51 protein-coding genes and 5 pseudogenes (1 of these 56 running past the window's edge) are annotated in these 57,671 nt (G+C 58.7%); 39 read left to right on the forward strand and 17 right to left on the reverse strand.

Annotated features, from left to right (window positions below):
• Positions 1-494 precede the first annotated feature (494 nt).
• From ABSE61_RS16875 to ABSE61_RS16890, 4 genes are all read left to right on the forward strand, one after another.
• Entirely contained in the window at positions 495-1,436 is a 942-nt protein-coding gene (locus ABSE61_RS16875) for a glutaminase (protein WP_423872266.1), read from the forward strand.
• Between the two features lie 855 nt (positions 1,437-2,291).
• A complete protein-coding gene (locus ABSE61_RS16880) occupies positions 2,292-2,594 on the forward strand; it encodes a hypothetical protein (RefSeq protein ID WP_423872267.1) in 303 nt (100 codons plus the stop codon).
• Between the two features lie 52 nt (positions 2,595-2,646).
• Positions 2,647-2,928: a PAS domain-containing protein gene (locus ABSE61_RS16885; RefSeq protein WP_423872268.1), complete on the forward strand. Its 282-nt coding sequence runs from the start codon at positions 2,647-2,649 to the stop codon at positions 2,926-2,928.
• Positions 2,929-5,094: a methyl-accepting chemotaxis protein gene (locus ABSE61_RS16890; RefSeq protein WP_423872269.1), complete on the forward strand. Its 2,166-nt coding sequence runs from the start codon at positions 2,929-2,931 to the stop codon at positions 5,092-5,094.
• 98 nt (positions 5,095-5,192) lie between these two features.
• Here the strand turns inward: ABSE61_RS16890 and ABSE61_RS16895 are convergent, their stop codons facing one another.
• Positions 5,193-6,167 carry a GGDEF domain-containing protein gene (locus tag ABSE61_RS16895; protein ID WP_423872270.1) on the reverse strand — a complete coding sequence of 325 codons (975 nt, stop codon included), beginning with the start codon at positions 6,165-6,167 and terminating at the stop codon, positions 5,193-5,195.
• Positions 6,168-6,942: 775 nt separating this feature from the next.
• On the opposite strand from ABSE61_RS16895, the pseudogene ABSE61_RS16900 reads away from it, so the two are divergent.
• Positions 6,943-7,272, forward strand: a pseudogene (locus tag ABSE61_RS16900) (MHYT domain-containing protein); the annotation flags it as partial.
• Between the two features lie 21 nt (positions 7,273-7,293).
• Positions 7,294-9,354 (forward strand): putative bifunctional diguanylate cyclase/phosphodiesterase, encoded by a 2,061-nt coding sequence (locus tag ABSE61_RS16905; RefSeq protein WP_423872348.1) that lies wholly within the window; start codon positions 7,294-7,296, stop codon positions 9,352-9,354.
• A gap of 236 nt (positions 9,355-9,590) precedes the next feature.
• Here ABSE61_RS16905 and ABSE61_RS16910 read toward each other — a convergent pair whose 3' ends face one another.
• A complete protein-coding gene (locus tag ABSE61_RS16910) occupies positions 9,591-10,523 on the reverse strand; it encodes a helix-turn-helix domain-containing protein (protein ID WP_423872271.1) in 933 nt (310 codons plus the stop codon).
• Positions 10,524-10,751: 228 nt separating this feature from the next.
• Between ABSE61_RS16910 and ABSE61_RS16915 the strand changes: the two genes are divergently transcribed.
• A complete protein-coding gene (locus tag ABSE61_RS16915) occupies positions 10,752-11,054 on the forward strand; it encodes a divalent metal cation transporter (protein ID WP_490338371.1) in 303 nt (100 codons plus the stop codon).
• 28 nt (positions 11,055-11,082) lie between these two features.
• On the opposite strand, the gene ABSE61_RS16920 is transcribed toward ABSE61_RS16915, so the two are convergent.
• On the reverse strand, positions 11,083-11,778 hold the full coding sequence (locus tag ABSE61_RS16920; RefSeq protein WP_423872273.1) for a Crp/Fnr family transcriptional regulator: 696 nt from the start codon (positions 11,776-11,778) through the stop codon (positions 11,083-11,085).
• Between the two features lie 351 nt (positions 11,779-12,129).
• On the opposite strand from ABSE61_RS16920, the gene ABSE61_RS16925 reads away from it, so the two are divergent.
• The 8 genes from ABSE61_RS16925 (at position 12,130) to ABSE61_RS16960 (ending at position 20,596) form a co-directional block, all read left to right on the forward strand.
• Positions 12,130-12,570 (forward strand): response regulator transcription factor, encoded by a 441-nt coding sequence (locus ABSE61_RS16925; RefSeq protein WP_423872274.1) that lies wholly within the window; start codon positions 12,130-12,132, stop codon positions 12,568-12,570.
• Between the two features lie 164 nt (positions 12,571-12,734).
• Positions 12,735-13,409 carry a response regulator transcription factor gene (locus tag ABSE61_RS16930; protein ID WP_423872275.1) on the forward strand — a complete coding sequence of 225 codons (675 nt, stop codon included), beginning with the start codon at positions 12,735-12,737 and terminating at the stop codon, positions 13,407-13,409.
• 224 nt (positions 13,410-13,633) lie between these two features.
• A complete protein-coding gene (locus ABSE61_RS16935) occupies positions 13,634-14,080 on the forward strand; it encodes a response regulator (RefSeq protein WP_423872276.1) in 447 nt (148 codons plus the stop codon).
• Positions 14,081-14,085: 5 nt separating this feature from the next.
• Positions 14,086-14,733 (forward strand): helix-turn-helix transcriptional regulator, encoded by a 648-nt coding sequence (locus ABSE61_RS16940; protein ID WP_423872277.1) that lies wholly within the window; start codon positions 14,086-14,088, stop codon positions 14,731-14,733.
• 31 nt (positions 14,734-14,764) lie between these two features.
• Entirely contained in the window at positions 14,765-16,648 is a 1,884-nt protein-coding gene (locus tag ABSE61_RS16945; protein WP_423872278.1) for an ATP-binding protein, read from the forward strand.
• A gap of 11 nt (positions 16,649-16,659) precedes the next feature.
• Entirely contained in the window at positions 16,660-17,373 is a 714-nt protein-coding gene (locus ABSE61_RS16950; RefSeq protein WP_423872279.1) for a response regulator, read from the forward strand.
• A gap of 320 nt (positions 17,374-17,693) precedes the next feature.
• Positions 17,694-18,704, forward strand: a complete 1,011-nt coding sequence (locus ABSE61_RS16955; protein ID WP_423872280.1) for a response regulator — start codon at positions 17,694-17,696, stop codon at positions 18,702-18,704.
• An 80-nt stretch (positions 18,705-18,784) separates the two neighbouring features.
• Positions 18,785-20,596 (forward strand): putative bifunctional diguanylate cyclase/phosphodiesterase, encoded by a 1,812-nt coding sequence (locus tag ABSE61_RS16960; protein WP_423872281.1) that lies wholly within the window; start codon positions 18,785-18,787, stop codon positions 20,594-20,596.
• A gap of 23 nt (positions 20,597-20,619) precedes the next feature.
• Here the strand turns inward: ABSE61_RS16960 and ABSE61_RS16965 are convergent, their stop codons facing one another.
• Both ABSE61_RS16965 and ABSE61_RS16970 read right to left on the reverse strand, forming a co-directional pair.
• Positions 20,620-21,027 (reverse strand): hypothetical protein, encoded by a 408-nt coding sequence (locus ABSE61_RS16965; RefSeq protein ID WP_423872282.1) that lies wholly within the window; start codon positions 21,025-21,027, stop codon positions 20,620-20,622.
• A 113-nt stretch (positions 21,028-21,140) separates the two neighbouring features.
• Entirely contained in the window at positions 21,141-21,305 is a 165-nt protein-coding gene (locus ABSE61_RS16970) for a hypothetical protein (RefSeq protein WP_423872283.1), read from the reverse strand.
• Positions 21,306-21,480: 175 nt separating this feature from the next.
• On the opposite strand from ABSE61_RS16970, the gene ABSE61_RS16975 reads away from it, so the two are divergent.
• Positions 21,481-22,938: a sensor histidine kinase gene (locus ABSE61_RS16975; protein WP_423872284.1), complete on the forward strand. Its 1,458-nt coding sequence runs from the start codon at positions 21,481-21,483 to the stop codon at positions 22,936-22,938.
• Entirely contained in the window at positions 22,938-23,546 is a 609-nt protein-coding gene (fixJ, locus tag ABSE61_RS16980; RefSeq protein ID WP_423872285.1) for a response regulator FixJ, read from the forward strand. The genes ABSE61_RS16975 and fixJ overlap by 1 nt, the downstream gene beginning before the upstream one ends.
• Positions 23,547-23,555: 9 nt before the next feature.
• Here fixJ and ABSE61_RS16985 read toward each other — a convergent pair whose 3' ends face one another.
• Positions 23,556-24,032, reverse strand: a complete 477-nt coding sequence (locus tag ABSE61_RS16985) for a CBS domain-containing protein (protein ID WP_423872286.1) — start codon at positions 24,030-24,032, stop codon at positions 23,556-23,558.
• Positions 24,033-24,205: 173 nt separating this feature from the next.
• On the opposite strand from ABSE61_RS16985, the gene ABSE61_RS16990 reads away from it, so the two are divergent.
• The 17 genes and pseudogenes from ABSE61_RS16990 to ccoS form a co-directional block, all read left to right on the forward strand.
• Complete coding sequence (locus ABSE61_RS16990; RefSeq protein WP_423872287.1) at positions 24,206-24,415, forward strand: YgaP family membrane protein; 210 nt, start codon at positions 24,206-24,208, stop codon at positions 24,413-24,415.
• A 28-nt stretch (positions 24,416-24,443) separates the two neighbouring features.
• Positions 24,444-25,661 (forward strand): cyclic nucleotide-gated ion channel, encoded by a 1,218-nt coding sequence (locus ABSE61_RS16995; protein ID WP_423872288.1) that lies wholly within the window; start codon positions 24,444-24,446, stop codon positions 25,659-25,661.
• A 218-nt stretch (positions 25,662-25,879) separates the two neighbouring features.
• Complete coding sequence (locus ABSE61_RS17000) at positions 25,880-26,272, forward strand: Hpt domain-containing protein (protein ID WP_423872289.1); 393 nt, start codon at positions 25,880-25,882, stop codon at positions 26,270-26,272.
• Positions 26,256-28,421 carry a hybrid sensor histidine kinase/response regulator gene (locus ABSE61_RS17005; protein WP_423872290.1) on the forward strand — a complete coding sequence of 722 codons (2,166 nt, stop codon included), beginning with the start codon at positions 26,256-26,258 and terminating at the stop codon, positions 28,419-28,421. The genes ABSE61_RS17000 and ABSE61_RS17005 overlap by 17 nt, the downstream gene beginning before the upstream one ends.
• Positions 28,418-28,780 carry an Hpt domain-containing protein gene (locus ABSE61_RS17010; RefSeq protein ID WP_423872291.1) on the forward strand — a complete coding sequence of 121 codons (363 nt, stop codon included), beginning with the start codon at positions 28,418-28,420 and terminating at the stop codon, positions 28,778-28,780. The genes ABSE61_RS17005 and ABSE61_RS17010 overlap by 4 nt, the downstream gene beginning before the upstream one ends.
• On the forward strand, positions 28,780-30,075 hold the full coding sequence (locus tag ABSE61_RS17015) for an EAL domain-containing response regulator (protein ID WP_423872292.1): 1,296 nt from the start codon (positions 28,780-28,782) through the stop codon (positions 30,073-30,075). The genes ABSE61_RS17010 and ABSE61_RS17015 overlap by 1 nt, the downstream gene beginning before the upstream one ends.
• A gap of 534 nt (positions 30,076-30,609) precedes the next feature.
• Positions 30,610-30,777: a hypothetical protein gene (locus tag ABSE61_RS17020; RefSeq protein WP_423872293.1), complete on the forward strand. Its 168-nt coding sequence runs from the start codon at positions 30,610-30,612 to the stop codon at positions 30,775-30,777.
• A 65-nt stretch (positions 30,778-30,842) separates the two neighbouring features.
• The gene (locus tag ABSE61_RS17025; RefSeq protein WP_423872294.1) at positions 30,843-31,070 is read left to right on the forward strand and encodes a hypothetical protein; all 228 of its coding nucleotides are present in this window, start codon (positions 30,843-30,845) and stop codon (positions 31,068-31,070) included.
• A 36-nt stretch (positions 31,071-31,106) separates the two neighbouring features.
• Positions 31,107-32,439: pseudogene (hemN, locus tag ABSE61_RS17030) on the forward strand (oxygen-independent coproporphyrinogen III oxidase).
• A gap of 610 nt (positions 32,440-33,049) precedes the next feature.
• Complete coding sequence (gene ccoN, locus ABSE61_RS17035) at positions 33,050-34,678, forward strand: cytochrome-c oxidase, cbb3-type subunit I (protein ID WP_423872349.1); 1,629 nt, start codon at positions 33,050-33,052, stop codon at positions 34,676-34,678.
• Between the two features lie 10 nt (positions 34,679-34,688).
• Positions 34,689-35,423, forward strand: a complete 735-nt coding sequence (gene ccoO / locus ABSE61_RS17040; RefSeq protein ID WP_423872295.1) for a cytochrome-c oxidase, cbb3-type subunit II — start codon at positions 34,689-34,691, stop codon at positions 35,421-35,423.
• A gap of 11 nt (positions 35,424-35,434) precedes the next feature.
• On the forward strand, positions 35,435-35,599 hold the full coding sequence (locus tag ABSE61_RS17045) for a cbb3-type cytochrome c oxidase subunit 3 (RefSeq protein WP_423872296.1): 165 nt from the start codon (positions 35,435-35,437) through the stop codon (positions 35,597-35,599).
• 3 nt (positions 35,600-35,602) lie between these two features.
• The gene (gene ccoP, locus ABSE61_RS17050; protein WP_423872297.1) at positions 35,603-36,475 is read left to right on the forward strand and encodes a cytochrome-c oxidase, cbb3-type subunit III; all 873 of its coding nucleotides are present in this window, start codon (positions 35,603-35,605) and stop codon (positions 36,473-36,475) included.
• 99 nt (positions 36,476-36,574) lie between these two features.
• The gene (gene ccoG, locus ABSE61_RS17055; protein WP_423872298.1) at positions 36,575-38,032 is read left to right on the forward strand and encodes a cytochrome c oxidase accessory protein CcoG; all 1,458 of its coding nucleotides are present in this window, start codon (positions 36,575-36,577) and stop codon (positions 38,030-38,032) included.
• Between the two features lie 18 nt (positions 38,033-38,050).
• Positions 38,051-38,551: a FixH family protein gene (locus ABSE61_RS17060; RefSeq protein ID WP_423872299.1), complete on the forward strand. Its 501-nt coding sequence runs from the start codon at positions 38,051-38,053 to the stop codon at positions 38,549-38,551.
• Positions 38,552-38,562: 11 nt separating this feature from the next.
• On the forward strand, positions 38,563-40,755 hold the full coding sequence (locus ABSE61_RS17065) for a heavy metal translocating P-type ATPase (RefSeq protein WP_423872300.1): 2,193 nt from the start codon (positions 38,563-38,565) through the stop codon (positions 40,753-40,755).
• Positions 40,755-40,898 (forward strand): annotated as a pseudogene (gene ccoS, locus ABSE61_RS17070) (cbb3-type cytochrome oxidase assembly protein CcoS); the annotation flags it as partial. The gene ABSE61_RS17065 and the pseudogene ccoS, both read left to right, overlap by 1 nt.
• Positions 40,899-41,056: 158 nt before the next feature.
• Here the strand turns inward: ccoS and ABSE61_RS17075 are convergent.
• Positions 41,057-41,302, reverse strand: a complete 246-nt coding sequence (locus tag ABSE61_RS17075; protein ID WP_423872301.1) for a hypothetical protein — start codon at positions 41,300-41,302, stop codon at positions 41,057-41,059.
• Positions 41,303-41,536: 234 nt separating this feature from the next.
• Here ABSE61_RS17075 and ABSE61_RS17080 point away from each other — a divergent pair, with 234 nt between their 5' ends.
• The gene (locus ABSE61_RS17080; RefSeq protein ID WP_423872302.1) at positions 41,537-42,205 is read left to right on the forward strand and encodes a helix-turn-helix domain-containing protein; all 669 of its coding nucleotides are present in this window, start codon (positions 41,537-41,539) and stop codon (positions 42,203-42,205) included.
• Positions 42,206-42,283: 78 nt separating this feature from the next.
• On the opposite strand, the gene ABSE61_RS17085 is transcribed toward ABSE61_RS17080, so the two are convergent.
• The 3 genes from ABSE61_RS17085 to ABSE61_RS17095 all read right to left on the reverse strand — a co-directional run bounded on the left by ABSE61_RS17085 (position 42,284) and on the right by ABSE61_RS17095 (position 43,697).
• Positions 42,284-42,475 carry a hypothetical protein gene (locus ABSE61_RS17085; RefSeq protein ID WP_423872303.1) on the reverse strand — a complete coding sequence of 64 codons (192 nt, stop codon included), beginning with the start codon at positions 42,473-42,475 and terminating at the stop codon, positions 42,284-42,286.
• Positions 42,476-42,543: 68 nt separating this feature from the next.
• Positions 42,544-42,711, reverse strand: coding sequence for a hypothetical protein (locus ABSE61_RS17090; RefSeq protein WP_423872304.1), 168 nt, complete (start codon positions 42,709-42,711; stop codon positions 42,544-42,546).
• 263 nt (positions 42,712-42,974) lie between these two features.
• On the reverse strand, positions 42,975-43,697 hold the full coding sequence (locus tag ABSE61_RS17095; protein WP_423872305.1) for a CBS domain-containing protein: 723 nt from the start codon (positions 43,695-43,697) through the stop codon (positions 42,975-42,977).
• Between the two features lie 667 nt (positions 43,698-44,364).
• On the opposite strand from ABSE61_RS17095, the gene ABSE61_RS17100 reads away from it, so the two are divergent.
• Positions 44,365-45,636, forward strand: a complete 1,272-nt coding sequence (locus tag ABSE61_RS17100; protein WP_423872307.1) for an MFS transporter — start codon at positions 44,365-44,367, stop codon at positions 45,634-45,636.
• 286 nt (positions 45,637-45,922) lie between these two features.
• Positions 45,923-46,743 (forward strand): annotated as a pseudogene (locus ABSE61_RS17105) (Bug family tripartite tricarboxylate transporter substrate binding protein).
• Positions 46,744-46,895: 152 nt separating this feature from the next.
• On the opposite strand, the gene ABSE61_RS17110 reads toward ABSE61_RS17105, so the two are convergent.
• Both ABSE61_RS17110 and ABSE61_RS17115 read right to left on the reverse strand, forming a co-directional pair.
• The gene (locus tag ABSE61_RS17110; RefSeq protein ID WP_423872350.1) at positions 46,896-49,979 is read right to left on the reverse strand and encodes an AAA family ATPase; all 3,084 of its coding nucleotides are present in this window, start codon (positions 49,977-49,979) and stop codon (positions 46,896-46,898) included.
• 111 nt (positions 49,980-50,090) lie between these two features.
• Positions 50,091-50,216, reverse strand: a pseudogene (locus ABSE61_RS17115) (double zinc ribbon domain-containing protein); the annotation flags it as partial.
• Positions 50,217-50,663: 447 nt separating this feature from the next.
• Between ABSE61_RS17115 and ABSE61_RS17120 the strand changes: the two are divergent.
• A complete protein-coding gene (locus ABSE61_RS17120; RefSeq protein ID WP_423872308.1) occupies positions 50,664-51,773 on the forward strand; it encodes a hypothetical protein in 1,110 nt (369 codons plus the stop codon).
• 26 nt (positions 51,774-51,799) lie between these two features.
• Here the strand turns inward: ABSE61_RS17120 and ABSE61_RS17125 are convergent, their stop codons facing one another.
• The 4 genes from ABSE61_RS17125 to ABSE61_RS17140 all read right to left on the reverse strand — a co-directional run bounded on the left by ABSE61_RS17125 (position 51,800) and on the right by ABSE61_RS17140 (position 55,479).
• Complete coding sequence (locus tag ABSE61_RS17125; protein ID WP_423872309.1) at positions 51,800-52,624, reverse strand: TfuA-like protein; 825 nt, start codon at positions 52,622-52,624, stop codon at positions 51,800-51,802.
• Positions 52,555-53,820 carry a YcaO-like family protein gene (locus ABSE61_RS17130; RefSeq protein ID WP_423872310.1) on the reverse strand — a complete coding sequence of 422 codons (1,266 nt, stop codon included), beginning with the start codon at positions 53,818-53,820 and terminating at the stop codon, positions 52,555-52,557. The genes ABSE61_RS17125 and ABSE61_RS17130 overlap by 70 nt, the downstream gene beginning before the upstream one ends.
• 39 nt (positions 53,821-53,859) lie before the next feature.
• On the reverse strand, positions 53,860-54,276 hold the full coding sequence (locus tag ABSE61_RS17135) for a hypothetical protein (RefSeq protein ID WP_423872311.1): 417 nt from the start codon (positions 54,274-54,276) through the stop codon (positions 53,860-53,862).
• 114 nt (positions 54,277-54,390) lie between these two features.
• On the reverse strand, positions 54,391-55,479 hold the full coding sequence (locus ABSE61_RS17140; protein WP_423872312.1) for a mandelate racemase/muconate lactonizing enzyme family protein: 1,089 nt from the start codon (positions 55,477-55,479) through the stop codon (positions 54,391-54,393).
• A 122-nt stretch (positions 55,480-55,601) separates the two neighbouring features.
• Between ABSE61_RS17140 and ABSE61_RS17145 the strand changes: the two genes are divergently transcribed.
• Positions 55,602-56,645: an ABC transporter substrate-binding protein gene (locus tag ABSE61_RS17145; RefSeq protein ID WP_423872313.1), complete on the forward strand. Its 1,044-nt coding sequence runs from the start codon at positions 55,602-55,604 to the stop codon at positions 56,643-56,645.
• A 34-nt stretch (positions 56,646-56,679) separates the two neighbouring features.
• On the opposite strand, the gene ABSE61_RS17150 is transcribed toward ABSE61_RS17145, so the two are convergent.
• Positions 56,680-57,671, reverse strand: the 3' portion of a protein-coding gene (locus tag ABSE61_RS17150) for an ABC transporter ATP-binding protein (protein WP_423872314.1). The gene runs 115 nt beyond the window's last position; only the last 992 of its 1,107 coding nucleotides appear in the window; its start codon lies off the right edge, out of view; its stop codon occupies positions 56,680-56,682.

The following is a 57,671-nucleotide window of genomic DNA, read 5'->3' on the forward strand; positions in this document are numbered from 1 at the left end:
TTTGCCTACATCGAGGGCTTCTACAATCGAACGCGTCGCCACTCGGCCATCGGATATCTCAGCCCGATCGAGATGGAGCTAAAAGCAGCTTAACCCTGTCCATTTTTTCGGAGGAAGATCATACGCCTGCTCGTGAATGGATGATCTAAATTAGCGTGTCGTTCGTCTTGGATGATTCAACTGCGTCACCAACTCCTTTGAAAATATCTTCGCTTACGTTTTGCCAGCCTTACCTGGTACCTCCGCCATTCTCAGGAATGCACTCGACACCGGACTTTTCGAGGGCGCTAACTAGTGCGTCGACCGCCGGCAGGGCCGTCGGTCGCCTCGCGCGACCACGACAGGCTGCGGCATATTGCTGATACCGTAGCGCGCCTTCTCTCATCTTGCGCGGCGATGTCGATGGGTTAAAACGTCGTTAAGGCGTGTTTCAAACACTTACACTAATTGTTGGGGCGGGACCGTCCTCGGCCAAGTCGAGAAGCCTTACCACTATGACTACCGATGCGGACAAGCTGGACTCAGTCGTCGCCGCTATTGCTGCCGAGATGACGGCGCGCAGCGAGCGCGGCACAGTCGCTGACTACATTCCCGAACTGGCACGGGTCGACGCGAACTCGTTCGGCTTGGTGGTAGTCGGTGCCGATGGTCACGTCGCCGCCGCCGGTGATACCGACGTGCCATTCTCGGTCCAGAGCGTCTCGAAAGTCTTCACGTTGACGTTAGCGTTAGGTCTGGTCGGCGACAGGCTGTGGCAGCGCGTCGGTCGGGAGCCATCAGGCTCGCCGTTTAACTCGATCGTTCAGCTGGAGCGCGAGCGCGGCATTCCACGTAATCCCTTCATCAATGCCGGCGCCATCGCCGTCACCGACGTCATCCTGTCCGGCCACAAGCCACGCGAGGCGTTGGGCGAGATCGTCCGCTTCATGCGTTTCCTCGCTGATGACTCATCGATCGTGATCGACGACGCCGTGGCGGCGTCCGAGCAGCGCACCGGCTTTCGCAATATCGCGCTCGCCAATTATATGAAGTCGTTCGGCGTGCTGGAGAACCCTGTCAACTACACCCTCGGCGTCTACTTCCATCATTGCGCTATCGCCATGACCTGCCGGCAACTAGCCATGGCCGGGCGCTTCCTCGCCCATGACGGCAAGAATCCGACTACGGGGCTTTCGGTGGTGTCCCCGGAACGCGCGCGCCGTATCAACGCGGTGATGCTTACTTGCGGCCATTACGACGGCTCTGGCGAGTTCGCCTATCGCGTCGGCCTACCCGGCAAGAGCGGCGTCGGCGGCGGCATCATGGCCATAGCGCCCGGCAAGGCGTCGATCGCGGTGTGGTCGCCGGGTCTCGACACGCAAGGCAATCCGCTGGTCGGTCAGATCGCGCTGGAGATACTCACCAAGTGCATGGGTTGGTCGATTTTCGCGGCTTAGCGGGCTGCAACGTTCGAAGTGTCTCACTGTCTCAGGTGTCTCACTGTCTCACGAAAACTAGGACAAACGTCAGCGTTGTCCGAGGAAATGAAGATTTTGCTGGTATGCATATTGGCGCTGATTTTGACCGAGGAAATGGAAAATTTAGTTGGTAGGCATGTTGGTATTGACGGAATTGTTGCGTAAAAGTTCTGAATTCTTTCAATGTCTTATTGGCGCTATTAAGAGCCGCCCCCTGGGGCACCATGACCCCCTCCGCAGCCTTCCGCGACCTTCCGCCAATGTGCTAGACAGTACTGAAATTAGTGGGCTTTCGTCCGCTGGTTTTCGCGAGGGACGGCATCGACCGTATCGGTCAACCGCAATGGCAGTCTGGCCGCATGCCAACGATTGCACCAACTTAGCAAATACGCGGCCCTCTTAAGCCTGCAACAGGGGTTCGATTCCCTAGGGAGCGCCATTTGCGTACAAAACCGCAACCCCCCTTTCCCGGCTGACAACTGACGACAGCGGCCCGTTCGCGCGTCGTTTTTGAAGCGTGATGCGGGCGACGCGGTCCCCGGCCGGGCTGCCGAGCACAAGCCTTGTCGTGGCAGGTAGATGGTCGTTCGATTTGAACGGCTGCCAATCTCACGGATCTAGCGAGCCGCAGTCGTTCCGATCTTGCCGCTCCGACATCTCGGATCGGCGAAGCAGGATGTGGCCCGACGCTTCACTGATTTCTCGCCTCCGTACAACTACGGCATGCGCGATTCCGATAGTCAGGTTAGGCGTTGCTGAACCGATGGTCCCGATAAAGGAAGCTCACGCCAGACCGCAGCAACAGCTGTCTGGCCAGCGTGTAGCGGATCATCGATGGGCGAACTTCTGCATTTTCGTAAAGATGGCGACGCGACAGGCGCGACCGGCTCCGGGCGACCGCTGGAGTCTGTGACCTGCTTACTGTCAACTCTCGCCGACGAACAAATCCGTGCCGCGGATGAGCTCGAGGATTTGCTGACCAGGCTCGAAGGCGCAGAAAAATCCCTGCTGAAGACTGGCGCTGCCACTCTCAGGTCGCAAAACCTCCTGATGGGCCAGGCTGAGAAAATTGAAAGTTTGATCGGACGCGCACGCGAAAAGCTGCGTGAACTTCGTCTGTTGTCGTCCATCAGCTGAGTCAAGCCTCCCTTCCTTCGATATCTGCGATCGAACTGATTTAGGCAAAATCATGCGCAAGAACCTTCCCGTGACCAATGTGGAATATCCGATCGGCGAGGACGTTCTGATCGTCTCCAAGACCGATATGAAGGGCCGGCTGGTTTTCTTCAACAAGGCGTTCGTGGAAGCGTCGGGCTTCACCGAAAGCGAGTTGATCAATCAACCGCACAACATCGTCCGTCACACTGATATGCCCCCTGAGGCGTACGAAGATCTCTGGAATACCATCACGGCGGGCAAGCCCTGGGCCGGCGCGGTCAAGAACCGGCGCAAGAACGGCGATTTCTATTGAGTGCTGGCAAGCGCTACGCCGATCTACGAGAACGGACAAATCAGCGGCCACTTGTCGATCCGCACCAAACTACCGGCAGATCAGCGCAAGGAAGCAGAACAAGTCTATGCGGACTTTTCGTGCGAACGAGGCACAGCGTTGGCGGGTGCAGGCCGGCGTCATTCGTCGCCGCTCGATCTTCGATTATTTCTCTATTTTTTTACCCGCACGCTCAAATCGCGCCTCTCAACGCTGGTCGCGGTCCAGGCGGCGTTCCTCGTTATCATCGGAGCGGTCGGCATTCTTGCAACCCAAGCCAGCAATGGACGCCTCAAGACGATCTACGAAAACCGCGCTGCGCCGCTGTCGCAACTGTTCGAAATCGACGACCGCAGCGTGAGGGCGAGCATCATGTTGCTCGATGCGTCGGTCGACGGCCGCGCGGGGCGGTCGGTCGCCGGCGTCGAAGACCAGATTCTGAAAAATTCAGAGGTCATTAGCAAGCTTTGGGCGGATTACTCTTCCTTAAAACACTCCGCGGAGGAGAAGGCGATCGCGGATTCGTTCGTGGAAAAGCGCAAGGCCTATCGCGAGGGCGGCATCAATGCCGCCTTGCCGCTGCTTGCCGCCGGAAAGTTCGACGAACTCGCCGAACTGCAAACGGGAGAAGCGCGTGAACTGTTCCGCGTCGAGAAGGTCGAACTCGACAGGCTGGTCGCCTGGCAGCTCGCGCAATCCAAGGCCGAATTCGAGGCGGCGCAACAGCAATACATGATCGTGGTCGCAGTCGCGGGCGGGGTCCTTTGCCTGGGCCTCGTGCTCGGTGGGTTGATCGGTTACAGGACGATCCGTGCGGTTGCTGGCCCGCTCGGCCAGCTCAACCACGCCATGGAAGAAATCGCCCAGGGCAGGAACAACACCAGGATTCTGGTCGAGCGCGACGACGAGATCGGCGTTGCGTTACGCAACGTCCAGGCGATGCAGAACAAGCTCGGTTTCGAGGTCGAGGAGCGCCGTGATCGGGCGTGGGTTGCCGAGGAGGAAAAGTCGAAAGCCCTGCAGGACATGGCGGATACGGTCGAGCGGGAGACGGTCAAGGCAGTGCGAGACGTCGCCGGCCGGGCGCAGCAGAGGGCGGGCAACGCGTCATCGATGAATGACAGCGCCACGACCGTCGGAGCCAACAGCGGAAGCGTGGCCGCCGCAGCCGAACAGGCGATTGCGAACGCAGAGACGTTGACCCATGCTGCGACGCAGCTGAGCGCTTCGATCACGGAAATCGCAGGACAGATCAGCTCGTCGCGCGCCTTTACAGTCGATGCAGTAGCCACATCGAGCAGCGCTCAGGCAACGATCGGCAAGCTGTCGGCCGCCGCCGGCAGGGTCGGGGCGGTCACCAACCTGATCAGCGAAATCGCGGGGCAGACCAATCTGCTCGCGCTCAATGCCACCATTGAAGCTGCCCACGCAGGCGAAGCGGGCCGCGGCTTCGCCGTGGTCGCCTCGGAAGTAAAGGCGCTCGCCGAGCAGGCGGCGAAGGCGACCAGCGATATCGCGGCGCAGATCAGCGAGATCCAGGAAACGACGCGAGAGTCTGTTACTTCGATCAGCGCGATTGGTGACGTCATTCGCAGCGTCGACGAGGTTTCCTCCAAAATCGCGGAAGCGATGGAGCGTGAAAGCTCGGTCACCCACGAGATTTCGCGGACCGTCGAAGAATCTGCCCAAGCGGCCCGCGAGATGGCGACCCAAATCGTCAGTGTCTCCAACGAAGCAGTTGAGACCGGTCGCCGCGCCACCGAAATTCGCGATGGCTCCATCGAAATAGCCGATAAGGTCAGCGACCTGCGTGCGGTCCTGGTCAGTGTGGTTCGTAATTCGACCGCCGACGTCAATCGCCGGATCTCGGCCCGTGTCGATATCGACCGGCCCGCTGTCGTGGTCATCAACGGAAAGGAGCAGCGGGTTCTGGTCCGCGATCTTTCCGAAAGCGGCGCGATCCTGGTCGACGCGATCGAGAACGTCTCAGTTAACACCAGTCTCACCATGAAGATCGACGGCATCGCGCCGGCCCTGCGGGGCTCCGCCACTCGCATAGACGAGCGCGGCGTGCTTGTAGCGTTCGAATTGACCGACGAGGTCAAGAAACTCATCGCGGGATTGATCTCCCGCAGCATTGCCGCCTGACCCGTTGCCCGATACCGTTATGCCGGTCACCCGCACAAGCGGCGGGGTCCGGCGCAGGTCGTGACTGAAACGACGATCCCACCATCCGGTACGCCAATTCAGGCGCTTATCACGCGATTCCGCCCGGCGTCTTTTGCCCCATATAGCGCCGTGTCGGCGCGTGCCAGGACTTCGTCGGGGGCCTCATCCAGGCGAACCTGGGCGACGCCTCCCGATATCGTCACCACGAGTTCGTCCGAAATGGCGGTCCAGTCCAGATTGGCGACGATTTCCCGTAACCGGTTCACAGCCAGGGTAGCGGGTTCCTTCGAAGCGCGTGGCAAAATCAGCAGAAATTCTTCGCCGCCATAGCGGCCCAGCCGGTCGATGGTCCGAATATTCGCGCTCGCTGCGATTGCGAAGCTCCGGAGAACTTCATCGCCTGCCGGATGCCCGAACCGATCGTTGACCCGCTTAAAGAAATCCAGATCGATCATGGCAATGGAGCAGGCCTCGGCGGTTCGCTGCGCGCGAGACATTTCGTCGCTTAGTTCCTGCATGATATAGCGTCGATTCAGAACGCCCGTTAGCTCATCGATCTGAGCAAGCTCTTCGACGCGTTCGGCTAACAGGCGGTAACGGCTCTCGCTCTGGCGCACCGCCGCTTCGGAGGCGCGCCGTTCAGTGGCATCGGTGAATGTGTTGACCGAACTCCCATCCGGGAGCTGAACACGGCGCACTTCCAGGGTTTTTCCGTCCGGTCGCGGCCAGTCGTAGATCAGTGGAAATAGACGCGCGTCGCTGCCTTTGATGATCGAGGACGTTGACGGGGCTATCATCGAGAAATCACCCCGTTCATTCTGAAATGCGCGGACGTCTCGGAAAGCGGCGCTCTCATGCAGGACGTCTTCGGGCAATCGGAGCAACTCGAGAGCTCGGGGATTGCACAAACGCACTGTTTGATTTTGATCCAGAAGCACCAATCCCTGATCCATATGTTCCAGCGTAGCGCGCAGCAGACGTCGGCTCTCCTCGAGGTCCGCCGTTCGGTGGAGAACAAGGGCCTCGAGCACGCTATTGGTGCGTTTTAGCACAACAGCCTGCTCAGGATCGTCGACTCCCGGACGAACACGTTGACGTTCTCGGAACAAGGTCGCGCTTGGTTTGGTTCGAGACATGAGTATGCAAAACCCAGGTTTTCAAATTCGGGTCGCGTGTTCGAATTCTTCCCGGACGCCTTCGCTGTCGATGTTCGGACAGCAACGACGCCGCAGCATCCGATTCCCGATCGGCGGATGCGGAAGTCTAACTCGCTTCATTTAATTCGAGGCGAACGCTGCTATCGGAAAACAGCAGGCGTACAGCGGGGAGGTATTTTTCGATCGTTACAAGTTCGCTGCCGTCAAGAAAGCAGCGGTCGGCCGAAGTCATCGTAAAGCGGGTTCGATCTACAGCGATTGCGCACTCGGGGAGGTGTTTCCAAGAAGCCTCGCTTCATTATAGCAGTGCGACTCTACGCGATCATTGGGCTCTGTTTTGTCGGTTTGCTCGGCTTTGCTCGATTTGCCGGGACAGGCGTTATCCAGCCGAAAATCGTCAATTCCTCAGTTCGCCAGTCGTGTCGTTGATGACAAATCAACTATCGCCGATGATGTGAAACAACGTCCTAAGCCGGCTATCGGAATAGCGAAAAATTCTCATTGAAGGCGAAGCGGATCGGAGGGTGACAGCCCGATTCCGGTATTGATACGGAGTTCTATTTTAAGTGGCGATAAAGTCGGTATGGGGAAAGGTGAACGGACCTAGCACCGCAGATTGGCGGTTCGAAAACGCCGGCCCTAGAGTTGATAAGAGAACCAGAGTAGTCGCATGATTAGAGTGTTGTCCTGCCTGGCTACAGATCACGATTGGCGTTTAACGATATTGGCCGTGTGCATTTGCCTATTCGGTTGTGGCGTTACGGTCAGCGTTTATCGGAGAGTATCCACCAGCATCGGGCGCGCCCGGCTCGGATGGTGGCTGCTTAGCGCTCTGGCAGCCGGCGGGTCGATCTGGACGACGCATTTCATCGGGATGCTGGCTTTTCGACCGGATCTGCCTTTGGCCTATTCGACCGTGGAAACCCTGCTCTCGCTGGTTCTCTCGATCGTGATTTCCGCCGCGGGCCTCTACGTGGCCGCGCAGCCAGACTGGAGGATCGCCACACTCGGCGGAGCCCTGGTGGGTGTGGCGATCGCGATCATGCACTACGTCGGCATGTCGGCGATCCGTATACCCGGGCGCATCGAATGGGACCTGTCGGGTGTATCGACATCGATCGGGCTCGGACTCTTTTTTGCAAGCGCGGCCTTCGGAATTGCTTCGATCAATCGGCATATATCGGGCGCAGTAGCGACCGTTCTATTGCTGGTTTTGGCGGTTGCGTCGCTTCACTTTGTCGGGGTGTCGGCCGTGACGATCGTGCCTGACGGGACGGCTCTCGTTCTGGAGCGGTCGATTTCGCCATCGTCGCTAGCCGTGATGGTGAGCGCTGTCGCATTGTCGGTTTTAACGATCAGCCTGATAACTTCGATCATAGATCGACGGAACCAGAAATGGACATCGAGGCAACGCGCGCTGCTCGACAACGCCGTGAACAACATGGTTCAGGGCCTTTGCATGTTCGATGCGGATGGACGGGTCGTCATCTATAACGACCGATTTCGTGGTATGCTTGGGATGACTGCCAAGGATCTGGAGGACGCTTCGTTTCTCTCGATCCTGAAGTGGCGTAAAGAGGCCGGAGAGCCGCTCGAAAGCCCGGAACTATATGCCGAAAAGGTCAGAAGGAAGATCGACCTCGGGATGATTTCGGAGAGCGTCGTCAAGCGTCCGAACGGAAAAATCTACCACGTCGTCAAGTCTCCCTGCGAAGGCGGGGGTTGGGTGTCGACCTTCGAAGACGTCACGAACCTCAAGAATGCCGAGAAGCACATATTGCACATGGCGAGTCACGACACGCTGACAAATCTTCCGAATCGGGTCTTGTTCAGCGAGCGATTCGATGCATTGCGCGCATCACCTGTGCGGCGCGAATTGCTGGCGGTGATGTGCGTCGACCAGATCCGTTTCAGGGACGTTAATGACTGGTTCGGCCGTGCCGTAGGCGACAAGCTGCTCAAGCTTGTGGCCGAGCGACTCTCGCGCTGCCTTCGCCCGAGCGATCTGATCGCCAGATTCGGTGGAGACGAGTTCGTGGTCGTGCAGTCAGGCAAAGGCCTCACGCGGTCCGATGTGGCGAAACTTGCACGAAGGCTGATCGAGGCAGCAAGCGCTCCTTACTCTATCGAGGGCAAAGAGATCACGATCGATGTCAGCATTGGGATCGCGGTAGCTCCGGATGATGGTGAAGAGCTGGAGCAGTTGCTCAAGAGTGCGGACCTTGCACTTTACGAGGCAAAAGCGGAGGGTCGGCGAAAATACCGCTTCTTCGAATACAGCATGAACGAGGAGGCGGACAGGCGCCACGAAATCGAATCGGATCTCCGCTATGCGGTGGAACGCGGCGAGTTCGAACTTCGCTATCAGCCGCTCTACGATTTAACCGGAAAACACATTGTCAGTGCCGAAGCCTTGATCAGGTGGAATCATCCGCTGCGCGGTCTGATCGGACCCGGAGAATTCATATCAATCGCCGAGCAAACCGGTCTCATTGTGCCCATCAGCGAATGGGTCATCAAGCAGGCCTGCAGCGACGCGGCGGCATGGCCGAACGATATCCGAGTGGCAGTGAATCTATCGCCGCTTCAGTTCAAGGCCGGCAGTGTTCTGAGCTCGGTCAAGGCCGCGCTGAAGAGCGCGGGCATGCAGGCGAACCGACTGGAATGCGAGATAACGGAATCAATTCTGTTGCAGGACACGAAATCCACGATCGAAACCTTGCGAGAGCTCCAAAATATCGGCGTGCGCATTGCGATGGATGATTTTGGAACCGGGTATTCGTCATTGAGCTACCTGATGAAGTTCCCCTTTGATAAAATCAAGATCGATCAGTCATTTGTTCGCGAGATAACCAGCTCGCAAGAGAGTAGGGCAATCATTCAGGCGGTCGTTGGTCTTGCAAAACAGTTAAAAATAAAGACGACGGCGGAGGGCGTGGAGACGCAGGAGCAACTGGAGTTCCTGGCCAATCAAGGGTGCGCAGAACTGCAAGGCTATCTCTTCAGTCGGCCCGTTCCCGTTGCCGAGTTGGGGCGACTGATTTTGGCCTCAAAGCCATGTGAGATAGATACGGCGGCGTAAGTGCCCGGACCGCCGCTCGTGAAATTCATCGTGGGCGAGATCGCGAAAGACACGACGGTCCGGAATGCCGAAGGGCGAGTTTACTTGCCGGCCAATACCTGCCCGCAAGCCTGCTTCCGTTCCAAAATTTGATGGCGTAGTTGGCGACAGAGCGGTCGCTCCGGTCGTTTCTACAAAAATGCTTCCGTGGGGTGATAAGCAATAGCGGCAGGCTTGCGCTCTTCTTGAAATCCAGATCACTGATGTCTCGCCAGTGTCGTTGACGCTGTTTCGCCGAAGGTGGAACGGTAAGCTCCGGTAAATTCGCCCATATGCCGAAAACCGTTGGCCCGAGCGACGTCCGAAATGACCGTGTCCGGTCGACCGACGGTGAGCGTCCGCCTGACGGACCATAGTTTCCGCAAACGGAGATAACGATGCACACTCGTGCCGCGAACCGATTTGGTGGCGTTTTGCAAGGTCCGGGACGAGACGCCGCAGTATGACGCGAGCTCGGTGCTGCCAACACAAGCGTCCGGGTGAAATTGCATGTATTCGTCAATCAGCTCGACGATGGGGAGATAGCGCCGGAAGGTTGCCGGAGGAAGCGCCGTCGAGCAGGCGCTCATCATCCCTTCCAGAGAACACAGCAGGCCGCCTTCCATTTCCCTCAAGGCCCTAAGGTCCTGGGGACGTTGTGCCGCAACGGCGACCAGGCTCGCCACGATCGTCCTGAAGGTTTGAAGGTGGACGAAATTGTCGGCTTGGAAAAGCTGTACGCCGGCGCTGGCGTCGGGCTTGAAGCGGGAGGCTGTCGTTGAGTCCAGATCAACGATCGCAAGCAGGCTCGCCTGCGGCTCGACGATATGGCAATCGGCCTGGCCGCGCACCGTTATGATGGTATTTGCTCCGATCGCGGCGCCGTTGATTTTGAAGCCCTCGAAGGGTGTGAGAGGGATGAAGCATAGCATCCCGTCCGTTTCATATTTCATTTCCAGAATACGCGGAAACGTGCGCTGAACGACAAGGCTGCAGTTCGATAGTTTGATACGAGCGCGGGCCGAGGAAGAGTGGCCGGTGAGAGGCAGGACGCATGGCTCGCTCAATCGTTCGAACGAGCGAAATTCTTCCAGTGTGGGAAAATGGAAGACTTCGAGCGAGGAGGTATTTGGGAGCCCCTGAAGCAGCATCTTACTCACCAAACCGATGTTAAAGTATGGATAGAACAATAGAGTGGGTGGAGAGCGCAATTTAGGACAACTACCTAGCCAAGGCTGGCGCCGGTCGGGCGTGCGCGCCTTGATTTGCATCAAAAGCAAGGGTCGGTTGTCGCGGACAATAAGAGGGGGGACACCCAGGGATATTTCTCCGCCCGATGGCACCGCTACCGCGCATCATGCGCCCGCCGAGGCCGTGGGGTGGTATCGGGCCTTGAACGAAAGGCACAAGACACGCGAGGGTTTTATGGCGTGATCGCCGTCAGCGTGCTTGCGGGATTAGTGATCCAATACGCGCCGACTGGTTCGATGAAGGCGCTGTTCCGGAGCGCCCGGATCAGCGGCATCGTGGCGGTCCCCTTGATGGTAGTGATCATCCTAGTCGCTTCGAGGAAGTCAGTGATGGGTGCGTTCACGTCGAGCCGGCACATTGTCATTTTGGGTTGGATCGGGACAGCGATCATAGGGCTGGCGGCAGTCCTGATGTTCATGCCCGGCTCATGAACATTTCGCTGACGATCGCAAACACGATCTAGTTGAGGCTCGTGTCGAGGAGTTGTTCATAATAAAGTTTTACCGTGCTGTAGCACTCGCATGCGCTGTCCTGCAGAGCTTCGGCATCGAGCATCTGAATTTTCCCACGCGAGTATTTGATCAGGCCGGCGGCTTGTAGCGTATGGGCCACGACGGTGACGCTGGCGCGCCGGACTCCGAGCAACTCGCTAAGGATTTCCTGCGTGAAAAGAAGCGTATCCGTTTCCGATAGATCCCGCGCGCGAAGAAGCCAGCGGCATAGCCGGGACTCGACCTGATGAGAAGCGAAACAGGCGGCGGATTGTTGAGCTTGCGCATACAGAGTTTGTTCGTGACGAATGAGCAGAGAAAGCAGCTTCGGGTTCTGCAAGGCCGTGGACTTCAACGCCTCGATACCGCAAACGACGATCTCCCCGCCCAGTCGAACAATCCCGCGGCTGAGGGCAATCTTGCCGTCGAGCGCCGCGGATGCTCCGACGACACCATCTGCGCCGATCATCGCCGTCTCGATCATTTCTCCGGTCGAAAGCGAAACGACCAATGAAACTACCGCGCTCGTCGGAAAGTAAACGTGCTTGATTTTCTGGTTAGCCTCAAACAGTGTCGAATGCTGCGCGAAGGTTACTACCTTAAGATGAGGTTTAAGGCGTTCAAGGTCGGGCTGGCTGAACCGGTTCAGTATAAGATTCTTCATGGCGCGTCCCCTGTGACATGCGGGAGAAGAACTATCAGCTATCGGTGCCCCAGCGGATACCCGATAGTCTCGACACGGTATGAGTGCTACCGTGCATTGCCGAGCCTGATTTCGCTTGATTTGTTTCTCAGTGTCGGACCAAAAGCCAAAATCGCGCATTGCTGCGCTGCACGCAGCATGTCTTGGCGAGCATGCGAGTACAAAGCATTGCACCGTACAGACAGTTTTGACGCAGTCAGCTAAAATTCAATCTTGGCGAGTGATTCGCGTTTTTTGAATTTGGCGGTCCTCGTTCGGAGACTGCGTCAGGTTCGATGGGCGTGTTGAAAAAATTTCAACCGGGGGCTCATCATGGCGCGCATTCTTGTTGTCGACGACGACCTGTTGGTTGCTAACGCAATCCGGATGCTGCTCGAAAATAAAGGCTTTGAGATTTTCACGGCCGATGGCGGCGAGGCAGGGCTAAACGCCCTTGACGCCGAGACGTTCGACCTGATGATCGTCGATATCTTCATGCCGCACATGCGTGGCCTTGAATCGATCCGGACATTTCACCGGCGCGCGCCGGCTATTCCGCTCATCGCGATCTCCGGTTACGTGTTTGCCGAGCGCGGGATGGGTGCGCCCGATTTCCTGAGAATGGCGCTTGAACTGGGCGCGGCGTGCTGCCTACGCAAACCGTTTCTGCCCGCGACGCTCCTTAGCGCAGTCGCTGTCTCTCTTGCGGAAAACGTCGTCGGGAATAACGCATCGACGATCCCGGTCCAAGGCAGCATGCGCGCCGGGGCGTGAAGCGGGCCTCGAAGATCAGATTTGCTTTTTGTCCCTCAACGGCAATTCGGCTCCGGGCGCAACTCGCCTCAAAAGCAGGATTGCGCAAAAGCCCGCAAAACAACGGGGGGTTTGATGTAGCGCAAACATTCGGGCTTGAGAGTTTCGTACGAGACCCGAATGAGGTGGACAAATTCAGCGGGGAGCCTGCTGTGAAGGCTGCTAATGCGTCACAGCGTGCAGAGGTATTTGTACTCGACGACGATCGCGATGTCCGCGACGCGTTGCGCAACATTCTGTCGAGCGCGGGATACCAAGTCGTCTGCTTCGTCGACGGCCGGGGACTGTTCGAAGCGATAAGACAGCGGACGCCCGACTGTATCCTTCTGGATGTTAGTCTTCCCGGACAATCGGGGATCGAAATCCTGAAAGCCCTCGCAAGCCAAGCTGCGCCCGTCATCATGGTCTCGGGATGCGGAGATATCCCCACCGCGGTGAACGCCATCAAGAATGGCGCTATCGACTTCATCGAGAAGCCTTTCAGGAGCCAGGAGATTCTTGTTCGGATCGAGCAGGCGCTCGGAAGTGCCGGCTCTAAAATCAAAGCGAACCAGGACGCTTCACCGCAGGCAAAGCCATCTTTTTTGAATTTTCCCGGATATGAAACCCTGACTTGTCGCGAGCGTGAGGTGCTGGAGAAAATTACTGCTGGGTTTTCCAACAAGGAGGCCGGTCGGGTTCTCGGGATCAGCCACCGCACGGTCGAGCTTCATCGCGCCAGGTTGTTGCGAAAATTCGGGGCAAAGAACTCAACGGCGATGCTGATAGCCATATCGAAATTGATGAACCCATCAAAATAGAAAATGACCAAAACATTTCACGTCACGTATTGAATTAAATGCCGTCACTCTTTGCGGCGGATATGCCGGTTGTTGTCCGTCAGCGGCAGATCAGCCATGCGACATGTACGTGTTTCTACTAGATGAAAAGTTAACCCCTTCTGCAGTCGGCGTGTCGACAGTGGAACCAAGGGCTGATTCATCATGCTGCAGTCCGATCGGGCTTTTCCGGGGGCGAACGATACATGAGTATTGCACTGCTTCACGGCGCAGACGAACTGCGGATCACGCCCAACCAGCCGGCGCGCATCCTTGTCATTGACGACGATGTCTCCGTTGGCGTGGCAATCCAGACAATATTGGCACGCCGCCACTGCGAGACCGTGCTCGCGTCAAGAGCGCGTGCAGGCATCCAAATGCTGCATCTGTCACGCTTTCACGTCGTGATGGTCGATATCTTCATGCCGGGATTGAGCGGACTTAACACCATCGAATATATCCGGAAAAAAACGCAGGTGCCGATCATCGCGATGTCGGGCTTTCACCTGCGCAACTCGGCTGAGGCCGTGGATTACCTCGATATGGCGACGCAGCGCGGCGCCTCATTATGCATGCGCAAGCCGTTCCAGCCCTCGCAGTTGATCGACGCGGTTGAACGGAGCGTCGGTTTGTGGCGATCAATCGAAGGATAAATGCTTTGACGCAGATTGCAAAAAGTTCCGTGCCTGCCTCACCGGCCGCTGAAGGCGTCGGAAACGCTACCGAGGCCGGGATATCTTCCGCAGCGCGCATACAGTTCGCCGGTGAAATCGGCGCGGCGATGGCGCACGAACTCAACGGGCCCATGACAGCGCTGTTGCTGTATATCGGGGAAATTCAGCAGAACACGGATCAGATTCGCGATGCGTCGCTGAAGCGGGTCATAGAAGGCGCCTACACGGAAGCCGAGCGGATTCGTGCCTCGATCGTGAAGATGGGCGACTCATTCGAGTCCGCAGTTCCAGAACACTCCGCGATCAACGTGGCTCGTAGTGCCATTGCGTGGTGGAGCCAAGCCAGACACGTCGATGGCGTAAACAACGACAATGCCGGTATTGCCGACGACCGAAACCGCGCTGGCGAGAAATCCCTGACGCGGCGTCAGCAGGAAGTTCTTTGCCTCGTGAGCGCCGGGCATTCCAATAAGGAGGGCGCTGCCCTGTTGAAGATCAGCCATCGAACGTTCGAAATCCACCGCGCTGACCTCATGCGTAAGCTTGGTGTAAGGAACACGGCGCAACTTGTCCGTCTGGCCACGCTGAACGAAGCACTGAGTCGCGCGTCGACCGAACCGCTGACGGCATAACCCGACCGCTTCGGATAGGAGGATACGACGGATGACTGCCACAAGACCGGATATCGTCGAACTTGGTTTTACCGAGGAGATGTTCCGGTTGGCCGTGGAGGCCTGTCCGAGCGGAATGATGATGGTCGATCATGACGGCCGGATCGTGATGGTGAACACCGAGATCGAACGCCAGTTCGGCTATACGCGCGGCGAATTGATCGGACAGGCCGTCGACGTGCTGGTGCCGGAGCGGCTCCGCAGTCAGCACGTCTGCCATCGTCACAACTTCACACCGAAGCCCGAAAGCCGGCGTATGGGAGCTGGTCTCGACCTGTACGGACGACGGAAAGACGGCAGCGAGTTTCCGGTCGAAGTCGGCCTCAATCCGATCCACGCAGGCGGTAACCTTCTGGTCCTGGCGGTAATCGTCGATATCAGTCAACGCAAGCACATCGAGCGTCTTAAGGACGAGTTCGTCTCGACCGTGAGTCACGAATTGCGCACGCCGATGACATCGATCGCCGGATCCCTCGGATTGCTGGTCGGCCAGTGGTCCGATGTGCTGCCGGAGTCCGCCACGCGGCTGGTCTCGATCGCCCACAAGAACATCCAGCGGTTGGTTCGGCTGATCAATGACATTCTCGATATCGAAAAGCTCGAATCCGGCGCAGCCGCGTTCAATTTTGCCAAGATCGAGTTGCGGCTGGTTGCCGAGCAGGCGATCGAGGATACGCGCGGCTTCGCCGACGGATTTGGCGTGAAAATACGGCTTCACGCGGATTCGGCCGCCGCGCCGGTCAACGCAGACCCGGATCGACTGGTGCAGGTGATTACCAACCTGCTTTCCAATGCCATCAAATTTTCGCCGGCGGGGGGCGAAGTGGTCGTTACCGTCGAAAATCGGGATGCAGCCAAATGCCGGCTTGCCGTGCGCGATTTTGGTCCGGGAATTTCAGCCGAGTTCAGGCCGCACATCTTCGAGAAATTCGCCCAGGCCGACGGAACCAATTCGCGGCGAAAGGGCGGCACGGGCCTCGGGCTGAGCATTGTCAAGCAAATCGTCGAGCGGCTCGGCGGCCAGGTCGGGTTCGATGATGCGCCCGGAGGCGGGACGGTTTTTCATGTCGATCTGCCGGCTTGGGATGAAAGCGCCGGCGGCGAAATAGATATTGACGTGGGCGTGTCGACCCGGCGCGTGTTGTTCTGCGACGACGACCCGGCCGTGACGCGGGTCATCCGCATGCGACTGCGAGCCGCCGGCTTTGCGGTCGATTTCGCCCATTCCCCCGATAACGCCGTTTTACGCGCCAACGCCACCCGTTATGCCGCCATACTGGTAGACCTGCGGCTGCGCGAAACCGACGGCATCGACCTCATCCTGAGCCTGCGCGCGCTGCCATACCATGGAACGACGCCGATCGTCGTAATCTCGGGAGATATTGAACGGGGCCGAAACGATGTGCGATCGCCAAGACTCAATATACTCGCATGGTTCAGCAAGCCGATCGACTTTACACGCCTCGCAAGAACCCTTCAGGCGGCCACTTCACCGATCTCGGGCGCGCGTCCCTGCGTGCTTCACATCGATGACGATCTTGACGTCCTCGCTTTGGTCGCGCGCCGGCTTGAAGCATTCGCGGACGTGATGTCGGTCAATGGCGTTGCTTCCGCGCTGTCGACCCTCGATCACCAGCACGTCGATCTCGTCATCCTCGAGATCGACCTTGGCAAGGACTCAGGCCTCGATCTCTTGCCGGAGCTTCGTGATGTTACGGGAAACGTCATTCCGGTGATTGTTTTCTCGGCGCACGCGTCGAGCGCGCCATGCGATGGCCAGATCGGTTCTTCGCTGTGCAAGACCGACTCGTCGCTCGACGATCTCCCGGAGAAGGTCGGCGAGCGACTGGCATTTTGCCCCGCTAAAGTTGCGTAAGGAGAGACGTAATGGCCGCAATCCGTATCATTCATATCGATGACGAGCCGGATCTACGCGAGATAATCGAGATTTCGCTCGGTCTCGATCCAGGTTTCGACATTCGCAGTTGCGGTTCGGGGGCCGAAGGAATCATAGCCGCCGCCGAATGGAACCCGAATCTCATTCTTCTCGATGTCATGATGCCTGTCATGGACGGAATAGCCACGTTGATGGTCTTGCGTGAAAACCCGAAGACCGCCGATATTCCCGTGATTTTCATGACCGCCCGGGCCCAGGCACGCGAGCTCGATCGCTTTCGTTCGCTGGGCGTGTTCGGCGTAATCGCGAAGCCGTTTGATCCGATGACGCTGGCGGCTTCCGTACGCAACTACCTACAGCCGCCGCCCGATCCGCTCGCGGATTTAAGAGCCGGCTTCCTGCAGCGCGTTGGTCGCGATATTGACGCCCTGGTGGATCTTCGCGACGCACTGCGGCACGGCGACGCGTCGCTGACCGCGCTTGAGGCAATCAAAAGTATCTCGCATTGCCTCTCCGGCGCCGGTGGAATCTACGGGTTCTCGGAAATCAGCGACGCCGCGGCCGCGATCGAAGACGCAGCACTCGATCGCCTTGCCGCCGCGGGTCCCGATGAAGCGCTGTTGGTCGCGCTCGATGGTCTTATTGCGCTAAAGCCTTATGAAAAACCTCGTGAGGTCACGCTGGAGCCAGCCGCTGCGGGTTAGTACCCGACCTCACGGCATGCTCGATAGCACCGCAAGGGTTCGACTTGGTGTTGTTGGATATCAACATGCCGCGCATGGATCGGTTTGAATTTGCTGAGACGGATGCAAGACGAAAAGATGCTCGATCGCATCGATAACCGAACCGCACGAGTGCAAGTCAACAGGCCGTTGAGCCAAGGCACCGCGGCAGCAAGCCAGCCGGCACGCGTTAATACCTAGGAAATATTTAGCGCCGCGTTAGGTCATTTCGGGTCTGATGAATGCCGAAATGCCGGACGATTTGCTTATACGAAACCGGCAATCGAAACAGGAGCGATGTCATGTCACGATCCGCTGCTCTCCAAATCGAACGCCCGGCCCCTGATCCCCGCACCATCGAGTCTTCGCTAAGCTTTCACTCTCCGAAAATGCTGATCGTTGACGACGACCCGTCGGTTCTGAGACTGTTGGCTAATCACTGCACGCGCCTGGGCTTCGATGTCGAGACGGCAACCAACGGAATGCAGGCGCTGCTCAAGGCAAGCAGGATCCAGCCGAAGATTCTTGTAATCGATGTGAATCTGCCCGAATTGGACGGCCTGTCGGCATGCGCCCACCTGCTGGGTCCGGACCGGTCGCCGGTTGACGTGATTGTCATCACCGGCAGCAGAGGTTCAGAGACGCCGGAACGATGTGAAGGCTTCGGCGCGTACTACGCGCACAAGGGGCCGAATTTCTGGCGCGATCTTGAGGTTGCGCTGGCGGAGATCGAGCCGCGCCTGGTTGGAAAGATCGGGCAATACAGTATGGGCGTGGCTGCTCCCGAAATACGACGGCGCCCACGGGTGTTGCTGGTTGACGACGATAGTGACGTCAATCGGATGCTCGCGAGCCGGCTCGCCAAATGCGGCATCGACGTGATGTACGCGTCGGACGCGACTCATGGGTTACGCATGGCCTCTCAGGATGAACCCGCCGTCATCGTCACCGACTACTTCATGCCGAACGGTGATGCTTTATATTTCCTGACAAGGCTTCGCACCGCGAAAGTGACCTCAAAGATCCCGGTGATCGTGTGGTCCGGACGGAAACTCAGCGAGCAAACCGACCAGCGGCTGCGGCGCGAGATTAGCGGTTGTTCCGGGGCAGCGCATATCCTCTGCAAATCGGAAGACACGTCCGCGTTGTTTGAAATTTTGCAAAAATTCTGTGGCTTTGAATCAACGAGCGACGGTTCGTATGCCTCCGACGATCGTCCGCTGTTTTCGCAAGTCCGCCGCCTCGGCGACCCGCGTGCCGAGCGTGCCACCGCAGCTTTTGGGCATGCTGGTTTGTCCGGGAAAAGAAATTAGCGAATATCGGCCTTATTTCTTCTAAAGGTTGGCGCCCAATGACAGACATTATCCGGTCCTTGGCCCGACCAAGAACGCAGATGACGCAAGTTATTGCCGATCCGGTCGATCGTGACTCTGTTTTTCGCGACGTGTCGGATTTGTTGGGGCCGGCGGATGCTGCGGCCGCCGTGATCCTGAACACGCTGCTCGATGCCAAGTCGGCAGGGATGTTCTGGAAGGATCGCGAGTCCCGTATCCTGGGTTGCAATCAAAAATTTGCGGAGGATTCGGGCGTAGAGTCTCCCGCCGAACTGATTGGCAAAACGAATTTCGACTTCTATCCGAAAGCGCTGGCCGAGGCGTACCGGGCGGACGACCTTGAGGTCGTCACCACCGGCGTGCCCAAGCTCGGTATCGAGGAGCCTCTGCTGTTGCCGACCGGAGAGACCGCCTGGATTGAAACCAATAAGGCCCCGTTACGCGGCGCTACCGGCGAAATCATCGGTCTGCTGGGCATGTATCGCGATGTAACCGAGCGTCACAACGCCGGTGACGAGCGTGTGCGCATGGCCTTCGAACTTGCGGAAGCCAAGCAATCCGCCTGGATGTCCATGTTTGATGCGCTGACAGGGCTTCCCAACCGCCGCTATCTGCAGGAAGAGCTGAATGTGCGCCTGGCTTCGCTGGAGAACGATCCGACAAAGCGATTTGCAGTGGTCGCCGTCGATCTGGATCGATTTAAGACGATCAACGACCTTCATGGCCATGCCGTCGGGGACGAACTGCTAAAGGAGGTGGCAAACCGCCTCTCGGAAGAGCTTCCGGCAGGCGGTTTTGTCGCGCGCCTGGGCGGCGATGAATTCATTCTGGCAATGCCGTTTATGCATGAGGCCGACTTGGCCGGAAAGCTCTCCGGATTGATCCAGAGATTTGAGGCGCCCATCGCGCTTGCCGAGCATCAGCTGGTGGTCGGCGTGGCGCTGGGCGTTGCGGCAGCGCCGGCAGACGGGCGTACCCCCGATATGCTGATGCGCCACGCAGACATGGCGCTGTATCGCGCAAAGGAACACGGTAGAAAGACATTCGAGTTTTTCCAGCCGGAAATGGAGTTTTATGCGCGCGAGCGCGCGCTGCTGGAGCGCGATCTGAGACTCGCGGTTGCGAACGACGAGATCATTCCGTATTTTCAGCCGATACAGGATTTAAAAACCGGTCGGGTATCATGTTATGAGGTCCTGGCGCGTTGGCCTCACCCCGTGCGTGGTCTTGTGCCGCCTAGTCGGTTCATTCAGATTGCGGTCGAGGCTGGCCTTATTGGCGCATTGACGTTGAAGCTGCTTCGCCGGGCCTGCAATGAGACCAAAGATTGGCCGGGTGCGCCACGCATCGCGATCAATATCGCACCCGTCCAACTGCGGGATGCCACGCTCCCTCAAAACCTCCTGAAGCTTTTGTCCGGGTGCGGTTTTGCAGCGGGGCGTCTCGAAATCGAAGTCACCGAAGAGGCTCTGGTCTCGGATGTCCAGACTGCCAAGGCCATACTCGTATCTCTGAAGAACCTGGGCGTGCGAGTCGCGCTCGATGATTTTGGGACCGGTTATTCGAGCTTGCAGCACTTGAGCCAGCTTCCTTTCGACACACTGAAGATCGATCAGTCTTTTGTAAGATCCATGAATGACAGCGAGAATGCACTGATGATCGTAAAGGCCATCGTGCAACTGGCAGGAAATCTGAGGATCGGACTCATAGCCGAAGGAATTGAGACAGAAAAGCAGGCGACGGTGCTTAGTGCGCTAGGCTGTGAACGTGGACAGGGCTACTACCTGGGACGCCCGCTTCCTGGCATCGATCACAGCAATGGGCGAATCGGGAAAGAAGACGATGCCTTGATCGCGGTTGGCTATGCGTAGAGTGCCCATGTAGCGGTCAAGGGTCACCCGGTGCAGTGCGACGGGAAGTAGGGGCTGCTTCGAGCGCGGCTAGTTCCGCCTCGATGCGCAATCGCTCCAGTCACTTTCGGGTTGACCGTGCGATCAACCCTGACAACCGGCATCCCCGCGGGTTGTCTGGCTTCGATCGTGCTGCAATGGAAAAAGCCAGGTTCGGCGAGTGACGCCGCTGAAAAATTGACGCAGGTCAATGAACCGAACCGGCGAGGCTCTATCGTGAATTGTTTATAGAAGTTGGCCGAAGAGCAATCCATGCGAAGCGGCAGCCTGAATGTGCAGGCAACACCGGCTGCTGCGAGATTGATGCGATGGACAACGAGCCAGTTTGGGAGGAAATAACGACCGCTCCATACAACCGCCATCTCGAGCTTGCGGTCATCGAGGGCGATCACGTGTACCCGCTGGTCTTCGCCTGTTGCCGGACCACCAGCGGTTGGATAAAGGTCCTCACCAAGGAGCGCGTGGCGATCAGCCCGACCCACTGGAGGGTATGGCACGGGAAGGACTAGGCTTTATCCGAGGAGTCCTTTTTCGCGGCCTCGGCGTGTGCCAGCTTGGCCTCTTCTTCGGCCAACAGCCGCTCGAGCGTTTGACGCTTCGCCGGATCGACCTCGGTCGAAAGCAGCTTCTTGAAATGCGCGATGTTTAAGTCCGCAACAGTTCTATCCACGGTCGCCTCTTCCGAATGGCGCGTAACCAAGACGCCGGACACCGAGGAAGTACAATAGACGGATAGATCACGGACGCTCAAATTCATGGTATCATCAACATAGGGGCGTTCCCAGCCCCGCCAGCGTCATTTTCGGGGTCGAGAATCAGGTGAGAAACGGAATGGTCACTGTCCGATGTTGGGTGGATCGGGCCTTTCGATGATCCGGCAACGTCTGTTCTGGCTTCGCTACGGATCGGCGGCCTTGGCCGCGCTGGTTGCATTTGCCCTTCTTCTGATACTTCAGAAATATTTCGAAGACCGTGCTTTTACAGTGATTTACGTTCCTGTCGTTGTCTATGCCGCGTTTGCGGGAGGTGCGGGACCCGCGCTTTTTGCCACCCTGCTTTGTCTGGGCATTAGCGCGTTCTTCCTCGGCACTGATCTTTATACAAACTCCGCAAATCTGATCGATATCTGCCTTTTTGCTGTCCTGGGACCGATCCTCGGCTACATCGGGCACAGGCTGTTGCACGAGACAGAAGACGCTCGTTACCGGCAGGCTCAGCTCCAGTCGATTCTGGACACGGTGCCCGAGGCCATGATCGTCATCGACGCGCATGGCCTGATGCGATCATTCAGTTTGACGGCCGAGCGCCTGTTTGGCTGGTCAGCCGATCAGGTGATCGGCAAGAATGTCTCGATCCTGATGCCGTCTCCCTATCGGCAGGAGCACGACAGCTATCTGCATCGCTACCTCAGCACTGGCGAACGCCGGATCATCGGTATCGGACGAATCGTCGTCGGTGAGCGCAAGGACGGCTCGACGTTTCCGATGGAACTGGCCGTCGGCGAGGCCCAGCTCGGGTCCGAAAAATTCTTCACTGGATTTATTCGCGATCTTACAGAGCGGCGAAGCCAGGAGCGCCGCATGCAAGAGCTGCAATCGGAGCTGGTTCATGTGTCTCGCCTGACCGCGATGGGCGAAATGGCGTCCTCGCTGGCGCATGAATTGAACCAGCCGCTGTCGGCGATCACCAGCTATCTGCGCGGGGCGGCGACCCTGCTCAAGAACGAACAGGTCGACCGGGAGAGAATCCGGGACGCGCTCGACCGGAGCTCGAATCAGGCGCTGCGCGCCGGCGACATCATCAAGCGGCTCAGGGAATTTGTCGCCAAGGGTGAAACCCAGCACGCCATGGAAAACCCGGCCACGCTTCTGGAGGAGGCCGCGGCGCTTGCATTGGTAGGTGCGAGAGAGCAGGGGGTTCGGGTATCGCTGCGCTGCGATCGCGAACTTCCCGACATTATCGTCGACAAGATCCAGGTTCAGCAGGTTGCGCTTAACCTGATCAGAAATGCTGTGGAGGCCATGGAAACCACGGACCGCCGGGAATTGACGATCGAAGCCAAACGCGATGGCGAATTCGCGTTTTTCTCGGTCTCAGATACCGGAGCCGGAATTAGTCCGGAGATCGCGGGGCACTTGTTCCAGCCGTTCATAACCAGTAAGGCGGACGGCATGGGGGTTGGCCTTTCAATCTGCCGGACCATTATCGAGGCGCATGGCGGCCGCATCTCCGCGCGCCCGAACGAAGGTGGAGGAACCGTGTTCGAGTTCACGCTGCCGTTTGCAGAACCGGAGACTGAATAATGCCCGACAAGACAGTGATTCATGTCATCGACGACGACGCCGCGATGCGCGATTCATTGGCGTTTTTGCTCGACGTCAATGGATTTCAGCCGGAAGTCTTCGAGTCGTCGAATGCCTTTCTCGCCAAGGCGACGAATAGTGTCCCAGCCTGTGTCGTCTCCGATATCCGAATGCCCGGAATGAGTGGCATCGAACTCGTCCGCAAGCTCAAGAGCGATGGAATTCCGTGTCCGGTGATTTTGATGACGGGGCACGGCGACGTGGCGTTGGCGGTTGATGCGATGAAAGCGGGCGCCGCCGATTTTATCGAAAAGCCGTTCGATGACGCCGTGCTCCTTGGCGCCATTCGCTCCGCGTTGGAGGCCCGCCCGGTAGCTCAGGGGGATAATTCAGCGCGAAAGGAAGCAGAGGCGCGGTTGGCTGAGCTATCGCCCCGCGAACGGGATGTCCTGCAGGGTCTCGTTGCGGGCAAGATCAACAAAGTGATCGCGCATGAGCTGAGCATCAGCCCGCGCACGGTCGAGGTGTACCGGGCCAATCTCATGGCCAAGACCGGTGCGCGCAGCGTATCCGAATTGATGCGCATCGCACTCGCAGCAGGACTTTAGGCGGCGGGTCTACGCGATGGCATAACCAAACGACGGCACGCTCAGCGGCGGGGGCTGAGGCGCGCGCCACGTGCAGCGTGCCAAAGCCCGAACGACGTCGTCGCGAGCAATGATGCCTCGCACGCGATTCTCGCGATCCACGACTGGAAAGCTCTCAAAATCGTGGGCTGCCATCAGGTCAACCAGCTTATCCAACGTTGCGTCCGGCTCGACCGTCACGACCCGTGAGGACATGATCTGCTCAACGGTCGTTCCCATGGCCGCATCGAAATGCGCGGCGTCGGTCCGCGCCTTTGCAGCGAAAGATCTGATGGAATCTCTCCTTGAAACGATTCCGATGAGCTTTTCATCACGCACGACAGGATAAGCGGCAAACTCGTTCGAGCTGAACAGGCGCAACAGGTCGCCCATGGTCATTTCGGGAGCGACGGTCCTGGCGGGACGGGAGATATTTTCCCGAACGGTTTCCTGATGAAAATATTCCATGGCTGCCTCATATGAGTGGAAGCGATTTCAAAAAATAGACCAAGCGGCGTCCATGGACGTTGACGCAGATCAAAGGGGCTCGGCTTCTGTTCGCGTTCGACATTTGATGAATGTCAAAGCCATTCAGAAGCAATGCATCCAGAATTGCAGGGTGAACAACCTGGAGATCGGAAATGCAACGCAACGTTGGAACTGTCGATCTGGTTATTCGGTCCATGATCGGGATCCTCGCTTACCTCGCGAAGGACAATGTCTTTGCGCAAGGCTCTGGTCCCGGCATTGTTATCGCGATTTATCTGATCGCAACGGCGATCCTGATGTACTGCCCCGTGTATCAGCTTCTTGGCTTCAGTACGTCGAGCCCGCTCGATCGTTCGGTCTAAGAGGCTGCTAGCAAAGGCGAGTACAGCGGTGTCTCTTCAACGCCATGCGCGCCGCCAGCTGTATCTTGTCCTCGATCAAGGTGCGGAGGTCGGCGCCATCAGCGCCGTCGTCAACTGGGCGCTGGTCGGCGCCATCGTGGTGACGCTGGCCGCAACGGTGATGCAGTCCGTGCCGGCGATGGCGGCGGCTTACGGCCGTTTGTTCGAGTTCGTCGAATATGCCGCGCTGGCGATCTTTTCCCTGGAATATGCTGCGCGGCTTTGGGTAGCGGTCGAACACCCTCCATGGCGGCGTCTGGGAGCCTTCCAGGCAGCGCTTCGGTCTTCGGTAAGCCCCGCGGGACTGATCGACCTGGCGGCGATTCTACCTTTCTGGTTGTCGTTTTTGGTGTCGACCGATTTCAGGATCGTGCTGGTCCTGCGGCTTATCCGGTTTTTCAAGCTAAGCCGCTATTCGCCGGCAATGCGTTCCCTGTTGGATGCGCTCTATTCCGAACGCCGCGCGCTGTTCGGTTGTTTCGTCATCCTGTGCGGTGCGACGCTGATTGCGGCCGGACTGATGCATCTCGCGGAAAGCGCGGCGCAGCCGGAGAAATTTGGCACTATTCCGGAGGCGATGTGGTGGGCCATCGTTACGCTCGGTACGGTCGGGTATGGCGATGCCGTGCCAATCACAGCAACAGGCCGCCTGATCGGCGGATTAACCATCTTCGCGGGTCTTTTGATGGTGGCTTTGCCGGTCGGTATCGTCGCAACCGCATTTGCCAACGAGGTGCACAGGAGAGACTTTGTCGTGACCTGGGGCCTGGTCGCGCGCATTCCACTGTTCAGCCAGCTTAGTGCAACTCAGATCGCGGACGTGATGAAAATCCTGCGGGCGCAAAAGGTCGATAAGGGAGCCATCATCGCGCGGCGGGGCGAGCCAGCGCATTCGATGTATCTGATCGTCGACGGCGAGGTCGAGATCAAATTGAGCCACAAGCGGGTGAAGCTCAGCTCAGGCGACTTCTTTGGCGAAATTGCCGCTTTGCGTCAAACCAGGCGTTCGGCGACCGTACAAGCCCTGCAGCCGACACGTCTATTAGCGCTCGATGCTTCAGATCTGCACAGCCTGATGGATCGCGAACCACAAATCGCCTCGCGCGTATGGGAAGCGGCGCACGCAAGGTTGGGTGACGAACTTAATAAGACATCGAGCGATTTGATCGCCGCCGAATTGTCGGCCGAGGCGAGCGGCTCACGTTGAAAATCGACATCCGTATTAATCCGGATGCGCCGCATAGTTTGCCCGATTCCGATAGGCCATTTTACAACGATTAAACTGCGATTTGCGACCTCGCCACTTCCTGCGCTCAAGGTCTGACCTTTTCGGAATCGAATTAAGGAGGCGGCAGGGTTCGGTGGTCAACTGTGGTCGCGGGGCTAATTTCTTCTTCGAAGATGTCGGCAATCAGGACCGTCCGCATGAGCGACCATCGGATCTTTGCCGAGCAGATATTCGGTTCGCTGAAGACAGAGCTTGGCACCAGGAACACGCTCGAGGTTCTCTCCGCGTTTCTGGCCGATACCAAAGCGAAAATCGATGCCTGCACCGCAAGCAGCATGGACCGGCAGCTGGTGGGGCGGGAGGCGCACTCCATCAAGAGTTCGGCGGGGACGTTTGTAGTTTTGACTTTGTCGAAGATTGCACGTGATCTCGAAAAAGACGCGCCCGGCATGAACCCAAGCGAGATGGAAGACTCGATCTTGGCGTTACACGCGGCGTTCGACGTGGCGTCGTGTCTGGCGCACATGGCACTGACAAACCTGATTTTGGAGATCATCCCGAAAGGCGACGGGGATGGGCGATCTTCGTAAATCTTTAAAGCCTACGGCGAGCTGGTTCGACATCGGCATCGAGACCGTCTCGCGGCTGTTGGGTCGCCACGGCAGCGCGCTGATCAGCGTATCCGCGATCGGGTTGGTCTGGGCTGGTATATTTTACAGCATTTCCGACGAGCGCACGCGAGCAGAACGGGCCGCCATCCAGAACGGCTCCAATCTGGCTCGCGCCTTCGAAGAGCAAATTGTCCGTTCGATCAAGGCCGCCGATCAGACGCTGCTTTATGTCCGCGCCTCCTATGCAAAGGACCCTGACGGCTTCGACATGTCGCTATGGTCGAAAAACAGCCAGTTTTTGACCGATTTCTCCTTTCAGGTTTCCATCATCGGTCGCAACGGAATTATGCTATCGAGCAACATCGATCCTGGGCTCAAAGGGATCGATCTGCACGACCGCGAACATTTCAAAATCCACGCGAAAAGCACCGATGACGTTCTGTTCATCAGCAAGCCGATTCTCGGGCGCGTTTCGAATAAATGGTCTATCCAGCTATCCCGGCGCATCGTCGCGAGAGACGGTTCGTTCGGCGGCGTGGTCGTCGTGTCGGTGGATCCGGAGTATCTCTCACACTTTTACACTTCGGTTGAAATTGGAAACAAAGGTACGGTCACTTTATTTGGTCTCGACGGCATCGTCCGCGCTCGAGCGGTAAACGGGCCCGCCGAGATCGGTAAATCGCTGTCTGGCAGCCCCGTCTTGGCGCGGCTTCAGAACGAAACCAGCGGATCGTATCTCGCTCGCAGTTCCCTCGATCGGGTCGAGCGACTGTTCGCATTTCGCAAGGTCAGAGATTATCCGCTCGCGGTGAGCGTTGGCCAGGCCACGGACGAAGTTTTCGCGTTTTACCGGCAAGATCGGGACAAGGACATCATGGTGGCGGCTCTCTTGAGCATCGTCATCGGCGTCGTCTCGATTCTGATCATCCGCTATCAGGCGGGCCTCGCCAAGTCTCGCGATGCCGCAGAGGCGGGCACCCGCGCCCGTTCCGAGTTCCTCGCGATGATGAGTCACGAGATAAGGACGCCGATGAATGGAGTGATCGGCCTGGCCGATCTGCTTGTTTCGGCCGATCTTCCGGCCGAGCAAAAGAAGATCGCCGCCACGCTTCGAGAGTCGGCAGACTACCTTCTGCAAATTCTAAATGACGTATTGGATTTTTCCAAGCTGGATGCCGATCGACTGGAGATCGAGCGTGTCGATTTCGACGTCCGTCAGTCGGTCTCCTCAATGGTAGAACTCCTGATATCACGCGCCAAGGCCAAAGGGATTCGGCTGACGTCGACGGTCGACACAAATGTTCCCGAGGCCGTCATCGGAGATCCTGCGCGCGTCCGTCAGGTTTTGTTCAATCTCGTTGGCAACGCCATCAAATTTACCGAGAACGGTACCGTTGACATCAAGGTCGGAGCCGAGTTCCGCGCAGACAAGCCGATAAAATTGAATTTCGCCGTCACGGACACCGGCTTGGGAATTCCCCCGGATGCGATCGGCCTGCTGTTCAGGGAATTTTCACAGGTCGACAGCTCGATTTCGCGCAGATTCGGCGGAACGGGACTCGGCCTTGCCATTTGCAAGCGCCTCGTTTCGTGCATGGGCGGCGAGATAACGGTCCAGAGCATCCTCGGCAAAGGCAGCACGTTTCGTTTTTCGGTCGAGGTTCAGCCGCAGACCGACGTCGTTCCGGCGGCGGACGCGTGTTGTTCGGATCAAGAACTCGCTCTGTCGCCGGCTCGCCATCTCAAGGTGCTTGTTGCCGAGGATAATCTGACCAATCAGTTCGTGATCCGGAAGCTGCTCGAAAAGCAGGGTATCGAACCGGATGTCGTCGAGAATGGCGTTCAGGCGGTTACCGCGGTGCAGAACACGTCTTACGACCTCGTGCTCATGGACGTCATGATGCCCGAGATGGATGGACTGGCCGCGACCCGGTTGATTCGCCGCCTACCCCCTCCAGCATGCAACACCTATGTCATCGCGCTGACCGCAAACGCCGAAAGGCAGGACGAACACAATTGTCTTGCGGCGGGCATGAATGACTTTGTCACCAAACCGGTCAACAAAGATCGATTGAACGCGGCCTTGTTGCGTTCCACGACTTCCGAGCCGAAGCGGCTATTCGCATGACCAGCCGTCCGATCTTAAACGCGCGCGTCCTCAACCAATTGGGCGTGGAACTGGGGCTTGAGAATGCCACAGATGTTCTGCGGATGTTTATCACCGATACCGAGCAAAAAATCGCCGTCATGACGTCGACCGGAGCGAGCCGGCTTGCGACCAGGCGTGAAGCCCACTCGATCAAGAGTTCGGCGGCAACTTTAGGGTTTGAGCGCCTTTCTTGGCTTGCCCAGGAATTGGAGTCCGCCGCTGAAACGATCGATGAAGTGCAGCTGGAAAGCGCGATTTCGGCGCTCCAGAGCGCGTTCAAACAGATGGCCGCCTTTGCCGAACACCAGTTATTGTCATCCTTAGGGGAGCTTCCGTAATGCGTAAAATTTCCAGACAGACAGAGAACAGCAAGGGGCGCCTGCTGGTCGTCGATGATGACGTCGTGCAACGCACGGTCATCGGTATGATTGCCGCGAAACTGGGTTACGACACGGTGACAGCATCGACGTTCGATGTCGCCTCCGAATTGCTTCAGGGCGAGTCGTTCGACGCGATGACCCTCGATCTGTCGCTCGGTGAGCATGATGGCGTCGAATTACTTCGTCTCGTCGCCGAATGTGGCCTCCAGGCCCTGCCGATCGTTGTGATCAGCGGGTGCGAGGAACGTATTTTGAACTCGACCATGCGCGTCGCGGAGGGGTTGGCGCTTAACCTAACCGGTTGCCTGAACAAGCCACTCAATCTGGACAAGCTGCGGGTGGCCCTGATGCTACCCCCTTATGCGCGACTGAGCTATCAAAGCCGGAACGCGGTGCAGGACATCACGCGTGAGCAATTTTTGACTGGCTTGGAAAAAACCGAGCTCGCGGTGGAATTCCAGCCAAAGGTTGACCTCAAAACTGGACGGGTGATCGGTGCCGAAGCCTTGGCGCGATGGCGTTCGGCGGAATTGGGTGTCGTGCCGCCCGGCACATTCATTCCGGCGGCCGAGCGGCTCGGTCTCATGCCGGAACTGACCAACCACATCCTCTTATTGGCGATCGCGCAGGGCCGTAAGCTTATCGAGGAACATCCGGGCTTTACCATCGCCGTCAACGTCTCCGGCTCGCTGATGACCGACCTTGCGCTTCCAGAGAGGATTGAGAGCATGCTTCGCGCCGAACAGCTCTTGCCGGCATCTCTCATTGTGGAGGTCACCGAAAGCGTCGCCATGTCGGATGTTGATCGCGCGACGGACATTCTCGTGCGGCTGAGGATCAAGGGGATCGGTGCCGCCATCGATGATTTTGGCACTGGCTATTCGTCGCTGGCAGCGCTGGCGCGGCTTCCGTTCAGCGAATTGAAGATCGATCAATCCTTCGTCAAAGGCTGCGACTCCGACGAAGACATGATGAAGATTATCGAAGCATCAATTGGGCTTGGGCGGGCCTTTAAAATGAAGGTTGTGGCCGAAGGTATCGAAGATCCGCGTACACTCTCGCGCGTCCGTGAGGCAGGGTGCGATGTTGGTCAAGGCCATCTTTTTGCGCCGTCGCTGCGTTCGGAACGCGTGGCCGCGTGGATGCTGCGACAGCATTCCAGCGGAGGCGGCTTCGGTTTGCCGGTGTTTTCGAACGCATCTGCTCCTGAAGCGAGGCATCAGCCAGATATGCTCGCTGGACAGTTCCCATGATCGGTGACGTCATCGAAATCGAGCGCGCAAAGCGCTCTACTTACGATACCGAAAGTCCTACGGATTGCTCAAACGGAGACGTGGGTTCACAGGCATCGCGTCAAGCCGAGGAAATCGAGACCCATCCGCGGCCACGGCCAGCTGATGGATCGATATCCCGGCGGCTGTCGCTTTTATTGAAATACGTCGACGGGGGTCTATTGCCTTGACGCACGATGTGGCGTTTCGCAATCGCTGGCGTTCCGTTCTTCGTGTTAGAAAAAACGCCGCTTGCGTCGGCTTGATGTGGTCGTCGGGGCGTGGGCAGCGGAATCCCGGCGCGTGATCGCTTCGGCCCACGCCATTGTGCGGCGAAGGCCGCAAACAGCGCGGTCAGCGCGACGAGTGTAAGTGCGTCAGCGGTAGTCACGAGACCTCTCCTTTGTCAGCTGAGCCATACTGACGCTCTCGGGAGGAGATGTTTGAGCTGGATCAAAAGCAGCCCTGGTAAACCGTGCAGTGTCTTGCCTCAGTTGGGCTTAGCAGGGTGATCCCATGGTCCGTGCTGCCAGTCTTCTATTTAGCCTTCCGGTAATGGCCGTGGTTTTGCTCGCCGCCAACGTCAGCGGAGAGTTGAGCCTCGTCGAAACCCTGTTCGGTATCCTTGCGATAATCAGCTTTGCGGTCATTGCGACCGGATGGACCATCGATCACGACGTCTGATTGATTTTGGTCAATGCAATTTTCGCGGCCTGCGGGAGAATACTCGAGAAACAGGAGTTTTCATTATGCTTTCGTTCGACGTTCGCTTTATCAAGACGGTCTGTGACGACACCGGACACGAACACCGTGCATGTCAAGCGGCGTTTAATGTGGAGGCGCCTTCGTTAACCGAAGCAATCAGGCAAGCCGAAGCGAAGTTTTGCAGGCAGAAGCATGTCCATGACTGGACGATTTTCGCTGATGCCGTGGAGCTGAAGTCGCCCACCGCGCCGGCATGCGTCCTGCTGCCTTGAGTACGTTTCACGCATCAGCCAGAAACGGGTGGTCCCGTGAACCATATCGCACGCCGCTACGCGGGCCAGAATGTCCCGCGATACACATCGTATCCGACCGCGGCAGACTTTACGCCTTTGGTTGGCTCCGCGGAGCACAAGGCCTGGCTTCACAGCTTGGGTGAGCAGAAAAGCATATCGGTCTATCTCCACGTGCCTTACTGCCGCGAAATCTGCCTCTACTGTGGCTGCAATACCAAGATGGCAGTCCGCGACGAAGTAATCTCACTACCGCGGCGCGCTCGAAACCGAGATCGGCCTGGTCGCGGGCCTGATCAGGGAACTGCCTGATATCCGGCGGCTGCACTGGGGCGGGGGAACGCCGAGCATTCTTGGGTTGGATGGTCTGAGATCCATTCTGGCGGTCCTTGGCGGGCACTTTCGATTTGATCCTGGATTTGAGCACGCCATTGAACTCGATCCGCGCTACGTGGCCGCGGAGCTCGCCGACGGACTTGCCGAACTCGGTGTTACTCGCGCGAGCCTCGGCGTTCAGGACGTCAATCCGCTGGTTCAAGCAGCGATCGGCCGGATCCAGCCTCTTTCCGTGGTCGAGTCGGCGGTCAAGCGGCTCCGCTTGGCTGGAATCCGCAACCTCAATTTCGATCTGATCTACGGTCTGCCGATGCAGACGCTACAGTCGATCCGCGAAACCTGCGCGCTGGTCAGTGCCATGGAGCCGGATCGGATCGCGTGCTTCGGCTACGCCCACTTACCCGCCCTCAAGGCGAACCAGCGACGGATCGATGAGGCCACACTGCCGTCGCTCGATCAGCGGATTGATCAGGCCGAGCTGATTGCCGATGAGTTGATCCGCCGCGGATATGTGCGCATTGGCATCGACCACTTCGCCAAGCCGGCTGATCCGCTGGCGTCGGCGGCCGCGTCGGGAAAGCTGCACCGCAATTTTCAAGGCTACACCGACGGCCACAGCCGGGTTCTGTTAGGCTTGGGCGCATCTTCGATTTCGACCTTTGCCGAAGGCTTTGTGCAGAACATCTTCGATGTACCGAAATACATCCACGCCGTCGAAGCCGGAAGCCTTGCGTCCGTGCGTGGCCGCAGGCTTGACGCCGACGATCGATGGCGTGGGCGGGTCATCGAGCGGTTGATGTGCGACTTCTCGGTCGACTTTGCCGCGGTCGCGCCGGGTGCAGACTTAAGCCGCGAACTGCTGATGCTCGCGCCCATGGTCAGGGACGGCCTGGTCGAAATCGCGGATTCGAATCTGGTCGTAACCGGGTTGGGCCGGCCAATCGTGCGCTTCATTGCCGCGCTCTTCGACGCCTACAGGGGGCCGCAGACAGCGCAATTCAGCAGCGCCGTTTGATCCAGATCAACGGAGAGGCCCTTTCCTAAAATTAAGAAAGTCCCAAAAGGGGGCACCATGGCGACTCAATCGGCTGGCCGATCCGACGGCTCATTCCTTCATAATCTTCTTAATCGCGCCAAATGCGCCATCTCTCGATGGAGAGAGGTGAGGCGGCTGGACTCTCAGGATATCGAGGCAATCGCCTATGATCTCAACATCTCGCCCGCCGAGCTTGTGACGTTGATGTCTACATCGTCCGATTCGCTGGAGCAGCTCCGCGAGCGCCTAGCCTACGCGGGACTAACGGAAGAATCGCTTGCAATCGCTCATCCCGATGAGTTGCGAGATTTGCGCCGGGTATGCAGTCAGTGTGCATCAAAGGCGCGCTGCGCCCGGGATCTCCGGCACAAGCGGATTGCAGCCCCGTCAAAATACTGTCCCAACGAATCGACGCTGAGGTCACTCGTTCGGGAAACCCGTCACGAAGCCTCGGTGGAAGCGTCGAGCGTTCCTGCCGGGGTCTCTTGATCTCGATCAAATCTTGCGGCCCGCGCATGTGTTTCCCTGATTGCATCCTCATTCCGAAGGAAGTTGCGCCATGATGCAGACGTCTACCGCCTCGAAATCGATGACCGTCGGTGAGGCGATTCTATTTCCACTTTTTGTCGCACTCGCATTTCTCTGTCTGATCGGGGCCGGACTGGCGCACGACGCGCCGTTTGCCTTTCATGCCACGCTTGGCTGCGTGGCGAGCTTGGCGGCGAGCTTCATCATCCTGAACCGATATTACGACCGTCCGGCCGCACCGCCGCCGCAAGAGATCAACGGCCGGCCCAACTACAATCTCGGGCCGATCAAATTCGCCACCGTTGCTGCAGTATTCTGGGGAATCGCCGGCTTTACAGTCGGCCTGATTATCGCCTTGCAGCTTGCCTGGCCGGCGCTGAACCTCGATCTGCCCTGGACGACCTTTGGGCGCCTGCGGCCGTTGCACACGTCGGCAGTGGTCTTCGCCTTTGGCGGCAACGTTCTGATCGCGACCTCGTTTTACGTCGTGCAGAAGACCTGCCGCACGCGGCTTGCCGGCGATCTCGCGCCCTGGTTTGTCGTGCTCGGCTACAACTTCTTCATCCTGATTGCCGGCACCGGCTATCTGCTCGGTGTCACCCAGTCCAAGGAATATGCCGAGCCCGAGTGGTATGCCGACCTCTGGCTCACGATCGTCTGGGTCACCTATCTCCTTGTGTTCCTGCTGACGCTGGTCAAGCGCAAGGAGCCACATATCTTCGTCGCTAACTGGTTCTATCTGGCGTTCATCGTCACGATCGCTGTGCTCCACCTTGGCAATAATCCGGCGTTACCAGTGTCTCTGTTGGGCTCAAAGTCCTACATCGCCTGGGGCGGCGTGCAGGATGCGATGTTCCAGTGGTGGTACGGGCATAACGCGGTCGGCTTCTTCCTGACCGCCGGCTTCCTTGCGATCATGTATTACTTCATTCCGAAGCGGGCCGAGCGGCCGATCTATTCCTACCGGCTTTCCATCATCCACTTCTGGGCGCTGATCTTCCTCTATATCTGGGCCGGTCCGCACCACCTGCACTACACTGCGCTGCCTGACTGGGCGCAGACGCTCGGCATGACCTTCTCCATCATGCTCTGGATGCCGTCCTGGGGTGGCATGATCAACGGCCTGATGACCCTGTCCGGTGCCTGGGACAAGCTCCGCACCGACCCCGTCCTGCGCATGCTGGTGGTTTCGGTGGCCTTTTACGGCATGGCGACCTTCGAGGGGCCGATGATGTCGATCAAGGTCGTCAATTCGCTCAGCCATTACACGGATTGGACCATCGGCCACGTGCATTCCGGCGCGCTCGGCTGGGTTGGCTTCGTCTCGTTCGGCGCACTGTACTGCCTGGTGCCGTGGCTCTGGAATCGCAAAGGCCTCTACAGCCTCAAGCTCGTCAACTGGCACTTCTGGATCGCGACGATCGGCATCGTTCTCTACATCTCCGCGATGTGGGTGTCGGGAATCCTCCAGGGCCTGATGTGGCGCGCTTATACCTCGCTTGGGTTCCTTGAATACTCCTTCATCGAATCCGTCGAGGCGATGCATCCCTTCTACATCATCCGTGCAGCGGGTGGGGCACTGTTCCTGGTCGGCGCGCTGATCATGGCCTTTAACCTCTGGATGACGGTCAACGCTAGCGAAGCCGAAGAAACGTCGCAGGCCGCAGGACTGCTACAGCCTGCCGAATAGGGTTATCTCCATGTCCTTCTGGAATCGACACAAGATATTCGAAAAGAATTCGATCATTCTGATCGCGGGGATTCTCGCGGTCATCTCCATCGGCGGTCTCGTCGAGATCACGCCGCTGTTCTATCTCAAGAGCACGATCGAGGTGGTCGATGGCATACGCCCGTACACGCCTCTGGAGTTAACCGGGCGCAACATCTACGTGCGGGAGGGGTGCTATCTCTGCCATTCCCAGATGATCCGGCCGCTGCGCGACGAGGTCGAGCGTTACGGGCATTATTCGCTGGCGGCAGAAAGCATGTACGATCATCCGTTCCAGTGGGGGTCGAAGCGTACCGGTCCTGATCTTGCGCGTGTCGGCGCCAAATATTCCGACGATTGGCATGTCCGCCATCTCACCGACCCGAGAGCCATCGTACCGCAATCGGTCATGCCGGGCTATCCGGCGTTAGCAGAGACGGAAGTCAAACTCGACGATATGGAGGCACATTTGCGCACCAGCCGTGCGGTCGGCGTTCCCTATACCGACGAGCAGATCGCCAATGCAAAGGCTGACCTGCTGGCCCAGGCCGATCCGGACAATGCAGGCGCCGAGGCGTTTCAGGAGCGCTATCCGAAAGCTTCCGTTCGAAATTTCGACGGCAGGTCGGGCAATCCAACCGAACTCGATGCTCTAGTCGCGTACCTGCAGATGCTGGGAACGCTGGTCGATTTCAAACTCTATGACGAAAAAGCAAATCTGCGCTGAAGAGGTTCGACATGAAAGCAATCGTCTCACTCGAAAATCTGGCATCGAATCTCGTTCTCACGTTCTGGACTCCGGTGTTTGTCGGGATTTTCATCGCCATCGTGGTTTACGCGCTGCGTCCCCGCAACAAGACGCTGTTCGATAGTGCGGCCAGCATGCCGCTGCGCGAGGATTAAGCTATGACCGATCACAACGACTTTGACAGCGTCTCCGGCCGCTCGACCACGGGCCACGAGTGGGACGGCATCAAGGAGCTGAATACGCCGCTGCCACGCTGGTGGGTGCTGACCTTTTACGCCACCATCCTTTGGGCCGTTGCGTATTGGATCGTTTATCCGGCTTGGCCACTGGTCAGCGGATACACCGCCGGGGTCCTGCATTACACTAACCGCGCCGCCGTCGCGAAGGATCTCGCCGAGCTTGAGGTCATACGCGGCGACAAGATGAAGGTGCTTGCCGGCGCCTCTCTCGCCGAGATCGAGAAAGATCCAAATCTGCTGTCGCTGGCGCGCGCGCGCGGCAAGACGGTATTCGGCGACAATTGTGCGCCCTGCCATGGCACGGGTGCGGCCGGTGCAAAGGGATATCCGAACCTCAACGACGATGATTGGCTGTGGGGCGGCTCGCTCGACCAGATCATGCAAACCATCCAGTTCGGCGCGCGCTCCGGCGACGCCAAGGCTCACGAAGGACAAATGCTGGCCTTCGGTCGCGATAGTATTTTGAAGCCGGACGAAATCGTAACCGTCGCCAACTATGTCCGTTCGTTATCCGGGCTGTCGACCGAACCGGGCTTCAAAGCAGCGGCGGGCGCGAAGATTTTCGAAGAGAATTGCGCGGCCTGCCACGGCAAGGACGGCAAGGGCAACCAGGAGATGGGCGCACCCAACCTGACGGATCAGATTTGGCTCTACGGTTCGGACGAAGCCGCGATCGTGGAAACCATAACCAATGGCCGCGCAGGCGTCATGCCGGCCTGGACCGGCCGTCTCGACCCCGTCACCATCAAGGCGCTGACCGTGTACGTACATTCACTGGGCGGCGGCAAATAAGCCGTTCAAAAACGCAGCCGCCCGGTTGATGTACGTCAAGTGAGGTCACGGCGGTTGCCCTAAAAGTTCATCCTGAGAACCCCCGTGCGAGTTTTCTCGATGAATAAACCAATATCCCCGGCCGATTTGCAGTTCGATGAAGACGGGCCGCTCTATGTGGCCCAGAAGAAAGTCTACCCGCAAAGCGTTGCCGGCACATTCCGCCGGATCAAATGGGGGCTGATGGCGGCTTGCCTCGGCCTTTATTATCTACTGCCCTTCGTGCGCTGGAATCGCGGCCTCGGCGCACCCAGTCAGGCCGTACTGATCGATTTTCCCAATCGCCGTTTCTATTTCTTCTTCATCGAACTATGGCCCCAGGAGATCTACTACTTCACGGGGCTTTTGATTCTCGCTGCCATGGCGCTCTTCCTGATGAACGCGCTCGGCGGCCGAATCTGGTGTGGCTACCTTTGTCCTCAGACGGTCTGGACCGATCTGTTCTACGCCGTCGAGCGCTGGACGGAAGGAGACCGCCGCGAACGCATCAGGGCCGACGCGGCGCCAACGACCGTCAATCGCCTGGCGCGGCGCGTCCTCAAGCATGTCATCTGGCTCGTGATCGCGTGGTGGACCGGCGGCGCCTGGGTGCTCTATTTCTCCGATGCGCCGACCTTGGTGAGGGATCTCGCGACCTTTCAGGCTCCCGCGATCGCCTACATCTGGATCGGAATTCTGACGGCTACGACTTATCTGCTGGCCGGTCATGCCCGCGAGCAGGTCTGCGTTTACATGTGCCCGTGGCCGCGGATCCAGGCCGCGCTGACCGACGAATGGGCGCTGAACGTCACCTACAAATATGATCGCGGCGAACCGCGATGTTCGGTCAAGAAGGCGATCGATCTGCGATCGCTGGGCGAGAAGGTCGGCGACTGCATCGACTGCAATCAGTGCGTGGCGGTTTGCCCGACCGGCATCGACATTCGCGACGGCGCTCAGCTCGGCTGTATTCAGTGCGGGCTCTGCATCGATGCCTGCGACAGCGTCATGACGAAGATCGGCCGGCCGACGCGGTTGATCGGGTACGACAACGACATCAATGTTCAGCAGCGCATCACCGGTAAGCCGGAAGTCTTCAAGGCAGTTCGCGCGCGGACCATCGTTTATGCCGCCATCATTGCCGCGGTCTGTGCGGTGATGCTCTATGCGTTGCTGACAAGGACGTTGCTCGAGCTCAATGTGCTGCATGATCGCAACCCCGTTGCAGTCAAGCTCAGCGACGGTTCGATCCGGAACGGGTATACGCTGCGCTTCCTCAACAAGCGCGGCTTCGATCGCGTCATTGCCGTCGATATCGATGGTCCGGCTGATGCGCAGATCCACATCGTTGGCGCCGACTCGGTCACGCCCGATCGGCCGATGATCGTCCTCGGCCGCGATTCGACCACGGAGTTGCGCGTGCTGGTCACCGCACCGCTCAATGAAACGGCCGACAGGACGGCGCCGGTCAAATTCCGTGTCACCGATATCGGGTTGGGCGAGGTAGCCTCGGCAACCGATCATTTCGTGACGCCCTGAATGAGTAGGATTTCCGGCATGTCGACGACGATACCACCCGCACGACCGATCACCGGGCGATTTGTCCTGATCGCGGTCGTGTCTTTTTTCCTGGTCGTTATCGGCGTCAACGTGGTGATGATGCGGCTTGCCATCAGTACCTTGCCGGGCACCGAGGTTGACAGCGCCTATAGCGCAGGCCTTGCGTACCAGAAGGAAATCCGGGCGGCTCTTGAGCAGAATGCGCGAGGCTGGAAAGTCGATGCCCATGTCGATCGCAAGCCTGATGGCGATGCGATTCTGGTCCTTCACGCGAACGATGCAGGTGGGTCGCCTCTTACCGGTTTGGCATTTGCAGGTCATTTCGAGCGCCCCACGGATCGTCGTGCCGATCAGCCTCTTCAGGTTACCGAGAGCGGCGAGGGGAACTATCGCGGAACGGCGACGGGTTTGGCTCCGGGCCAGTGGGATCTGGTGATTGAAGCCGACGCCGATGGCAAGCGCCTGTTCCTGTCGCACAACCGCATCGTCCTGAACTGAGGACCAACGTCATGCAATCCGTGCTCGATTTTTCGCATTACTTGAAGAACACCGGTGAGGGTCTCGTGCATCTCGACCTGGCCGTCGACGGGATCAGCTGCGCCGGCTGTATGGCCAAGATCGAGCGCAACCTGTCGAAGATCCCGGACGTAACATCGGCTCGGGTCAACTTGACCGATCGCCGCCTAGCGCTGGAATGGAAGGCAGGAGCAATCGATCCGTCCGTATTCGTCGATCGTCTCGCCGAGCTCGGCTACAAGGCCTATCCGTTCGAACGGGCAGGCACCGAGACCCGGGAAGCGGAACGGGCAAGCTCCCTGTTGCGCCGTCTCGGCGTCGCGGCTTTTGCCGCGATGAATGTGATGATGCTGTCGGTTCCGGTGTGGTCAGGCATCGCAGGCGACCTGCTCCCGGAGCAGCGCGACTTCTTTCACTGGCTGTCAGCGCTGATCGTGCTGCCCGCCGCGGCCTATTCGGCCCAGCCGTTCTTTTCCTCGGCCTGGACGGCACTGCGCGCCCGCAGCGTCAATATGGATGTACCGATCAGCGTTGGTATCACGCTCGCGCTGGCCATGTCGCTGTTCGAGACCGCCTCGCATGCCGAACACGCCTATTTTGATGCCGCGATCATGCTGATCGCCTTCCTTTTGGCAGGACGATACCTCGACCAGAATATGCGGAGAAAGACCCGCGCTTTCGCCGGTAATCTGGCCGCATTGAAAGCGGAGACGGCGACGAAATTCATCGATGATGGGGAGATTGTCACCGTTCCTGTTGCGGCCATCCAGCCGGGGGACATTGTCCTGCTGCGGCCCGGCGAGCGCGCCGCGGTCGATGGCAACGTGATCAGCGGGCGATCCGAGATAGACCAGAGCCTGATCACCGGCGAGACGCTGCCAAAGACCGTTACTGTCGGCAGTCCGGTCTATGCTGGCACGCTTGTCAGAACCGGTGTGCTGCGTGTGCGGGTCTCGGCGGCCTCCGAGGAAACGCTGCTTTCGGAAATCTCCCGCTTGCTTGAAAACGCGCAACAGGCGCGCTCTCGTTATGTTCGTCTGGCGGAAAGAGCCTCGCGGCTCTATGCGCCGGTCGTGCACGCCGCCGCACTGTTGACGATGATTGGCTGGCTGATCGCGGGCGCGAGTTTGCATGACGCGGTCGTAACTGCCATCGCTGTGCTCATCATCACCTGTCCATGCGCGCTCGGCCTTGCCATTCCGGCGGCCCAGACCGTGGCCTCCGGCGCGTTGTTCGGCTCCGGCGTGCTGCTTAATTCCGGCGATGCGATCGAACGCTTGGCAGCGATCGACCATGTCATCTTCGACAAGACCGGTACGCTTACCTTGCCGGAACTGGATGTCACGAATGCCGAGACAATTCCGTCCGGTATTTTCGCTCTGGCCGGCCGTGTGGCGCTGTCGAGCCGTCATCCCGTCGCGGCCGCCGTCGCGCGGGCGGCAAAGGCGACCTCGCCGCTGGCCGGGTTTCAGGAAGAGCCGGGGCAGGGCGTGCACGGCGTCGTGGACGGATCGGAGGTCAGGCTCGGACGGCCATCCTATTGTGGCGCGGAGGATGCGGCCAACGCGATTCTCAGCCGCGACCCCGAAGCGTCGGTAGTGGCCTTCCGTCACGGTTCATCCTGTCATGTCTTCGCGGTGAGGCAGCGTTTGCGCCTTGATGCCAAAACCGTGGTCTGGGAACTCCAGAGACGGGGTATCGGCGTCGAGATCGTGTCGGGCGATCGGGAGCCCGCCGTGCGGGCGGCAGCAGAGTCGCTCGGAATCTGCGAATGGCGAGCCGAAGTGACACCGGTCGACAAGATCGCCCGCATCGAGGAACTCTCCCGCCGAGGTCTCAAGGTATTGATGGTCGGCGACGGTCTCAACGACGCGCCGGCGCTGGCGGCGGCCCATGCTTCGATATCGCCCATCTCGGCCACACATATGAGCCAGTCCGTGGCGGATGCGGTGTTCCTCGGGGAAGAACTCGCCCCGGTACAAGCCGCTATAACCATTTCCCGCAAGGCGCTGCGTCTGATGCGTCAGAACCTGTGGCTTGCTGTCATTTACAACGCTCTCGCAGTGCCGGTCGCAATCGCCGGTCTGGTGACGCCGTTGATCGCCGCCGCTGCCATGTCCGGATCATCTCTATTGGTCATCCTCAACGCGTTGCGCGCGCGAAGCGGCGCGAAGGGAGCAGCTTGATGGAAGTTATGATCATCCTTGTCCCGCTCGCGCTCGCGCTCGGCGCCGCAGGTCTCGCCGGCTTCCTCTGGTCTTTGAAAAATGGGCAATATGACGATCTGGATGGGGCTGCGTGGCGCGCTATCCTTGATGAGGAGCCGCCGGCTTCATCGGATGGCGAACAGAATGATCAAAAGAGCGATCACGATCCCGGCCCAGGCCAGTACCAGCGTCCGGTCGATGCGCTTGTGCCGCGAACCGAGCCGTGATTCTGACAGCAGCGCGATCATCCCTCTGATCGGTCCACGCATCGGATGCCTCCTTAGCAGCAACTGACGGGGAAGATCATCGGCCAGCGGAAGCGCCAATGCGTCGCGGTCACGTTGACGGGCCTCAACGTCTCCGCATCCAGCCAGTCATCTCTATGACGAAGGCAGAACCCGCAGATCGGATGGATCTCGCCGTCGATGACGGCGAGATCAAGCTCGCGATCGGACGGGGCCGTTTTGATGTCTCGCCACTGCGAGGGTTCGAAAAGCCGGGACAAGATTGCGGCGAGTTTTTTCATGGCCGTGAACTTGAATCTCGGTGTGGAGCCGTTGGATATTTTCGCCGAAAACGGCCGATGCGGTTTGACCTAGCTCAACGGGTGCACGTCACTTCGCTGTTTCAGCTGAAAACCGCTTTCCTTCCGTAGTTTTACGGGGCCTCGGGGTTTTTACTTAGGGGAGCAACCTGAATTTTCGAAAGGATCGGAAATCGGCAGGGTCCGGACATCAACGATCGAAACCGGAGTTTTGCCATGCTGACCGCCGTCGCAACCGCCAAGTCCTCGATCTACGCCCGCCCGGCCGCCTCGGCCCCCTCAATGGAGGGTCCGCTGGGCCTGATAGGCGCCCCGATGCGATTTGTCCGCAACAACGAAATTTACGGCGAGCATGAGCCCGCCGAGTATCTTTACCAGGTCATCTCCGGCGCGGTGCGAACATATCGCATGTTGGATGACGGCCGCCGCCAGATCAGTGCCTTCTATCTGCCCGGGGATATCTTCGGCGTAGAGGCCGGCGAAATCCATTTGTGTTCGGCTGAGGCGCTTTGCGACGCCCAGATCCTGGTCGCCAAGCGCAGTGCGGTGATGGCGCGCGCCGAGCATGAAAAGAGCCTGGCTCGGCAGCTCTGGATGCTGACGATGCGCGAACTCCAGCGGGTGCAGGAGCATTCGCTGGCTCTCATCAAAAGCGCCGAAGAGCGCGTGGCCGGCTTCCTGCTCGAGATGGCCGGCCGCAATTCGGTCGGTGCCACGGTCGAGCTGCCGATGTCGCGCCAGGATATTGCGGATTATCTTGGATTGACGATCGAGACGGTGTCGCGGACCTTCACCCAGTTCGCGCATTCCGGTACGATTGCACTGGAAACTTCCCGGCGGATCCAGCTTCGCAACCGCCCCGCGCTTAATCGGCTGAACGCCTGAGGATAGACTCATATCTTCAAGAAAAAAGCTGCGCGATCGGATCCGATGATGCCGCTTTTTTAAAAGCCGAAATCCTCGCTACTCGTTATTTTTCGATCCGAGTATTTTGCCGTGAAAATCGACGAAATGGACTCCCGCACAGGCGAGGCAGGAGACCGGTTCATAGCGCGTATCGCCGACTCCCGGCACCTCTTCCGCAGTGAGTAGTCCCTGGACCTTTTGACCTGTTCGGGTACAGTCAAATAGAACGGGACGCCAGCGCTCGGCCATTTATTTATTCCAACGCGATTGCGCCGAGAGTTGGCGCTTCTCTAGGCGTCTCAGAAACTCTGAAATGATCAAGCCGCCTTGCGATAAGGCGGTTCAGTGTCGGTTGTCGCCTGCTTGGTTGCGGCCCTGCTACGGAGCCATTGGCTCGTCGTATGATCGGCCCAGGCGACCGCGAAGGCGAAGATTAGAAACATGGCGCACACGCCGATCGATACCAGAAGAGAGTCCACGGGCATTTGGTTCTCCAATTGATCGTTATAGTCCAGCATCAATTAAAACGGCGGCGGGCCGTTTGATCTGGATCAAAATGGTGATCTTGGCCGTTTCGGCCACAACGCGACTAGAGCAACGGCAGCAACCATCAGAATGATCGCAATCATGGTTTGGATCACGTCGAAGTTCAGGACGTCGCGGGATACAAACAGGGCCGCAATCGGCGCCGCGAGTGCGAAAAAAATCCGAACGATCCAAGCGAGCATGTGTGTATCTCACTGACGATTTATTGCGCGGCATCCATGTCTTCCGGCGACTCCACATAGAAGCCGGAATAAGTATCGACGAAACAGAGGTGATCGTGCACCTCCTTGACGCCCGAGGTATTTTGAGCGGCCACGATTGTCGCTTGCCGCGCCTCGTCGGTCGTGATGATGCCGTGCAGGTGGACCACCCCTTTGCGGACGGTCACCTCGAAGCCGATTGGGCGCCAGTCGGTGGCGTTGACGATACGGATGATGCGATTGCGAATGTGGTCGTCGTCCGCCGTCGGGTCCGGAATTTCGTTGGCGATGCTGGCGACAGCCTGTAGCAGGTTGGATCTGGTTACGATTCCCTTGATCGTGTTGCCGCTCATGACCGGCAGCCGCTTGATCCCTTTCTTCTCCATCAGTCTGACCAGGTCTTCGAGCGGCGTCTCTTCGTCCACCGTCACCGGATCCTCGGTCATGACGTCCTCGATCCTGCGCCCGCGTTCATGAACGAAATCCGTGGCCGCTCGTCCGGGGCCAATCAGGAATTGAAGCCAGGCAGGCCGTTTGCGGCCGGTGCCGATTTCGCTGCGGCGGAGGAAATCGCTTTCAGAAACGATTCCCACCAGCTTGCCCGTATCGTCCAGTACCGGCAGGCCGCTGATATGGGTCCGCAACATGATCTTGGCGGCGTCCTCGATCGAAGTCTGAGGCGTAACGGTAATGACGTCTTTGGTCATGATGTGATGGGCGCGCATGGCAACCTCCGTGGAATTCGATGCTTTCAATATTGCAGCCGTTTCCGGATCGCGCTTTGAGCTAGCTCAATTGCGGCGAGGGCAGACAGCTCGTGATTCCAGGGTCTTCAAGAACGCCATGAAGTCGCGGATCTCATCGCCATCTCTGTTCGGGAGCGACGTGATCGACGGTTCCTCTGACGGTCGTGATCCTCCTGATCGCCTCCAGAAAGTCGGCGATGGGTGCGTTCACATCGAGCCGGCCCATTCTGGTTCTCGGCTGGATCGGGACTGCGATCATGGGGCTGGCGGCGATCCTGATGCTGGTTCCGGGCAGATGAACGTTTCAGGATGTCCTTGATCTCGACCGCGGCGTTCGCGGGCCGAGAGGTATCTGCCGTCGGTATATCCATAAAATGCTAATAAAAACAACTATATATATCGGTATCTAAGCGCCGGCCCCTGGCACCGTGCTCCCTCCGCGTATTGGCGGGCGCCGCAACTCGCAGGGCCAAAGCTGATCCCAGTGCCCGCATGCGCGGGAATGTGGCGATAGAACTTACCGTAGCCTGAGCCGACGCGAGACGGCGTTAAACCGCGTGTCAAGCCGTCGAAATAACGCAGAGCCACAATAGATAGTTGTCAGCGTCCGGCGGACCTCACCCTTCTTCCCTTCCGAATGAATGTCATGACCGAACAAACCTTGATTGAGCCGATCGATGAGCGGCAACAGTTGTCCCGCCGCTTTTCGCGCTACCAGTCAACCCTCGTCGTGCTGCTGGCGCTTGTCCAGTTCACGATCATCATCGATTTCATGATCATGTCGCCACTCGGCGCCATCATCATGCCGGCGCTCGATATTTCCGCCGCACAGTTCGGCGTGGCAGTCTCGGCTTACGCATTCAGCGCGGGAATTTCCGGTATCCTGGCGGCCGGCTTTGCCGATCGGTTCGATCGCAAGCGGCTGCTTTTGTTTTTTTATGTCGGCTTCACCCTTGGAACGGCGCTCTGCGCGATCGCTCCCAACTATCATGTGCTGCTCGTGGGGCGTATCGTCACCGGTCTGTTCGGCGGCGTGATCGGCTCCGTCGTGCTCGCTATCGTCACCGATCTATTTGCGCTGCAATTGCGCGGCCGCGTCATGGGCTTTGTGCAAACCGCCTTTGCCGCAAGCCAGGTGCTTGGCATCCCGGCCGGTCTTTTTCTTTCCAACCATTGGAATTGGCACGTCGCGTTCGGCGCGTTGGTTGGCCTGTCGATCGCCGGGATGGCCGCTGTGCTGTTTTTGATGAAACCGGTGAACGGCCATCTCTTGCTGAAGCAGGACAAAAACGCGTTCCGGCATCTGATCGCAACGGTCGCACAGCCGCGCTATTGGATGGCATTCGCGGTGACGACGCTGCTGGCGACCGGCGGCTACATGCTGATGCCGTTTGGCAGCGCCTATACCGTGCATAATCTCGGCATCGACATCGTTCATCTGCCGACGATCTATCTCGTCTCCGGCCTGTTTAGCATTTTCATCGGACCGCTGGTGGGGCGCTTGAGCGATACTTTTGGCAAATTCCCCACCTTCGCCTTCGGCAGCGCCATGTCCATCATCATGGTACTGATCTACACGCATCTCGGTCAGGTGAGTTTGACGATCGCGATCCTGGTCAACGTCCTGATGTTCGTTGGCATCTTTTCGCGCATGATCCCGTCGCAGGCTTTGATTTCCGCAATCCCCGAGCCCGCACAACGCGGATCCTTCAGCGCGGTCGGCGCTTCCCTGCAACAACTCTCCGGCGGGCTAGGCTCCGTGCTCGCCGCCGCCCTCATCGCGCAAAATGCCGACGGTTCGCTCCGGCATTTCGACCGGCTGGGATACGTCGTCGTTGCGACGGCGGTGATTTCCCTGATCGTGATGTATTTTGTACAAAGGCCGATCGCGGCCCAGGCCGGCAAACGCGTTGTCTAAGGCACCGGCAGGCGGCCAGTCGCCTCGCGCAAGCCATACGGCCGACGATCAAGTGTAAGGTCTGTGTCGATTATGGCGTAGCGCATTTTGCGCTATGGTGGGCTGATGCCGTCAGGCATCACAGGGGGAGACGATTATGAAGTCAGTGATAGCCGTGATCGCGGCTGCTCTCTTGTCCGCGCACGCCGCAGCGGGCGAGAGCTTCCCGAACCGGGCGATCACGCTCGTCGTCGCGGCAGCGGCGGGGGGAACGACGGACGTGCTGGCCCGCATCGTGGCAAGGCGCATGAGCGAAGACCTCGGCCAGTCTGTCGTCGTCGAGAACGTGACCGGCGGCGGCGCCACCGTCGGGACCCGCCGCGTGGTCCGCTCGGATGCCGACGGCTACACGCTGATCTTCGGCAATATGGGCTCGCTGGCCGCGAATTTCTGGCTGTTCCCGAATATCGGCTTCGATCCGCGCCAGGATCTCGCACCGGTCGGTCTTGTCGCGATCGTGCCCATGGTTCTGTCCGTGAGCAAGAAGAGCGGCATACGCGATATGGCCGGTTTGATCGCGGCGCTGAAGGCGAAGCTTGGGGCCCTCAATTTCGGCCATGCGGGCCCGGGCACGACCAGCCATCTTGCCGCGATCACTTTCCTGCATGTGACGGGCACGCAGGCCCACGACATTCCCTACCGGGGTCCGGTCCCGCGATCAACGATCTTGTCGGCGGTACGATCGACGCCGTGCTCGACCAGACCGTCACTATGATTCCGATGCATACCGGCGGCAGTGTTACGGCGATTGCGACCTCAAGCGCCAGTCGCGTTTCCCAAATTCCTGATGTGCCGACTTTCGCCGAGGCTGGCGTACCCGCTTTCGACCTGACGGTCTGGAACGCAATCGCCGCACCCGCCGCGACCCCGCAGGCAGTCCTCGAACGCCTTGAATCCTCGCTCAAGACCGCGCTCGCCGATCCGGACCTGCGGTATCGTTTTGCCGACCTCGCGGCGGATATGCCCCGACCTGACCAGCTCGGAGCAGAGCCGCTGCGGCGGCTGATCGCATCCGATATCGAACGCTTCGGCCCAATCATCAAGGCCGTCGGAGTGAAGGTGGAGTAGCAGCTCGCCGGCGCAATCTTCCGCCACGCCGGTGCGGGCACCATGGCCGCAGCAGGCGGATCGGCCACCCCGGCCATATCGCGACGCGCGGCGGCGTGGACGGTGCGGGTCAGCAAGAAAGTTTGAGCCCCGCTGTGACGCCGCCCTCGGCACTAGCTTAGCTCGTCGAGCAACGCCCGCGCGTCCTTCAGGTCCGAAGTATCGAAACCTTCGGTAAACCGGTTGTAGACCTTCGAAACAAGATTGTGCGCCTCGCTATAACGATTCTGATCCCGCCAAAGTCGACCAAGGTTTGTCGCCGCACGGAGTTCGAAAGAGAGTGCGCCTTGTTGCTCAGAAGTCTCGATAGCCTGCAATAGACGCACTTCGGCTTCCGCGATCCGGTCGCCGCCTCGATTCCCGAGGCACATGCCCAACAGACGATGTACCTCCGCCTCGAATAGGCGATTCCCACTGCTCGTGATGCGATCGAGGTTTTCCTGCAGAACTTGCTGCGCGCGATCGAGCTCACCAGCTTTCAGGAGAGCTTCCGCAAACACCAGAAGCTCGTACTCAAAATAGAAACGCCGGGCCGACTGGCGCGTGGCGGCCACCGCAACCGCCATCTGACGCAAGCCCTCAACGGCCTCGCCGGACTCGAAAAATGTCCAGCCCAAAAGAAGCGGGCACATGAAGAACATGTTGCTTCCCTGCTCACGTCCGATGCGTATGGTCAGCTCCGACAGTTCACGACACGGCCCGGGTGCGCGAAGGAGTTGCTGGAGTGTGGCCGACCACCACGCCGCGTGCTGCAGGCTGGGGGGATGTCCGAGCCGATGCCCCAATTCGAGCGCCGCATTCGCCATTTGTGCAGCCTGATCCGGAAAGCCGGAGATCCATAGGGTTACGGCATTATGAGCATAGGCGCACACGCCGGTATCGTGACCCCCATAATCGTAAGTGTGAGTGTGATGTCGCTCGGCGTCATACAGCGCGATGCCACGCTGCGTGTCAGCAAGCACGATCGAATTGAGGCCCATCACGTGGGAATTCGCCCAGCGCGAGTGATATGCCTCAAGCATGAGATCGGGATCGGCCAGCCGCTTGGCTACATCGACAAGCTCGTTGGCTATTCCAAGCGCGTGCTCGGTCTGCCCGATGATTAGATTTGCGTACCAGCTTCCCCACATGGCTCTGAAGAGCTTCTTGTCGTCGCCAAGCCCTCGTCCGAGTGCGACGGCACGTTCGTAATGTTTGGCAATTTCGGGGCCCAGCGAACGAAAACCGCGCGCCGTGATCAGGGCAGTCCCCAGACCAAGCCTGATATCGAGCTCCTGTTGCCATCGGTCCGTCGCATCAGGCAACCCTTCCAGAATACTCAAGGCGCTGGAAAAGTGCTTTACGGCTTCACTCCCGGCGGAGCGGCGCAAAGCAAGTTCGCCTGCGCGTTGCCAGTGGATTGTGGCGGTCCTCTTCAGACCAGCTTCGGTCCGGTGACGCGCCACCACTTCTGGTTGGCTCTCGGCTATTTCTGGAAATACTTCCTCGATCGCCTGCGCGATGCGCGCATGGAGAGCCCGGCGCGGGCCGCGGAGCAGGGTGCTATAGGCAGCATCCCGCAATAGCCCATGCTTAAATAGAAAATTTGAACGCGGCGATTCGCCACGCTGGAAAACAAGGCCGGCTTCAACCAGGCCGTCGAGAGTATCATGGAGCACCTGCTCGGGTCGTTCGGCGACAATAGCCGTCAGTTCGTACGAAAACTCTCGGCCGATCGTCGCCCCGATCTGGGCAATCTCCCTGGCTATCGGCCCGATCCTATCGAGTCTCGCTATTAGCGATGCGTGTAATGTTGGTGGAACTAGGAGTGGCGGGCGCGGCGCCTTTGATCCCGACTGCTGCAGCGGTTCGGCATCCACGACCGTCTTTGTTACCTCCTCAAGAAAGAGGGGTACGCCATCACCTCGCTCGACTATTTCTCCGATTAAATCACTTGGCAAAGACACAGTGTTTGCGGCGAGTTGCTGCCGAACCAATGTCTCGCTATCCGCTCGACTGAGACGATTCAGATTCAACACGGTGACGTGCGGCTCACCCGCCCACGGAACCGTAAACTCCGGGCGGAAGGTTGCGACCAAGAGCACGGGAAGACGATCAATCCGTCGGATGAAGAGATCAAGCAACTCTTGCGTCGTCGGATCGATCCAGTGCAGGTCTTCGAAGGTCATCAGCACGGGCTTCGATTGCGCCAAGCTGATGAACTGCCGCTGTAGCGCTTCGAAAACTTCTTCCTTCCAGCGCCGAGGGTTCCGTTCGACATTTGTGTCGCCCCCCGTCGGTAACAATAACAACTCGGCGAGCAGTGCGACGTCACGCAAGGCCGCAGAAGTTTCAGCCATTAGTGCTTTCAGCTTGTCGAGCTTCACCCCAGGTGAATCCTCGCGCCCGAATCCCGCCGCGCGCTCGAGTAAATTTATAATGGGGAAGAGGGCGCTGTGTTGGTGGTGTGGCGAGCAGAAATAATGGAGATCGGTGTACGGTTCCCCACCCAGAAAATCTCTGAGCGCTACAGTCAGGCGCGACTTGCCGATGCCCGGTTCGCCAGAGACGAACAGCACGCGTCCTTCGCCACCTTTTGCTTGCGTCCATCTCCGAAGCAAAAGATCAAGTTCCTCCTCGCGGTCGACGATGGGCGTCGCGGCCGAACGCAGCGCCTCGAAACGGCTCCTGAACCGATTCTCGCCCAGCACGCGCCAGGCACGTTGAGGCTCGGAAAATCCTTTCAAGTCTTTGAGCCCAAGGTCCTCCAACCCGAAAACGGATCCGATCAACCGTCGAGTGCCATCGTCGATCACGATCGAGTTCGGTCCCGCCATCGCCTGAAGTCGGGAGGCGAGATTGGGGCCTTCGCCTAAAACCTCAGTATCATTGGCAGTCCCCGACCGGATAAGATCACCCACGATCATCAGTCCAGTGGCAATGCCGACCCGCACCTGAAGCCTTTCCCGGCTTTCCAGGAGCCCGATCCCCTCGACTACAGCCAAGCTCGCTCGCACGGCCTGTTCCGGGTCATTTTCATTCGCGCTGGGGTAACCGAAGTAAACAAGGACGCCATCGCCAACACGGCGAGAGACAAATCCGCCGAATCGAGTCACGATCTCAGCAACGGCCTTCTGGTAAGTGCCGATCAACTCATGAAAGTCTTCGACATCAAGGTGGACCGAGAGCGCCGTTGAGCCGACGAGATCACAGAACATCACTGTCAAGTGGCAACGTTCAGCAAACGTGGCGCGTGACACGGCTGGAGCAAGACCAGGACTGACTATAATGCCGCTCGTCGCATGAGGGAGGCTCGCGCCGCACTTGGCACAAAATTTCGAGCCAAGTGGTTCGCTGTTGCCACAAGACGGACAACTGAGCGCCAATGCTGAGCCACACTGACTACAGAATCTTGCGGACTCTGAAGACTCCACACCACAGTTTGGGCACTCCATCCCGCACCCTTATGAGCTCAACAACTTAAAATCTAGCACGGTCACCACTCAGCGCCTACCCATGGAACGGCGCAGGTCGATCTGACCAATCTTAACCTGCCACGAGAACATTATTGTTGTCATTCCAAAGGACATATATCTCCTGAGAGCGATTTTCAGGCATGGGCGACGGCGCACTCGCTCCCCTTCAGGCAGTAGCGGCCTTCGCGGTTTTCTATAGCCCCCGGGACAAAAGGCGACTTCCGTCGATGGTAGCGGTTGAAAGAAATTGGACTTGTGTTCGCACGGGGCTTGGCTGTTGAATAGGGTTTTGGCGTGGGGCATCCAAGCACACGGTCTGGTGGTTTTGGGGATTAAGAGTCTTCGCCGTCCGAAGCTCTCTCCCGCCGGCCGGACAAATTTGAGCAGTTGGAAGTATCCCGCCAGCTATGGAATGGAGTGGTGCCTATGAGGGCGACCGCGTTGATCCCATTGGTTTTTCTTGCGGTAGCTTGCAGCGCAAAGGCCGCGCCGCCGTCCTACCCAGTGTATCCAACCACCCCGCCCGAAACTCACTTCCAGGGGACATGTGTCAGTGATCCTGACGGAACGAAATTCGCGGAAAAAGCGTGTTACACCGCTTTTTATCCGGGCAGATCTGGTTTTTTCCCTTTTTACCGGCCGCCGACCTGCGACAAATCTACGCCGGTGGTTCAAGCCCAAAAAGATGTTCTGGCGAGGACCTACAACCGGGCGCCGGACTACATGAAGAGCAGGCTTTGTCGACTGACGCAGTTGTTTGTGACTCGCTCTCCGTCATGGGGTCCCATGGGTTGGGGGTTTTGGGAGGGGCCGGATCGGCTGCCCGGTAGCAAGAGCGTTTACGTCGCCATTTCCGATCGGGAGCTGACAACCAAAAAATCGTTTGTGGACGTCGAGAACCAGACCATCAGAGATCTTTTGCGATATTCGGACGGAGATCGTGACAAGGGACGGAGCCTGGTACAGCTAAAAACCGGAGCCGCTCCGGATCCGGAGTTGACGGTTCTGGCCGAACTCGCCCACGAACTGGGTCACGCGCTGGTTGCTGACGCCAATATGGATGGCATCAAGCGTTATCATCCGCGACGGAGAGTGAGTGGTCCGCCCAGGAACAAGTGCTTTGAAGACGCTTTTATCGATGCTTCGTGGGACGAGGAACGATTTAATCGACATTTGCAGCGATGGGTCGACTTCGGGAACCAGTATTACAACAGGCCAAAAAATCCGGACCTCAAATTCAGCCTGGAACGTCTGAGGCACGATGTAGGACGAGGAAAGTTCGACGCTGCAAATCGCGCGATCAGAGACGTGTATTCCAGCAAAGAATTCGTCAGCTTCGCCGCCGCAATTAACGCATTGGAAGACGTCGCCGAAACGTACAAGTATAAGGTGCTAGCTGATGCAATGGCGAATCAGAAAGTTGGATTCGACTTGGGCGGTCGAGACATCAAGGTATTCGACATTCTCGATTCCGGAATTCTCGAGAAGAAGGTGAAATGCTTGCGCGATATCGGGTTCCTGTCGGACCAGCCTTGAGTGATATAGAGGAGTCAAGGTGCCGGTCATCGGATGTCCATGCCGGCCGGGTCATCCGCCGTCTCGATTCGCCGCCGAGCTTCCTCCCAAGCGAACGTGTGAGAAAATTCGTAGGACACCTTCAGCGGGATCACGCCGCTGGAGATATGCGCCGTGATTGCTTGGAGCATCTCGCTCGCATCGATGCGCTTTTGATCGACTTGCCCCCCGGGGAGCCAGCTCGCGAAGCGACGAATGACCTGTGGCGCGAGGCCTTGTTCGGTCGCTGCCTTCAGGATCGCCTCGTACGTCCTGTTCTTGTAGAACAGTAACTTGGCAATCGAAACAAGCCTCGCCGCGAACGCGGGCTCTACGATGCCCAGCTGTAGCGCACGATCGATCGTGGCGCGCACATTGACCATGGCGTCGGTGATCTGCACGTAGCCGATCTCCGCCGGCCCGTGTAGCAATGCGACTTCGTCGTCATCCGTCAATTGGCCGGTTTGGAATTGCCGGTAGATATGACCGACGCCCTTCATCCCGAAGTCTGAGAGCTCTGCGGCCCGCAGCGCTCCAATACTCGCCGAGCCGTAGACATGGATACCTTGGGCCATAGCCCAAAGGATTTCCTTATGCCAGACCGTCGGCGCGATTTCGAAGTAGCCATCGATGACGCCAATAATCGCTGGGCCCGACAAGGCTGCCGAATATAGATCACCTTGGCGCACCGGCGATCGCCACTCAATTCCCGCAATCGGCGGGGTGGGCGGCGGCATCGATGGACCTGCAAAGATAACGGCAATCATTCGCTGCGACCGTTTGCTTGCCGCGCTCGAGGACCAGCGACATAGTTGGAGTGATTGCGATCCCATTCGAGACCCGGAATAACCACTCTGACTACGGGAATGCCAAATTCCGGACGCGTGAGGTCCACCGCTACGACGCGTTGAATCCCGATCGCGCGCAATCGCTCCAGCTCCCATCGCAGGTCAACCGCGACATCATCCGTAGTGTGGCTGGGAACGTCACGAAATGAGCGTGACTTGCTGGCTTGCGAAACGGCGTCGAGCAGGGCTGCGCCCAATTTCTGTTCTGCCGATTCGGTGTAATCAGAAGGCGGGAGATCATCGCGAATGCCCGCGATATAGGTGAGCCTGATCTGCGCCGCCTCAGTCAGCGCTCGAGCAAGGGCAACGCCACGATCGGGATGGCAACCAGATCCTCGAAATCTCCGCAGTCCGTTGTCGGCATCGTCGGCTGAAGCCGGAATGTCACAAAGGAACGCCGGGATTCCAATATCAGACGTCACGTCCCAAAGGCGCGGCGATATTTGCGCGGCCTGGTAAAATTCCAGCAGCGTGCGGCAATCTCCGTCGTCTATCGACCCCGCATCGAGACGGCAAAATGAGCGCTCGCGGACATTTCGAGCATGCCACACGGCGACGGCGTCGCGCTCGACGAGCTCACAAATCGCCGAGCTGACAGCTTCGACGAGATGATTGCCAGAGGCTAATCCGTTGGAGCCAGAAAGGAAGTGATATTGCTCGATATTATAACGAGTTGGCAGAGTATAGTCGGTATGCACAACATCCCAAGGAACCCAGCAGGTCTCGCGCGCGAGAAGATCGTACCCCTCTATCCATCTTATTGTGGTTCGGTCGAGCGACGAAATCTCGCCGTCGGAGAGCGAACCGGGGCGCACCACGCTGGCGTTCGCCGATAACTCCAGAAAACTCGCGTCCACGGCGCGTCCGGTGAGTTCTTCTGCGTGGAATAACTCGATCGCCTCCATCAAAGCGGATGCGAGCGCCTGGGAAAGACCGAGTCCCTTGCCTTGCGAAACCGAAACCGAGCGCGAATTCGGGCGGATAGCGACGGTGACCGGAATTCCGATTCGATCGAGCCCTGTCACATTCCCCAGACGGGTGATGCCAATTTGCCGTGCCCTGGGCGCGATCCGATCCAGCGTGTCATCCGGCGAAATTGTCCGGTGAGTGCCCCGCTTAAATACCTTCAGAACCGGACTATCGAGCCCTTCGGCAAGGCCGATAATGTTTGAATCCTGCACGGATTAAAGCTCGATAGGTAAATTGTGGCCGCAACGGAATCATTTTCCATTATCGGAGTCGGGCGGTTTCTTTTCTTTGGATTTCCACCCCCATCCGGATGCGCCGCCGCCACCGCTTGCGACAATCGTGGAGCCGATCGGAACAGAAACCGACTGCCCCATGCCGCCCGCATCCCGCAAGAGTTTTCTCAGATCTATCGCTTCGGGAGTATCTCCTAAGCGCAATTCTTCGAACGCGCTTCCACTTTGGGAAAAATAAATATTTTCGCCGTCAAGCCGGAGCACTACTTCGTCCGATCTCGAAAGCAGTCGCCCAGACAGATCTGGTACTAACTCGAGCGGCCGGGGTTTCGGCTGATCCGCTCGGGCGCCGCTGATCAGCGCTCCGCCACTCAGCAGCAATGCTCCCCATGCCGGGAGATGCGACCAGATGTTCCTCAGCTTCGCACGCGACATGAGATCCCTCGCACGGGTAAAAATACAGGATGAACAATAGAGCACACACTGGTCTAGCCGAGTCAAGTGGGACAAGTTCCCACGGAGTTCGGTTGAGATGTGAGACCGTGATACCTAGTCGCCGCCGTATTTCTCGAACAGGTCCGGTGCAAATTTCAGTCCGAGCCCGGGTCCGCTGGGCACGGCGATTTCGCCGTTAACCGGCATCGGCGGGTCGTCGAACAGGCGCCGGGTCCACGGCATATATTCGACGACGAGCCCGTTCGGTATCGCAGCGACCAGGTGCACGTGGATTTCCGGCAGCAGATGACTGGCCACAGGCTTGTTGAAGGCCTCCGCCATGCCGGCCACCTTCATCCATTGCGTGACGCCGCCGACCCGCAGCAAATCGATCATGGTGATGTCGATCGCGTGGTGCGACATCGCCTGCCGGTGCGGCTCGATGCCCCAGAGATATTCGCCGGCGCAGATCGGCGTCGCGAGCGCATCGGCGATCTTGGCGTGCCCCTGGTAGTCGTCGCAGGTGGTCGGATCTTCCAGCCATCCCAGCCCCAGTTCTTCAACGCGGCGGCCGATCGAAATCGCTTCCGCGACGCTCCAGCGCTGGTTGATGTCCACCATCAGATTGACATCCGGCCCGACCGCGTCGCGGACCAGGCGAATGCGCTCGATCTCCTGGGCGGGCGTGAACCCTTCCACCGCCATCTGGGTCTTGACCCGCCGGTAACCCTTCTCGACCAGCGCGAAGGCTGCGCGTTGTAGCTTGTCGTTTGGCGTGGTGCGCGTCAGCGCGCCGCTGGCATAGGCCGGGACCTTGTCGCGCGAGCCGCCGAGCAACTGCGCGAGCGGAACACCGAACGCCTTGCCGCGGATATCCCACAATGCGGTGTCGATCGCCGAAATCGCCAGCATCGCTATGCCGGAACCGCATGAAACCGACGCGGCGCGCAATTTGGCCGTCACGTGTTCGGTGCGTAGCGGGTCGTCACCTTTGATCAGCTCACCAAAATCCTCGATCGCGGCCCCAAGCGCGCGCACCAGCTTGCCGCCGAAGGTGGTGACGCCGATACCTTCGATGCCCTGGTCGGTCCGGATCCGTACCGTGAAGAATTCGCGCAGCATTCCAGGCATGTATGGTGCGCCGACCAGCGGCTCTTCCAGCGGCAGGCGGACGAAGTTGATCTTGATCTGTTCGATTTTCATGTTGGCATCACTCCCGTCGCGCTCATTATTGTTTTTTGCGCCTAACGCGACCATCATGGAGCTAAGGCGCCAGCACGCGAATGCTGCAACGATAAGAACCGCGACCAAATCGGGAGGTCAAGATGCCCCAAAGCAAGGGTGACCGGCTTTTGAGCCGCCGACGTGCCGTTGCGACCATGGCGGGTGGGATCAGCCTGATGGCCGCGCCCGCGATCGTTGCCGCGCAAACGCCACTCGCGGTCATCATCGTCCAGCAACGCGGCTTGATGTATCTGCCCGTGGACATGATGGTCACCGGCGGCGTGCTTCAGCAGGAGGCCACCAAGCTCGGTCTCGGCAAGGTCGAGGCCACCGCGAGAGCATTGAGCGGTCCGGCGGCGATCACGGATGCCTTGTTGTCGGGTTCGGCTCAGTATGGCGCTGCCGCGCTGCCATCGCTGCTGACGCTCTGGGACAAGACCCATGGCACGCCCAATGAGGTCAGGGCTGTCGGCACGATGTCGAACGGCGCGATGGTGCTTTACACCATCAATCCCAACGTCAAGACGATTGCGGATTTCACCGAGAAGGATCGTATCGCGGTGCCCTCGGTGCGCATCTCATTCAACGCCATGATGCTGGAAATGGCGGCGGAGAAATTATGGAAAGACCCGCATCGCCTCGACCATCTGACGGTCGGGCTCGGCCACGCGGATGCGGTCGCGGCACTGTCGGCAGGCTACGGTTCGGCGACCGTGACGGCGCATATCGCGGTGCAGCCTTTCACCGACCGTGGCCTGAAGTTACCGGGCGCGCATGTCGTTGCCGACAGCCGCGAGGTATTCGGCGGTCCGCTGACGCAAGTCAGTTTGCTTGCCACGAAGCAGACGAGGGACAAGAACCCAACTCTGTTCAAGGCCGTCGGCAATGCGCTGGAGACCTCGATCAAGATGTGCAACGCGGACAAGGATGCTGCCGCCGTGCTCTGGAAGAAGGCCCAGAATGCGTCGGAGAGCATCGACGAATTACGCGCGCTCCTTGATGATCCCGGCTTCGAGTTCACGTCGCAGCCGCATCGTATCGCCACCTTCGCCGCATTTCTCAATCGCATCGGCACCATGAAAACAAAGGTCGGCGACTGGAAAGAACTGTTCTGGGAGACCGCCTACGATCAGCAGGGCGATTGATCGAAGAGATTCGACCCTTCCAAGCGAGGGTGCACTACGCCGCGGGAAACGCCGCGCAGCCCTCGGTGTCGATCGATATCCCGACCTCCGCGCCGGCCGGCCATTGCGTCATCGCCTGATCACCAACTGAGCGCACCAGCAAAAGGCCATCGCTGCAGGCGCGGCACGCGATCTGAAGATCGACGTGCCCGCCATGATAGGTTTGCGCCACGATCTGGCCGGCTATCGTGCCGGGCTCATCAGACACACTGATGCGAAGGCGCTCAGGCCGGACAAACACATCAACCGTCGCGGAAGGCCGTGCGCCGGCGAGATGTTCGCCCCATACCTTGATTTGCGCACCGCCCAACGCGATCACGGCCTCAAGGCCGGCGGCACCGAGGAGTTCGCCGCGCAAGCAGTTGGTGTCGCCGACAAAGGACGCCACGAAGCGGTCGCTTGGCCGGCGATAGATTTCGAGTGGCGCGCCGAGCTGGCGAATCTTTCCTTCCGACATCACGGCCATCCGGTCGGAAAGGCTCAGCGCCTCGCTCTGGTCGTGGGTAACGAAGATCGTCGTCAGGCCGAGCTTGCGCTGAATCTCCCGGAGCTCGATCTGCATCGACGCGCGCAGATTCTTGTCGAGCGCCGAAAACGGCTCGTCGAGCAGCAGGACAGTAGGATTGATGACGAGCGCGCGCGCCAGCGCCACGCGCTGCTGCTGGCCGCCCGATAGCTGGCGCGGCTTGCGATCTTCCATTCCCGTCAGCTTGACGAGCGCCAGCGCTTCCGCCACGCGCTGCCGGATGTCATGCCGCGGAACACGGCGCGTCTTCAGGCCGTAGGCGATGTTCTCGGCAACGCTCATGTGCGGAAACAACGCGTAGTTCTGAAACATCATGCCGATTTCACGCTTGTAGGTCGGGACGTCGTTGACGCATTTTCCGTCGATCGCGACAGCCCCGCTATCGGGCGCCAGAAAACCGGCCGCGAGCTTGAGCAGCGTGGTCTTGCCGCAGCCGGACGGGCCGAGCAACGTCATGAATT

The sequence above is a fragment of the Bradyrhizobium sp. genome, assembly GCF_049519115.1.
In the GTDB taxonomy this organism is placed as follows: domain Bacteria; phylum Pseudomonadota; class Alphaproteobacteria; order Rhizobiales; family Xanthobacteraceae; genus Bradyrhizobium.

Coding starts and splice junctions, on each gene's coding strand:
- ABSE61_RS17045 (WP_423872296.1), top strand. CDS start 35,435: ATGAAAGCAATCGTCTCACTCGAAAATCTGGCATCGAATCTCGTTCTC.
- ABSE61_RS16975 (WP_423872284.1), top strand. CDS start 21,481: ATGTTGGGTGGATCGGGCCTTTCGATGATCCGGCAACGTCTGTTCTGG.
- ABSE61_RS16885 (WP_423872268.1), top strand. CDS start 2,647: ATGCGCAAGAACCTTCCCGTGACCAATGTGGAATATCCGATCGGCGAG.
- ABSE61_RS16875 (WP_423872266.1), top strand. CDS start 495: ATGACTACCGATGCGGACAAGCTGGACTCAGTCGTCGCCGCTATTGCT.
- ABSE61_RS16990 (WP_423872287.1), top strand. CDS start 24,206: ATGCAACGCAACGTTGGAACTGTCGATCTGGTTATTCGGTCCATGATC.
- ABSE61_RS17080 (WP_423872302.1), top strand. CDS start 41,537: ATGCTGACCGCCGTCGCAACCGCCAAGTCCTCGATCTACGCCCGCCCG.
- ccoG (WP_423872298.1), top strand. CDS start 36,575: ATGAATAAACCAATATCCCCGGCCGATTTGCAGTTCGATGAAGACGGG.
- ABSE61_RS17125 (WP_423872309.1), bottom strand. CDS start 52,624: ATGGGATCGCAATCACTCCAACTATGTCGCTGGTCCTCGAGCGCGGCA.
- ccoO (WP_423872295.1), top strand. CDS start 34,689: ATGTCCTTCTGGAATCGACACAAGATATTCGAAAAGAATTCGATCATT.
- ABSE61_RS17025 (WP_423872294.1), top strand. CDS start 30,843: ATGCTTTCGTTCGACGTTCGCTTTATCAAGACGGTCTGTGACGACACC.
- ABSE61_RS16935 (WP_423872276.1), top strand. CDS start 13,634: ATGAGTATTGCACTGCTTCACGGCGCAGACGAACTGCGGATCACGCCC.
- ABSE61_RS17110 (WP_423872350.1), bottom strand. CDS start 49,979: ATGTTCTGTGATCTCGTCGGCTCAACGGCGCTCTCGGTCCACCTTGAT.
- ABSE61_RS16950 (WP_423872279.1), top strand. CDS start 16,660: ATGGCCGCAATCCGTATCATTCATATCGATGACGAGCCGGATCTACGC.
- ABSE61_RS17145 (WP_423872313.1), top strand. CDS start 55,602: ATGCCCCAAAGCAAGGGTGACCGGCTTTTGAGCCGCCGACGTGCCGTT.
- ABSE61_RS16920 (WP_423872273.1), bottom strand. CDS start 11,778: ATGAAGAATCTTATACTGAACCGGTTCAGCCAGCCCGACCTTGAACGC.
- ABSE61_RS16955 (WP_423872280.1), top strand. CDS start 17,694: ATGTCACGATCCGCTGCTCTCCAAATCGAACGCCCGGCCCCTGATCCC.
- ABSE61_RS17140 (WP_423872312.1), bottom strand. CDS start 55,479: ATGAAAATCGAACAGATCAAGATCAACTTCGTCCGCCTGCCGCTGGAA.
- ABSE61_RS16910 (WP_423872271.1), bottom strand. CDS start 10,523: ATGCTGCTTCAGGGGCTCCCAAATACCTCCTCGCTCGAAGTCTTCCAT.
- ABSE61_RS17020 (WP_423872293.1), top strand. CDS start 30,610: ATGGTCCGTGCTGCCAGTCTTCTATTTAGCCTTCCGGTAATGGCCGTG.
- ABSE61_RS17000 (WP_423872289.1), top strand. CDS start 25,880: ATGAGCGACCATCGGATCTTTGCCGAGCAGATATTCGGTTCGCTGAAG.
- ABSE61_RS17010 (WP_423872291.1), top strand. CDS start 28,418: ATGACCAGCCGTCCGATCTTAAACGCGCGCGTCCTCAACCAATTGGGC.
- ABSE61_RS16880 (WP_423872267.1), top strand. CDS start 2,292: ATGGGCGAACTTCTGCATTTTCGTAAAGATGGCGACGCGACAGGCGCG.
- ABSE61_RS16985 (WP_423872286.1), bottom strand. CDS start 24,032: ATGGAATATTTTCATCAGGAAACCGTTCGGGAAAATATCTCCCGTCCC.
- ABSE61_RS16925 (WP_423872274.1), top strand. CDS start 12,130: ATGGCGCGCATTCTTGTTGTCGACGACGACCTGTTGGTTGCTAACGCA.
- ABSE61_RS17075 (WP_423872301.1), bottom strand. CDS start 41,302: ATGAAAAAACTCGCCGCAATCTTGTCCCGGCTTTTCGAACCCTCGCAG.
- ABSE61_RS17135 (WP_423872311.1), bottom strand. CDS start 54,276: ATGTCGCGTGCGAAGCTGAGGAACATCTGGTCGCATCTCCCGGCATGG.
- ccoN (WP_423872349.1), top strand. CDS start 33,050: ATGACCGTCGGTGAGGCGATTCTATTTCCACTTTTTGTCGCACTCGCA.
- ABSE61_RS17005 (WP_423872290.1), top strand. CDS start 26,256: ATGGGCGATCTTCGTAAATCTTTAAAGCCTACGGCGAGCTGGTTCGAC.
- ABSE61_RS16960 (WP_423872281.1), top strand. CDS start 18,785: ATGACGCAAGTTATTGCCGATCCGGTCGATCGTGACTCTGTTTTTCGC.
- ABSE61_RS16945 (WP_423872278.1), top strand. CDS start 14,765: ATGACTGCCACAAGACCGGATATCGTCGAACTTGGTTTTACCGAGGAG.
- ABSE61_RS17100 (WP_423872307.1), top strand. CDS start 44,365: ATGACCGAACAAACCTTGATTGAGCCGATCGATGAGCGGCAACAGTTG.
- ABSE61_RS17120 (WP_423872308.1), top strand. CDS start 50,664: ATGAGGGCGACCGCGTTGATCCCATTGGTTTTTCTTGCGGTAGCTTGC.
- ABSE61_RS17095 (WP_423872305.1), bottom strand. CDS start 43,697: ATGCGCGCCCATCACATCATGACCAAAGACGTCATTACCGTTACGCCT.
- ABSE61_RS17065 (WP_423872300.1), top strand. CDS start 38,563: ATGCAATCCGTGCTCGATTTTTCGCATTACTTGAAGAACACCGGTGAG.
- fixJ (WP_423872285.1), top strand. CDS start 22,938: ATGCCCGACAAGACAGTGATTCATGTCATCGACGACGACGCCGCGATG.
- ccoP (WP_423872297.1), top strand. CDS start 35,603: ATGACCGATCACAACGACTTTGACAGCGTCTCCGGCCGCTCGACCACG.
- ABSE61_RS17015 (WP_423872292.1), top strand. CDS start 28,780: ATGCGTAAAATTTCCAGACAGACAGAGAACAGCAAGGGGCGCCTGCTG.
- ABSE61_RS17085 (WP_423872303.1), bottom strand. CDS start 42,475: ATGGCCGAGCGCTGGCGTCCCGTTCTATTTGACTGTACCCGAACAGGT.
- ABSE61_RS17090 (WP_423872304.1), bottom strand. CDS start 42,711: ATGCCCGTGGACTCTCTTCTGGTATCGATCGGCGTGTGCGCCATGTTT.
- ABSE61_RS17060 (WP_423872299.1), top strand. CDS start 38,051: ATGTCGACGACGATACCACCCGCACGACCGATCACCGGGCGATTTGTC.